Below are 46552 nucleotides of genomic sequence, written 5' to 3'. Positions count from 1 at the left end.
GCTGCCGTAGTTGCTCTCGATCATGGCGACACTGGCGACCTGACCGAGACCTTGCCCGAAAGCGGTCGGTGCCCCCCAGGGGAGGAAGCGGTTGTCGTTGTTGCGCCAGGTGTGGATCAGGCCGCCATTCGCGCTCGGCACCACCAGTTCGAAGTTCCCCATGGAGCCGAAGCGGCTCTGAATCAGCACCGGATTGCCGGCCGCACCGGGAAAAGCCTGCCACACTGGCACAACACAGCGCTGATCGGCCTGGGACCAGTACGCTTCTTCAGCATGACCGTTTACGATCTGCCAGGTCGAGTTGCAGACGTCACCGATCTCGGCGTTGTTGTTGACAATGATGCCGCCGCCGTCAACATTGCTGACGTTGGGGTCAGTGCAGGCCTCGGCCAACTCATGGGAAAAGACCTTAGGAATCGAGTTTCCGCCGGTGAGGGTGCCGTCGTTGGTGACCCAGGCCCAATACACCCGAGTGCCGTCCGACCGGTCGTAGTAGCCGTGGTAGCCGACATCGCCAGGGTGATCCTGAGTACTCACGCCAGTCGGCAGCATAACTGCATACAGCCGGTCGATAGAGGTGTCGGGTGTCGGCACACTGCCAGCTGCGATGCGCTTCTCGATCTCCTGCCTGATGTCGGCGTCGGTGAAGGTGGCGCCCGGCGAGCTATTGACGTCAAGATCGGTGTGTTCGAGGGTGATGGGCCCGATGCCTCGGTACTGGCCGAGTTGGGTGGCCCAGGGGCCACTGAGAGTATCGGTCACGGCGGATACGCAGGCGGTGAAGCTCGGGACAGCGGCGGGGACAGCGTTACTGTCCCAGGTGGCTCCCCAAAAAATGAGGACGACGCGGCAGCCAGTCAACAGTTTGCCGCCGTAGTCTTTGTACGCTGTGACATCCCCGTCAGCTGGCGAGACGAGCTGATCTTCCGACCGCTTGACGACCAAGGACTCGTCGACTCCGGTGACGCGACCGGTTACGTCCCTGACAACTTCGGCTGCCACCGCTCCTGCTCTGACCGCAGGATCGTGTCGATCTGGCATAAACCTCTCCTGATACGTACATCAAAGCACTAGCAGGTGCTGCTTGCACCTATTAGGAGATTGGGTACGTAGCGGTACTGCAACCTGACACGAGCGGAGGGGCGACTCAGCGGACGCTCGGCGGAGCGGGTCGCTGCCTGACATCGCATCTCGTTTCCCCTATCGGTGAGCACGGCGATGACCAGGCCGTGGGGGTGCAGGGCGACATCGCCGACCAGGCCGGATCCTGCAACCTGCTCGCGTAGTGGAACCGGTGAGGACCAGGAGCCGGTGGCAGCGGCAAGGCGCCTGGTGGCCCAGCAGCGTCCGTCGGTTGCCCCTTATCGCGACGGGGCGAAGCCCACCCGGTGTATGCATGACCACCAGAGAGCTCCCGCCTCCGGCGCGTACCAATGGCGACTCGGTGGATCACCGCGGATGATGATGTTCGAGCCCTCTGCTCGACAGCGGATCTCCGGCGGCCGGGCCGCCCACGCACGCCACGTCTTCCCCGCCCAGCGCGTGGAGATGCCCGCACTGCACACATGTAGGTTACGACCCGCGACCTCAGGAGGTGATCGGGTGCGAACTCCCCCCAAGCCGCACAACGGCTTGCGCCCGAAGGCGCTCCGGCCCTCGCTGAACACCCGGCGGGCCCAGCTCGACATGGCAGGGATCCTGCTGGTCCTCCTCGCGACGATGGTGCTGCTGGGCTGGTTCGGCATCGGCAACCTCGTCCATGCTCTGACCTTCCCCGGTCGCCTTACCGGTGCCTTCCTCATCACGGTCGCGTTCACCACGCTCCTGGCTGCCGGCGCAGTCCTGGACTACTGGGTCAGGCACAGCTTCCAGCACTCCGGTCTGGCCGTACTGATCGGCGTGTTTGCAGCGCTCCTGGCCGACACCTTGCTGCTGCTCAGGACGGTGAAGAACGGCGATCTGCTGCTTTTCAAGGTGCTATTCGCCGTACTCACGGCGGGGGCGGCTTGGGCTCTCTACGCCGTGTGGCGGACGTCGGTCACGGTCCCCGCCCCGAAGCGTGTGGCCGCTGCCCTGGTGGTCTCCTCGGCTCTCGCTGTCACCAATTTCGGCTACCAGAACCTCTATCTGCCATACCGGCGTGAGGCCAGGCCTCTCATCACCTTGGTTGTGGGGAAGGCTGTGTTACGCAAGGACCGCAAGGCGTTCACCGTACCGGTTGACATCACCCTCCAGAACCACGCCGACGTGGGGTTCTACGTGCTCGGCACGGAAGTCCACGTAATGGGGGAACAGGTGCGGCTGAGCCGCAAGGACCGACTCCGCCAGCAGTGGCGACGCGATGCCGAGCAGATTGCCCAGTCCTCGGGGGAGACGAACCCGCTCTCCCGCAGGGAGATTCACCAGTCGGGCCAGTTGGTGGAGGCAAAACCCTGGATGCAGCCCGGAGACTGGATCGAGCCGAGCGACACCTTCACCACGCGCCAGGTGGTGGAACTACCCATGGACACGCAATACGACCAGTTGGCCTTCTACGCCACCGCGAGCCTTGCGCGCAAGGACCAGATCGTGCTGGATCCACCAGTCAAGTTCGTGACGACCTCCTGGAGTGGTGACGGTAACGTGCCGAAATGGGTGAAGGACCAGCAGAAGAAGGGCACCGACTCCCTCCTCTACCGCGCCCGGGTGCACGAGAACAACAAGATCGACGAAACCATCAGGCAACCGCACTTCGTCACCGTCGCTTGGTTGTTCGGCACGCATGGTGCAGCTGTGCAGTCGAGCATTACGCACACGGACGACAATGGCAGCAGCCAACCGTCCGGGGAGGAACTACGGGAGCTGGTGACCCGGTACGGTCTCGTCGATCTCTCCGGCGGCCCTCTCGAGCTGACCCTGTGGGATATCAAGGCCCAGCAATGAGCCGCTCCAGCCAGGCCACCAGCGCGACCGAGCTGTTCATCCGGCCCCAGGAGTACGCGTCCCCCATGCCGAGCCGGGCCTCCCGCACGGCCCGGCACAGCGTCTCGACGTCGAACATCTCCCTCACCAACGGATGCTGGGCACAACGGCACAGGGCTATGAGTTCGTCGCCGTGTCTGCGCAGGTCGCCGGCGTAGAGGTCGTCGAAGGGAACCTTGACGGTCCTGCCTCGGATCGGAGTCGGGAGCAGGTCCGCCCCAAGGGGAGGCGAGATGCGGCGGATGCCGCAGACGCCTTCGACCGGCTTGTCGGCGGCATGTTGCGAGTACTGGACCCCGACCACCTGTGTAGTGCGCCAAAGCCTCGCACTACTGGCGGAGCGGGCGGGTGAGGCGTCAGGTACGGATGGATGACACCAACCAGCCTCGAAGCGGTCTGCGAACTGCGGATCCAAGAGGGTCGTAAAAGTCCGCCGCCGGAGCAGCTGCGGGTAGAGGGTACCGCCAGGATCCCACGCATGTACGGGGGTTGCGCGGTTCGCGGGGAGGGTTTGTAAAGTATTCAACTGCCCCGTGGCGTGTGTGTCCGGGTGTCCTTGTAGAGGGGCGTCGTGTGAGCCAGTACCAGCCCGGGCCGTGGGCCGTCCGTCCGCCTGAGCCTGTTCGCATGCCTGATATCCGTCCGCTGCACAAGCGCAAGCGTGTGTGGGTCGGTGGTTTGACGCTGTTTGCGGTCGGTGCCGCGTTCGGTGGTGGTAATTCCAGTGCGGCCAGTCCCGCCCCGCGCCCCACGGTCACCGTCACCGCGACCGCCACCAAGACGGCCATGCCAGCCCCGACGGTCACCGTGACGAAGGCGGCCGCGCCGGCCCCGACGGTGACGGTGACCAAGACGGCCAAGCCCGCGTCGGCGGCCACGCACGCGTCAAGTGCCGGCTCCTCGGGCAGCAGCGGCGGTTCGTCGTCGGGCGGCTCGTCGAGCTCCGGCGGCACGTCTGATGCGGCCGGGGCCACCGCTTTGTGCAATGACGGCACCTACAGCTACGCCGCTCATCACCAGGGAGCCTGCTCCCATCACGGTGGTGTCGCCGTCTTCTACAGGTAGCAGGCGCCGCGGCGCGGCTGCTGAGTCGCAGTGCGGCGGCTGTGGTCGGGCGATATGGGGCAGCCCCAGGGCAGGGGTGTCCGGCTCGCCCGTTCTCACGGGTCGTGCCGACGGCAGCGCGGCCAGGTCGAGTTGGGCTGCCGCGGTGCGATGCAGCAAGCGGGCGGTCGTCGAGAGCAGTCGCCTTGGGTGGAGACGGCAAGAACGGAGAGGAACCATGGCTTTCGGCTTTCGTGTGGGTGTGCCGGGGATGAGTGTGCGGGTCTCGACCCGGGGCGTACGCACCTCCGTGGGACCCCGCGCGGCGCGCATCAGCATGGGCAGCGGCGGCACGCGGATCTCTTCCGGAGTGGGCCCGTTCTACGCCTCCAGTTCCCTGGGCGGAGGACGACGCCGCACCAGCACGAGCCGTACGAGCCGATCTCGGGCCGTCGCCCCCTCAGCAGCGCAGCTCGAGCGTGCTCGCCGACAGGCCGAGCGGGCCCGGCAAGAAGCGGACCGCGACGCCGCGATCGCTGAGTTGAAGGAGCTGCGGCGGCAGACGACGAGTGTCCACCTGCAGTCCTTCACCCCGGCCCGGCCCCCGGTGGTGCCGGGGCCTCCGCAGCTGAACCTGGCCTGGGCCCTGGCAGAGGCCCAAGCCCACCACCTGGCCGGGCTGGGCCTCTTCGCCCGAGCCGAGCGGGCGGCAGCCAAGCACAGGGCCGAGGAAGACGCCCCGGCCTACCTGGCCGCCGAACAGGCCCGCCTGCAGACCGTCCACAGCCAGTTGGCCGCCGAGGCCGATCAGTGGTGGCAGACCCTGATCGCCAACGACGAGGAAACCGTGTGCGAGGTGGTCAATTACGCCTTCTCCGACAACCCCGCCGCAGGCTGCGCAGTGGGAGTCGACGGGGCAGTGCTGTCCGTGGTGATACGGCAGCAAGACATCGACTCGCTGCCCGACCAGACACCCGGAGTCACCCCCAGCGGGCGCCCCACTCTCAAGACCCTCAGCAAGCGCGACCGCACCCTGTGGTGGCTCACCTCCATGGGGTCGAACATCGTTGCCACGCTCAAAGAGGCATTCGCCGTCGCGCCCGGCATCACCGCCATCGACCTGGCCGTGCTCACGCGCCTGCCGGACACCCAGCGTCTGAGGTTCGTTGCCTACGGCCGCTGGACGCGCCAGGCCATCGAAGCCGGCCCCTGGCGGGAGACGACCGACGCGCTGCGATTCCTCGACATCGGCCAGGACGTCGCCTGCTCGGTCACCACCACCGCCTCCGGGAACCTCTCCAGCGCCATCAAGCCCCTGGACACCAGACTGCTGCCCGGCCTGCAAAGCCTCCTCGACCACGCCCAGGACGACGCCGAATCCGGGGATGCGACCCTGGCCGGCCTCGACGGAGAGCTGCGCGCCAACGTACCTGCCGCATCCTCTGTCCCCCTGCCGGATCCCTACCGGATCCTCCCCTTCGCCGAGTGGAAGAGTCAGACCACTCCCCTGACGCCGCCGCCCGCACCCGCGGCGCCGGCCCACACTCCTGCGCTGCCGAGCCACGCCCCTGCAACCGCGCTCACGCCGGGACAGAGCCTGGTGCTGCCCGAGGAGGCCTGGCAAGGGCTGCTCATCGCCTTCAGTTTCGCTGGCGCCGACGCGGACCTCACCCTCTTCCTGACCGACACCGGCGGCCAGGTCTCCTGTGATGAGGACTTCGTCTTCTACAACCAGCCCTCCGCCGCCCACGGTGCGGCTCGCCTGCTGGGCAAGCAGACCGACGGCCCGCACACCGTCGAACGCGCAGCCCTCCACCTCACCGCCCTGCCGACCCACATCCAGCGCGTCACGGTCGCCATCAACATGGACGTCGACACCGGCCTGACCTGCGGCGCCCTCACCCACGCAGCTCTGTACATGGACTGCGTCACCGGAGCCGCCTGGACCTTCCAGCCCCCTGCCGACCCCGACATCCGCGCCATGGTCATCGCCGAGCTGTACCGGCACACCACCAACGGCCAGCCCGTCTGGAAACTCCGCGCCATCGGCCAAGGCTGGGCCGACGGCCTCGACGGACTCGCACGCGCCCACGGCGTCAACGTCACATAGCCAGTCAGTTGCTCCGTACGCGATAACCAAAATCGTTCATCGGCGACTTCGGAAGTCACTCCGCGGCCCCTTCACGTGATCAACGCCGATGAGTTTGGAAGTCGCGGCCGCCTTTCTCGCGGATCGGACCGCGCGGTCAGGCGGTCAGTTCCGTCTGGGCCGATGCCACAGGTGTGGGGATGTGACGGATGTACCACTCGGTGGCGAACAGCCGCTCCCGTGCATCTGGCGGAAGGTCCGCAATGACCCGCGGTAGGGCGCCCCGCTCCACCTCGGAGCGATGCGCGAGGGTGTTGTCACGTTGAGCGGGGGTCCTCTCCGGTGGCATGATCGCCGCCGGATTGCCGGAGGGGCCGCTCGTGGACATGCCGTCGTACCGGGGTTTCCGCTTCCCGCCGGAGGTCATCTCCCAGTGCGTGTGGCTGTACCACCGGTTCAGCCTGAGCCTGCGCGACGTCGAGGAGTTGATGCTCGAGCGCGGCATCGAGTTGACGTACGAGACGATCCACCAGTGGACGCGCAGGTTCGGCCCCGCCTACGCAGCGGCCTTACGCCGGCGCCGCCCGCAGCCGGGCGACAAGTGGCACTTCGACGAGGTCTTCGTGAAGATCAACGGTGTGCAGAAGTACCTGTGGCGGGCCGTGGACGCCGAGGGCAACGTCCTCGACATCCTGCTGCAGAACCGGCGGGACGAGGCCGCGGCCAGGCGCTTCTTCCGCAAAATCATGAAGGAGACCCGGTCCGTGCCCCGGGTGATCGTCACCGACAAGCTCCGCTCCTACGGCGCCGCCCACCGCGAGGTCATGCCGTCCGTCGAGCACCGCTCCCACAAGGGGCTGAACAACCGGGCCGAGAACTCCCACCAGCCGACGAGGCAACGCGAGCGTGCGATGAAGGGCTTCCGATCGGTGCGTGCCGCGCAGCGGTTCCTCGCCTCCTTCAGCGGCATCTCACCCCACTTCCGGCCCCGCCGCCACCTGATGAGCGCACCCGACTACCGTCTCGAGATGACCATCCGCTTCACCATCTGGAACCAGATCACCGGCGCGCCGACCACGGCCTGAACACACCACCCCCACCGGCCTCCCCACGCCCTTTCACGCCCTCAGCACCCAGAACGCAGACAACCTGACAACACCCGCACGAGGGCTACCGGGTGACGGTGACCGTGACCTCGTAGTGTTCCTGGCCCGGCGAGCAACGCATCGCCTCACCGCACGAGGTGCGCCGGGCCGTGATGTGCGCTGTGCCGGGCCGGCGCGCGGTGAACCGTGCCGAGGATGTCCCGCACCCTCGGCCGGGCGGGCAGGTGCTGGCGGGGGTGATGCCGGCCCCGGACGGTTCGAGCACTCGCGGATCCGACCCGGCCGGGACCGACCAGTAGGTGCTGTGCAGGCGCACCACGACGAGCGTGCCGGTGGTCACCCGGACGGTGGTCCCCCGCGTCCGTTCGTCGAGAACAAGGGGTCGGGAGGAGTGGCTGCTCGGTGCCGGGGAGGTGGCGGAGTCCGGCGGTGGTGTGGCGGCAGGGGATCCTGCGGCCTTGCCGGAACATCCGGTGAGGAGGCAGGCCGCGGCCGCCAGGCAAGTGAGGCCGGTGCGCAGCGGGCGCGGCCGGATAGGGCGGCGGGCCGGCAGGTGTGGCATGGGCGCTCCCGTGGACGCCGCCCGACAGGACGGATGGACTGCGGTGGAGGGCGGGGGGCGGGGCGGCGGCCCGCCCCCCGCGGTCTGGGGTGGAGGTCAGGAGACGGTCACGTCGTCGTAGTAGGTGTACGTCGCGTCACCCGCGTAGTTGTCGTCCTTGTTGGTGAGGGTGAGCGTGTAGTTGTGGCCCGGGGTGACGGTGCCGGAAACCTGCTTCCAGCCTGCGCCCTGGGTGCAGGTCTTGCCCAGCAGCGTCGTAGTGGTACCGGACGTGGTGTCCTGGAGCGTGGCTGTCGCCCAGTCGTAGGTCACCGTGTCCGGGCAGGTGACGTTGTACCAGAAGGAGACCTTGCTGGTGCCGGAGGGAGCGGTGAAGCTCTGGGAGAGGGAGGAGGTGTTGGTCGGGCTTGTCGAGCCGGCCATGGCGCCGTAACTGCCGCTGTGCGCCGCGGAGGTGGTCGCGGAGGCACTGCCGCTGGTGGTCCAGCTGGACAGGCTGCCGGTCTCGAAGGTGCCGTTGGTGAGGGTGCCGCCGCCGCCCGTGCCGCCGCCCACGATCGGGTGGGAGATGGCGCAGGAGTTGGTGTCGTTGGACCAGCTCGCCTGCTCGGCGAAGGTGCCGGTGCCCATCCTCACGTTGGCCGCGCCGCCCGTGCTACCGGGCGAGATCCAGGCGCATTCGTCGGAGTTCTCCTGGCCGTCGTAGGAGCTGCCGGTGTGGTTGGTCCAGCCGCCGGCCGGGTTCTGGTCGGACATCATCTCGTGCCACTCGTGGCCGAGTGTCATGGTCCAGCCGTCGAGCGTGCCGGGCGAGTTGACGAAGCCGACGCCGCAGCCCGCGCCGGAGTCCATGTTGTACGGCTGGTTGCTGAACGCGATGTCGCCGTAGGAGGAGGACACCGGGCCGCCGGTCAGGGTGCTGTCGCCGTTGTAGTCGTGCCAGGCGCAGTACTGCCCCTGGTAGTTGTCCGGGTTCGTGCCGTGGGGCGACAGGATGACGTAGTAGGCGTCACGGTTGGCGGCCGCGGTGGTGTTGCCGAAGTGCCCGGCCGCCTTGACGGCCTCGGCGCCCAGCTGGTGCCCCGTCGCGGCACTCGGGGAGGCGGCCGAGTTGTCGTACCACACGCCGGCCAGCACACCGCCGCTCTGGTAGGGGATGAAGCTGGCGTTGGACGGACAACTGGTGGCACCCGTCGACACGTTGGGGCCGTCACACCACTGGGTGAGGTCGGCGGACCACAGCTCGTTGCCGGTGCCGATGCCCTTGAACATCTCCTGAGTGACCGGGGCCGCGCCGTCCGGGTCGCCGGAGAAGGTGGCGTCGCCGCTGCCGTTGGTGCTCTGCGTGCCCCACTGCGAGCCGTAGAAGACCAGGTAGACCTTGGAGTGGCCGCTCTGGACACCGATGCCGTCGACGCCGCCGCCGTAGGAGAGCGTCTCCGGCCCGGTCGCCGCGGTCACCGCGGGATGGGCGGCCGACCAGGACTTCATCTTGGCGTGCTGCTGGATGGTCGGAAGGGCACCGTGCCGGTACGGGTGCTGGTAGGCCGGGTCGTAGGGGTTCGGTCTGGCCGTGTGACCGGCGGTCTGGGGGGCGGCTGTTGCCTGGGGTATGGAGGCGAGTGCCGCAGCGGTGAGAAGGGACAGCGACGCGAGGCCGGTCAGGGTCGCCCGGGCCGCGCCGCGGATGTGGGGTTTACCCATGGGTAATGGGTTCCTTTCTGCGTACAGGCCTCCGCCGTGGGTGCGGTGGAGGCGATCTGTGTGACACGTCGACGGAGCTGTGCCGGGTGACTGTGCGGGCTTGGGAACCGGCCCGACAGCCGAGGACTCACAACGGCATTGCGTGGGGTGCGCAACTCCCCTGCTACAAAGCGTTTTTGCTGGTGGTAGCAGGTGATGCCCCGCCAGACGGCGAGAAGCAAAGCAGACTTGACGCGTTCCGGTCAATGAGAAAGCACAGGGTTTTCATGGGATCTGAGGCCATGCGGCCCCCTTTTCGTCAGTCAACGCGAAGGTGCCGAAAGTTGAAGGAAATACTGAGTCAAGAAGTCGGCGCCTGGAGGATCGCAAGCGGCAAAAAGCAGGCGGACTCTTCGGCGATGAGTCCTGCGGACTCGCGGCTCTCTCTCCCCCCCGGCCGAGCCATGACTCAAAGGGTGTTGCACAAGGCGCTGAGCCGGCTGTCTCTCAGTGCCGCATCAGGCGAGGTCCACCCTGCGCCGGTTGAACTCGCTGCGCCTTGCGGCAAGGCGTGCAGATGCGGCCTCTCAGGAAGCGGCCTGTGGAGGTTGTGCTGCTTCAGCGTGAGATTCCGCTGAGCTTCCCCAGGCTCGGCATCCAGCTCGCCGCCCGGATCCTGGCCGAGATCGGTGACGACCGCCCCCGCTGCGCCGACGCCCGGAGACTGAATGCATACGCGGGCTCCAAGGCGCCATCTACCCCGCCGAACTCGCCACCGCTGCCGGACGCGTTGGCAACATGAGGTGCCTGACGAGCCATCATAATGCGAGGTTTCGAGGTCTGTCGTCACAAACGGACCAACGAGACCCTCGCTTCACGCACCCGGTTACTTCGGACTTACTCGTCTAGGGTCTGTTGCGAAAGTGCTGGTCGCAGCCCCTCGTTGATGGCTGCGACCAGCACGGTCGCTTCATAGCGGACGGCGAGTTGTCGTACCTCGTGGCTGCAGCCCGGTGGCGCTTGAGGCGGTTGATCCCGTACTCGACCGCGTGCCGCTGTTTTGTGGTGGTCCTTGTCGAACTTGGGCGGCTGTCCGCCTCGCGATCCGCGCTTGAGGCGGTTGCGGACGCGGTCCGTCGGGACCGGGATCGGCTTGCTTGGAGTGCACTCCAAGGTCATAGCGTTACGACGGCTGAACCGAACACCCCACGCATCGACGCATCATCCCGCACGACCAACCGAAAAGGGGCAAGTGATGGACAACCACCTCACCCCGCACGCAGAACTCTTCGATCTGGGCGGAAAGCGCGCGCTCGTCACCGGTGGCACCCGAGGCATCGGAATGATGATAGCGCGTGGCCTTCTCCAGGCGGGCGCCCGCGTGGTCATCAGCTCACGCAACGCGGAAGCGTGCGCTCAGGCACAGGAACGGCTGTCCGAATTCGGTGAGGTGCGGGCCATCCCCGCCGACCTGTCCCGCCACGACGAGTGCCGGCGGCTGTCCGACCTGGTCACCGCCGACTCGGAGCGCCTCCACATCCTCGTCAACAACGCGGGCGCCATATGGGACGAGCCGCTGGCGACGTTCCCCGACGCGGCCTGGGACACGGTCGTCGACCTCAATCTGAAGTCGCCGTTCTGGCTGGTCCAGGCTCTGCTGCCCGCACTTCGCAAGGCGGGCACCATCGACGATCCCGCGCGGATCATCAACATCGGCAGCATCGCCGCCATCCACATCCCCCAGCGGCCCAACTACTCGTACTCCAGCAGCAAGGCCGCACTGCACCAACTCACCAGAGTGCTCGCCAAGGAACTGGGACCGCAGCACGTCACCGTGAACGCCGTGGCGCCGGGGCCGTTCCCGTCGGCGATGATGGCGGCGACCCTCGACGAGCTCGGCGAGGCGATCGCGGCGTCGGCCCCACTGCGCCGGATCGGCCGCGACGACGACATGGCGGGTGTCGCCGTGTTCCTCGCCAGCCGGGCAGGCGCATACCTGACAGGCACCGTGATCCCTGTAGACGGCGGCATCGCCACCACCGCGTAGACCGCCTAGGGTCTGTTGTGGAGGTGCTGGTCAGAGCCACTCGTTGATGGCTGCGAACAGCACGGTCGCTTCGTAGCTGACGGCCAGTCCAAGGAGCCGTCCAAGCGGCCAACCGCGGCTGAACTCGCACGTGAATGCGGCGCGTTGCTGGCGACGCAGGCGACCGCCGTGCTCTCCCCTGCCGGCCAGCAGCCGCCCACGCTGATAGCCGATCTCATCGCCCTGCACTGGGACCTGCCGGCCCAAGACGATCCCACCTGGCCTGCCCCGCCACGGCGCCACAGCCGTGCCCGGCTGTATCTGGCCGTGGGCGCAGCCGCTGCCGTCCTCAGCAGCCTCGGCGGTGCCGTGGCCGCCTCCCAGTCAGGCCCCGCCCAGAAACACGCCTCCGCCTCGAGCAGCCGCCCCCCAACCGTCGACAGCGCCGCCACCGCTGCGCCCCGGCACTCCCCCAGCCATACCAGCGCCCCCGCGTCATCTTCCTCCGCGGTACCACTCACGTCGCCGTCGCCGAGCATGCAGCGTGCGGTTGCTCCCACTCCGGCCTACACCCGCAGCGACAGCGTCCAGCCCACCGTCGGCGAATGGGTCGCCGCCCGGGTGCCCGCGACCCCGGCGGAGAAGACCGCCGCCCGGCGGCTGGTCAACGACACAGCCTCCTTCTTCAAAGGACAGCAGTACATGGGCGGCGACGTGGTCGTCACCTTCAACCCTCAAGCGCAGACCATGTTCGTCACCTTCGGGCCCGGCACCTTCCCCGAAGGACAGGATTACCACGACGACCCGAACTCGACCGACGACGTCCGTAGCCTGATGTTCGCCGGCTGCTCCGAAGCGCAATACGACTTCGGCCAGGACACCACCTGGCCCTACGGCCGGGCCGTCGTCGTCTACCGCGAATCCATGGCAACGCCCCTCATCGCCGACTTCCGCGAGGTCACCCACACCGACAGTTGCCGGGTATGACACCGCCTCGCAGCAAATGGTCACGCGGTCAACGCCGGCTCGACGCAACGGTGTTTGAACGGCTCCAGGTCGTCTACCGGAGGGGAAGGGCCGAGACCGTCGCTCCAACCGCGCGGGGCCAGCTGGGGGATCGCGGCCTCAAGGCCGGGAAGTGTCTCCAGGATGTCGAGCAGATTTTCGCCGGGGGTACGTGAGTAAGCCGCAGCGTACGCGAACCCAGCCGATTGATTGCGCCCACCTACGGGAAGGGAGGAACCCAGATACGCATGCCGAGCTGCCGATAAGCTTCTGCGTTATCCCGGATCGTCCACCAGTTCCGGCGGGTGAGTTGCAGAGATGTCGACTGACCGGGGTGGCGCTTGCCCAGGGCCGAACAGATTTCTGTCAGATCGGACGGGAAGGCCAGGACGCCCGTCACGGCGAACGATTCGTAGACGACGAGCGCGTACCAGCGGACGCCGGGGATGCTCCGCACAGTGTGCTCGTTCGGCCAGTCGGAGGACGGGTTAGCGAGGTACTTGACCTGTACGTACTCGCCGTCGGCCGATATCAGGTCGTAGTTCGCCTGCACCCGGGATTCGGCGAGTTGGCCTTGCCACAGGGCCGCGACCAGGTGCTCGGCGAACTCGGCGACGGGGTCCCGGTTCGACTGGCCGAGTCCCAAGACCCCTAGCAGAGTTTGCCGCGCCAACCGGTAGGAGTCCAAGCCGCTCAACAGCTCGGGGAGGCCGGCGCCGTTCGGCCCGGGACGTAGAACGCTATCCGTCACGCAGCCACTATTTCGCGCCAGGCCGCAGAGCCGCCAGGGGAACTGTGACACCGGAAGAGTTTGGCCGCTGCCCGCTGCGGCGGCAGTCGGCCTGGCCACGCGCTCGGTGACGCGGGTTGGGTCTGCCAGCCGCGTCCGGCGCCTCGTGGGGGACTGTTGGCCGACGGGGGCGTGGTCGGCGACGAAGATCCGTTCGTGGATGCCGGGCGGGGTGAGCACCCACCAGCTGGTCTCGTCGCGGCGCCGGGTACGACCGGCAGCGACGTCACTCAGTGCGCGTTCGACCGTTCTTGACCACCCCGAAGTAGTCGCTGTAGGGGAGTTCCAGCTTGAACACCAGGCCGTACCGTTTGCGGATGGCGGCGACCGTGGCGGTCTTCGGGTCACGTACCACGCGGGACACGGGTGGGTCGTCGACGAGGCCAGCGTAGGGCTCCTCGACCAGCTGGCGCGGGGCGCCGTCGCGTGTCGTGTCCCAGGTCAGCGTCTGTCCGGAGGCGGCCAGCCTGGTCGGTTCGGGGGCCTGCGGGCCCTGGGGGTTCGGGCCGTGCCCCCGGTAGTAGGCGACGACTTGCTTTCCGTGGTCGTCGTGCGTGAACGGGATAGGGCTTGCGGATCCCGCCGGCCGGGGACGGGCGTGGTCGCCCGCGGTCAGGATCCCGTCGAGGGTGTCGCTCACGTGCCTGGGGTCGGCGCCGTAGTAGGCGGTGATGTTCATCGAGCAGACGATCTTGTAATCGTCGGTCTTCTGCTGGAAGAACCAGCCCGGTCCCGATCCCGGCACGCACACGTCATGCACCACGACCAGGCCGAGCGACAGGGGCGTACGGTCGGCGTACGCCCGCGCCACGTCCCGGAGTCGTTGCTCCGCCCGCTGCCGGGCCTGCACCGCCTGGCCGCTCTCCCCGAGCTTGCGCAGCTGCTTGTCGCCGACGGCACGGTCCGGGGTAGTGGAACAGGCCGAGACGGCGACCAGGACGATCACCGCCAACGAGCCCCACACGCTCTTCGAGCCGGCGGCACGCCGCGCGGAAGTCCTCATGCTTGTCCGCCCCTCATCAGCAGCTGTCTCGACATCGTCGTAGGCCCGGCCCGACCGTCACTGTGCACCAGGACGGCCGGGCCGGGAATGAGTACTCGTACTCAGACGGCTACAGGCTCATGCCTGCCATCGTGCGCTCGAGAGCGTTCGCGTACAGGCGCGCGCCCCCGATCTTCGGGTGGAACGACTGGGCCGACAGGCCGTACTGATTGATGAGCGGCCAGTCCTTGATCGGCTCGTCGGACTGGGTCAGGGTCTTGACGATGCCGTGGACCTGTTCCGGGTCACCGCACACGCCCTTGCCTGCGAAGTCGCTCTTGGGGTCGGAGAACCACACGTTGATGCCCGAGGCCTTAGCGTCGTCGGCCGCGCCCTGCATCGCCAACGCCAGTGTGTCGGCGGTGTCATCGAGCCATGCCGAGGATGTCTCGGACAGGCCGATAGCCATGCCGCTGAAACCGATGTTCAGGCACGATCCCTTGTCGGAGATCAGGGGCGGGTACCCCATCAGGACGATCTTCGCGTTCTGCGCCCCCTTGTGGATCTCCTTCAGGACCCGTGTGATGTCGGGCCGGACGACCTGGTTCATGAGGCCCGGAATGGCCGTCTCCAGCGGCTGCCCGACGAAGGGCTTGTCCCGGCCGTTGACGCTGTCGTCCGTCTTGTCGAACGTCTCATGCTGGCAGCTGCCGTTACCGACGGACAACAGGCACTTCTGCACGATCTGAGAGAACCGGGAGTCGTTGCCGCCGATGGAGATCGTGACGAGGGTGGTGTTCTGGTCCAGATAGCCCTTGTCGATCTGGGGCTCCTCGCCGTTCTGGCTCTCGCCCTTCGACAGAGCGCTGTCGGCCCCCACATCCTTGGGCAGGACGTTGTAGGTCCGCGCGCCCGAGCAGGCGATCAGGTGGTAGTCCATGGACGGGTCCAGCGAGTCGTCCAGCTGACCGATCGACTGCGACGCGCCGGGCATCGTGGCCTGACGCGACCATGCCTGGGTGGAGCGGTGGCAGGCGTTGCGGGCGTTGTCGTCGAGTTTGCTGCGGTAGTTGGTCTCCGGGTAGTAGTCCCGGTCGCCTTCGGAGGCGCCTTCTCCGGAGGAGTAGGAGTCGCCCATCGCGACGACCACGTTCTTCGGCTTGCCGGGCAGCGGCTGGAAGGCGACCGAGCCCCAGGCGATGTCCTCGTCGGCCGTACCGTCATCGGTGACGTTGGACAGCATGACCGCCGGCCGCCCCGTGAAGTGGAACGCGCCCAGGCTCACCCAGCGTCCTGCACGCTGCTGCACGGACCGAGCGGGGCTCGTGCTGTCGGTGTTGATGACGTGGTACTTGGCCTGCCTCGTCTGCGCGCCGGTGTCAGGCAGATGCACCAGGACACGCGCCCAGCCGAGATCCTGCCCGAGGGTCCAGACCCCGTTGATGGCCATCGGGCCGCCGTCACCGCCGAGATGGTCTGCGTTGCGGGTGTGGGCGTACCAGTAGTGGCCGCCGTATCCGCCGCCGACCTGGTGCAGGTCCTCCTTGCCTTCGTAGTGGCCGTCGGAGTCAGGGAAGAAGCGGAAGCCGAAGGTTCCCGCCGAGCGGGTGTTGCCGCAGTCGGACCATGTCGGTGTGCCGTCCGGTAGCGAGGCTACGACCTTCGCCCCGGACGGGGCTCCGGTGCAGATGGGGGCGCCGTTAGGCGATGGACGGCTATAAAAGCCGTGATCCGGAGCTGGGAATCGTCGTGGACGCCATCAAGATGACCGTCAAGGGCGGGATCGGCAAGCTGCGGGAGAAGGCGCGCGGCGGCGGCTGGAAGCCGGGACAGGCCTGGCCCGCCCTCGCCCGGCCCACCTGGCGGCCTGACATCCGCGCCGCCGTGATCTCCCGGGCGCGGATCAACATGCACCGCAAGATGGTCGCCCTCGCCGCGGCCACCGGCCGCTACCCCGTCGCGGTCCTGTCCGACTGCGCCGTCTACGCCGCCGACGGGCCCAGCCCGCTGGACGTCCTGCCCTACGACGCCGACGGCAAGACCGTGCCCGGCTCCTTCCGGCTCGGCGTCTCGCCCGGGATGGTCAAGCACGAGGGCACCCAGAGCGTGCTGTGGGGCGCCAATGTGCTCGAGCAGCTCGCCGGCGACGGCCACGTCGCCAACCTCGCCCGGTACATCAAGACCGGTGAGGTCACCGCCAAGGACACCGGAGAGTAAGGGAATCGCGGCATGGTCACGGTCGGGGAAGGACTCGACAAGGCGGTGCAGGGGGCGTTCACCCGTCCCCTGCCCAAGTCCGCCGGGGCACAGATGCGTTACCTGGTCCGCCAGCACCAGCGCAGCACCCGGCGCGTGGCCGAGCTGCTCGGCGTCAGCCAGCGCACCGTCGAGCGGTATGTGAAGAACCAGATCAAAACCCCCCGCCCGGACCTCGCCGACCGGCTCGAACGCGAGGTCCGCGCCCGCTGGCAGCCGCAGATCCGGGCCAGGGCGAAGCGGGCTGCGGCCACCACCGGCGGCATCATGATCGACGTCCAGGCCCGCTTCGGCTACACCGCCGCCCCCGGCAGCACCGACGACGCCCGCGTGCGTCACCTCACCCTCGCCCTGCCCCCACGGCACGCTGCCCGCCTCTTCGAAGCCCAGGAGGCCGGCGTCGACGAGGACGACCTCCGCCAGATCGCCGCCGAGGCCCTGGGCGAGGTCTACTTCCGCGACAGCGGCCGCCGCGCCCACGGCCTCGAAGTCGAACTCACCGACCTGCTCGACCTCGAATTCGAGCTGTAACCGGTCAGGGCGCTGGACACACGCGCTCCACGCATACTTCCGGGGTGTCGACCATGGATCTCGAGGCCGTCGGGGCTGCGCCGAATGGTGCTGCGCTCCAGGCGCGGCAGGGAAATGGGGCGCGCGTTTCCGCGCCCCGCTCTGCAGACGTCCGAGAACACCCTCCTCGACGCGATCGGCGGCAAACGGGACCGCCGCCACTGGCCCCTCGCCGAACCCGCGCCCGACCGGATCGGCCGTCCGGCCCCCGAGAGCGCATGGGAGGCACTCCCCAGGGCGGGACGGCGGACGCGGCCTCGCCGACAGTCCCGGGCCGGGGTAGTCCGCGTCGCTCCTGAGACGCGCGTGCGGTACCGCTGGTACCGTGGATACCATGTCGGATGCCAAAACAGCGATGAACCTTCGCTTCCCCGATCCCGCGCAGCGGGCCGCTATCGCGGCGGCGGCCAAGCAGGCGGGGGTCAGCATGCAGGAGTACATCCTCTCTGCCGCCTACGACCGTGCGACCGCTGTGGAGCGGCGGTTCCTGGACGGTTTCCAGGCGTCCATGGCCCGAAGCGGCGCGGCCTTCGCTGCCGAGCCCAGCAGTCTGGACCCCAGTGCCGAGCAGCGGGCGGCCGAGCAGGAAGCGCAGCGGGAACTCGGACAGCATCAGGAGCGAGGTCACGCCGCGTGACCCAGCCGGAACCGCACCCGCTCGACGTCACGTTCCTGCTGCACGCCGCCGAGCTGCTCGACGGTGATCCACAGGTCGACGACCTCGGACCGCTGTACGCCGCTGTCGCCCGGGTCAATGCCCGGGCGATGGAGCGCGACATCTACGGGTCTCTGTATCTCAAGGCCGGCGCGCTGCTGCAGACTCTGGCGAAGCTGCCATGCTTGGAGCATTCCAACGAGCGCTTCGCCTGGCATGCAACCGAGGCTTATCTGATCCTCAACGGGCGCGAACTCGACTATCCGCCCAAGGCGGCCGTCGCGCTCGTACGGGACGCCGCCTCCGGAGCGCTCGGTATCGCCCGGATCGCCCGCCAGCTGCGCGACTGGACCGTCGCCTGATCCCGGCGTGCCCCGGCGCCTGGCGTACCGCCGGGGCACAGAGACAGGTTGGCGGTGACGCTGCACAACGCGGTGCTGCGGCTGGCGGCGAGGCCAGCAGCGGGAAGCGGCATCTCACCGCTGCAGCGAGGACATCGTCCGCTACCGGGCCTCAGCGTCAAGAAGTCCCGTGATCTGCCGACGGTCCACCAAGGCGGTCACCGTCGCCTGTGGGGCCTGCTGACGGATGTCCTCCACCGCCTCGTCCTCGGCGGGAGCTGCCAGTGACCGGGGCCCGCGGCACCATCACCCTGGACGGAGAGACCACGCTTTCACGCGGCCGGTGGTCAGCCACCCTGTAGACATCTGGCTGGTCACCAGCCCCGCCCACGAGCCGGCGGAGGAGCTTTGAAGACACTGCTCCCCACTCGCAGCGGCGGGCCGCCATCTCTGTTCGCGGACCTCTGTGGCCTGGTCGCCATGGCGTGCCGTGCCGAGGGCGGCTGCGGGAGGTGAGAGGGCACCGGCAACTGCCCTTCAGAGCCGGACCACCCGCACGCTGCTCGCCGACCGGTCCGGGCGACAGGCGACGCCGTACTCGCGGGCGCACCGGTTCGCCTCCGCGGCCGAACCGCCCATCGAACGCAGGTAGAAGGCGTAAGCCGCCGAGGTGATCTGCTCCTCGGTCAGGCACAGAACCCACAGGCTGCCGAGCTGGCGAGCGGCGCGCACCCTGTCCGCCAGGCCCGCGGCCGGCGGCACGTGCAGCCGGTCACCGAGGTGCACGTACAGGCGCGGTGCGTCCATCTGAGAGCGGCGCAGCTCCACCAGCCGCTCACCCGGCGCCGGCCCGCCAGGATCGTGGTCGGGGGCGGGGCTGGCCTCGGTGTAGGCCAGGACATCCCGGCCATGGCCGGTCAGCCGGGCCGCCCACCGCACGGGCCCGCCCTCGTGAGCGGACAACTCCGCACGCATCTCCCGGTCGGCCAGCTCCACCAGACCCTGGCCCACCGCGGCCTCCACCTGCTTGTGGTGGTCGGGACGCAGTCAGAGCCAGGCCGGATGCAGCGTCGAACGAGGCGGCCCCATAACGCGACCAGGTTGAAGTCGGCGGGCCCGTGTGGGCGGCTGCTTCACCAGAAGCCGCCCACACTTTGTTCAGATCCGCACGTCAGGGTTCGACCCTGCGCCAGTATGTCGTCCGCCACCAATACAGGGTGGTTCTGTCCGCAGGCCAGTTGCCGGACTCCGTCAGCGGATCAGGACCCCCGTCCCGCGCCATCTCGAAAGGCCGCCAGCCGGGCTCCCGCCTGTCGGATACCCGAGGTGTGGTAGCCCGCTCCCTCGTTCGTGGATCGCTCACACCGATCTCCACGAATGACCGCTGCGCCTCGATAAGCGAAGGCTTGTTCGCACCTCCGGGGAACCAGGGAGAACGAAGTTGCCCAGGATCGTCCTCCCAGCGGCAGATCCTGCAGATCTCATATGATCCCGGCCCGTCCTCGTGGACTAGGTATCCACAGCAAGGGCAGGGGAAACGACAGCTCATGGCGTGCTCCACGGTATAGGGTCGCCCAATGGCACGATGTCCCCCGCGACTTGCGAGGAGTTGAAGTAGGCCGCCCCCCGGTCCGGCTTGAAGTACGTGACGATACCCTTCTTACTCTTGATCGCGAGCTCCCCGGTAGCGGGTTCGAAGTAGGCCGCCGTCTGCGTAGCCGCGTCGAACTTGCGAAGAATGGAGGGGTCTTTCGGGTCGCAGTCACAGGTGAGGAAGGCCGCACCTGCTTCGTACTCCGCCTCCGACCCCGCGCCCACTTCTGCGCCGTGCTTTGCGAAGTGGTCGCTGAGGCTTCCGGGGCTAGTCCAGGTATCTCCGCAGTTATGGACCAGGACCGGAACCCTGCCGGCCTCCACGTAGAAGGAGTGGAGGTCGGCTACGCTCAAATCCCACACGCGCTGCGGCGACCTGACCGCACGGATGCGGGACACGGCCTCCGCGGCACCGGCTGCGGTACGAAGCCGGTCACCGGTGCTTAGGTCGGAGGCCACGACCCAGCCTCGGCCCAGCACATAGAGTCGGTGACCTGGCGTCGTGACGATCCGCCCGCCGTCGGCGAGGGTGATCCGCAGCAGCTGGTCCGCGGAGTGGGAAAACGTCGCGATGACACGTGCTGATCGGGTGACGCCAGCGCTTGGGTCGGTGGCGAGTAGTTCGTCGCCCTCGCTGATCGCGTCGATCGGCCTCAAGGTGCCGTCGGCCAGGAGCACGCGGGTGCCGCTGGGGAAGCTGTTCTTCAAGCAGCCACCCAGATTCAACTTCTTGAGTTCTTCCTCGCTGATCCCTGCTAGGGCGTCGGCATCCAGTCCCGCAGCCCTTAACCCTTTCCACGCGTCGAATATGCCGGAACGGGTCCGTATAGCGGCGTCGAGTGACTTAACGGCGTCGGCAGCCACCTTGAGGATCTTGGTGTCGAACATGGTGGCCAGGTCGATGGCCGCCCAGGCACATCCGCTCCAGCTTCCTGACGCGCCGCCCGGGGTGAGCTTTTGGGCGCACTTAATCCAGCTGCCGAAGAGGATGTCGATGGGGTCGATCTTGCTGTTGAATTCCTCGATCGTGATGGTGTGTGTGACCTCCTGGGACTGCTCCTTGGTCCGCATCTCGCCGAGATACCGTGTCGCGCCAGAGGGGCACATGTACTTCTGCGGGTCGAGATCCTGAGCGGTGCACAGGTACAGGTCGACGAGCGCCGTGTAGTGGATCTTGGCCGTGATCGTGCAGTCGCCCTTGTAGGCGAGCTTGTCGATCCAGTCGTCGCAGCTGGCCGACTTCTTCACGATCTCGGCATGGCCGGTCTTGTCGATCTGCTTGACGACGTAGAACATCTTGCCGATGGAGCCACCACTGCCGTCAGGGACGGTCCCGGTGTCGATCTGCTTGCCTTTCGCCGCCTTCTCAGCCTGGTCGGCGGCGTCCTGGGCGTCCTTGGCGTACTTGTCGGCGTCCTTGGCGGCTTGTTCGGCCTCGGTCGCGGCGGTGTCGGCGCGGTCGGCCGCCGTGCGGGCGTCCTTGGCGTCCTGTTCGGCCTGGGCGGCCGCCGACCGGGCGGCGTCGGCGTCGAGTTCGGCGGCGTCGGCCGAGTCACGGGCGTCCTTGGCGTAGCCCTCGGCGTTTCCGGCGGCGGTGTCGGCGGCCGCGGCGTCGGCGGCGGCCTGCTTGTCGTAGTCGATGGTGCGGGCCAATGACGCGGCGGCGGCCGAGGCGGCCTTGGCCGCGTCGGCCGCGTAGCCGAGGGCCTGCTTGGAGTAGGTGCGGGCGTCCGCCGCGTACTGGGCGGCGTTCGCGGCGTGCTGGTAGGCCTCCTTGGCGTCTCCCTTGCCCTGGTCGGCGATGATCTTGGCGGCTTCGGCCTCGGCCTGGGCGTTCTTGGCGTGGGCGTCGGCGACGGCCTGCTGCTGGTCGGCAATCGTCTTCGAGGCCTGCCCGGTCAGGACGACCAGGCCGGCGGCGGAGTCGGTGTCGGCATAGCGCGACCCGAGCTGGATCGCGTCGTTGGCCGGGTCGGCGACCTGCTTCGCCGCCTTGCCCGCGTCCACCGCGGCCTGGGCGGTGACGTGGGCGTAGCCAGCGGCCTTCGCCGAAGCGGCGAGTGCCTTGCCGGCCTCGGTGTTCGCGGCGTCGGCCTGGGACTTGGCCTCCTTGGCGTGCGCTTCGGCCTCGTCGGCGAGCTTGACCGCCGTCTTGGCCTCGGTGGCGGCGTCCTGGGAGGCCTTGATGGCGTCGGCGGCGGCGCTGGTGGCGGTCTTCACCGCCGCGTCCGCCTTCACCTTGTCCGCCTGCGCGGCGTCCGCGTCCGAGCGGGCCCGTTTGGCCGCCGCCTCCGAGCGGGTCGCCGCCGCGTCGGCGTCGGCCGCCGCCTGGGTGGCGGCATCCGCGTCCGCGCGGGCTTTCTTCGCCGCGGTCTCGGCGTCGTCCGCCGCCTTGTCCGCGTCGTTCGCGGCGGCACGGGCGCCGTCGGCCGCGTCCCCGGAGTCCAGGGAGTCGGCGTAGGCGTGCTTGGCGTCGGCCTTGGCGCGGGCGGCGTCGGCCTTCTGTTCGGCGTCCCAGGCGTCGTCGCGCATGGCCTTGGCGTGGTCGCTCGCCTTGACGGCCGCGTCCCTCTTGTCCTCGGCCGTCTTCTCGGCGGCGTCGGCCCTGTCTTTGGCGTCTTTGGCCTTGCCCGCTTGGTCCTCGGCGTTCTTGCGGTCGTCGGCGGCCTCGGCCTGTTTGGCCGCGGCGGTCTCCTTCTCCGCCTTGGCCGTCTTCTCCTCCGCCTCGGCCGCGAGCCGCTTGGCGTGGGCGTCGGCGGCGGCCGCCTTCGCGTCCCCCTCGGCCTTCAGCGCGTCACCGAGCCTGGCCTCCGCGGTCTCCTTGTCCGCCTTGGCGTTGTCGCGGTGGACCTTCGCCGCGTCCGCCGCGGCCTTGGCCTGCTCCTCGGCGGCCTTCGCGGCCTCCTTGCGGAACTCCGCTTTGGCCTGCGCGGCCTGCGCCAGCGCCCGCTGGGCGATGGTCGCGCTGTCACCAGCGGAGGCGCGGGTGGCGGCCTCGGCGGTCTCACCGGCTTTCTCCATTGCCGCGAGTGCGGCCGCGGCACCACGGGTGACCTGGGCCTTCTGCTGGCCGACCAGCAGACCACGGCCCCGCGGCGCGCCCTGGGCATCCGCGATGCCGTAGGCGGACTGAAGGGCGGTGTCCGAGTCGGTGGAGGCCTTCTGTGCCGTGGTGAGCTGGGATTTCAGGACCGCGAGTTGCCTTTTCGCGCCCGTCTGGGCCGCGGTGACGCCGGCCGTCGCCTTGGTGAACTGGGCTTTGTCGGGGTAGTTGAGCTTGTCGTCGCCGTCGTGTCCCTGGGGGACGATGCGGATCTTCTGCGCGTCGGTGCCGTTGCACGTGTAGAGCTGGGCGTCGTTGCCGTTGGTGAAGGTGCGCAGGTCCAGGCACTTATTGGCGGCGGCATTGCGCAGCTCGCCGGCGGCGCGGACATCGAAGTCCCACTGCTGCGCCGGGCTGCCATTGCACGACCAGAGCTGGATCTTCGTGCCGTTGGCATTGTTGCCGCTCTTCACATCAAGGCACTTGCGTGCGTTGGTGTTGTACAGGGCGTAGCCGCCGTCGTAGGAGCCCCAGAACTTCCACTGCTGGGCGGCGCTGTTGTTGCAGGTGTAGATCTGCACCGGGGTGCCGTCGGCCGTCCCGCCGCCCTGCACATCCAGGCACTTGCCCTGGGCCGCCTCGACCTTCATGGTCAAGGAGGAGTCGCCGATCCAGCCGATGCCGCCCGGGGACCAGTAGTCCTGCCAGCGGGTGAGGTGGTCGGCGACCCAGGAGTGCCCCAGCATGTCGCTGAGCGCTTTCGCGCCCTTGGTGAGCGCGTCGACGGCGGTCTTGTTCGCATCCAGGATCTGGTTGCGCTGCGTGGCCTGGGAGGAGACCTCCTGCTGCCACTCGTTCGCCGCGGTGGAGGTGACATCGCCCAGCACGTCGTCCGGGTCCAGCGGGTCACGCCAACCGCACGCTGCAAAGCGGGACTTCACGTCCTCCACCGCGATGCGGTACTCCGGCGTCCCCGGCTGCGGCGCGGTGCGCGGGAAACCGCCCGAGGACAGGAAGATGCGTGCGTCGTCGGCGCCCGCGTTCGTGGCCGGGCCGCCGTGCATCCACTGGAACGCGTTGTGCTCGGCGAGCGCCCGGTTCCACTCCTGCTGGGTGGTCCCGGCCGGGTCGGGGTCCTTGCCGTAGAGCGGGCCGCCGACGGCGTCGACGGCCTTGAGGGTCTCGTCGTCGGCCTTCGGCGTGGCATCGTTGTAGAAGTCGTCGTCCTTCTGCCAGAACCGGTCGGCGACCCACTTGCTCAGACCTGTCTGGTTGTAGAAGCTCTGCTCGCCGTCGGGCGGCCAGTGGAACCCTGTGTCGGTGAACCCGCCGGGCGTCGCCAGCCCGTCGAGGGGCTTCTTCCAACCGTCCCGCTGAGCAGCGAGATCCTTTTCTTGCTTGTCCGCCGCGTCCCGGTCGTTCTGGTACGCCACCGCCAGCGGCGTCTTCTCCCAGTGGTCCCGGGCGGCCAGGGTGTGGAGCTTGTCCGCGTTCTGGTTGAGGCTGTCCTGCGCGGTCACGGCCATCGACGGGCCGCCCAGCCGCAGCACGTCGGCCATCAGGCACTGGTCCTGCCGCAACTGCTCTGCCGCGGTGTCCTGGTACCAGGGGTAGGAGTCACTCGCCGGCTCGGCCTTCAGCGCGGACGCGCCCGGCTGCACCGCGAGACCTGCTACAACCGCCAGCGCCGTAAGGGCGGTGACGGCGGGGGCGAGCTTTCTTGATCTTCGTGATGCGGGCAGGCGGAACCATGGTCTGGGGTGCACAGACGCATCCCTTTCTTCATTCATGGGGGTGCGCCGGGAGAACGGCCGAAGAACGTGAAGCAGCAGCCGCATCCGCTTCTGACCACAGGTCAGGACGACGGAGACTACGGCATGGTGAAGCAACCTCTCCCCGTGAGCGACAGTGTTCCCCCGGTCGCTGTGTGATGTGCGCTCACCACGGAACTGGTCAGGTTCCGGCAAGGCGCGGCGATACCTTACCCATACACAGACCGCCCCGTACAGACGTTCACTTCACGGGTCGCTAAGGACTGGCCTGAATCCGCCACGCTGATCACACCTCCGCCACCGCCCACCTGACCAGCCAAGGCATCGACCCCGCCAAGAAAATCATCGGACGCAAGCGGCACATCGTCACCGACACGCTCGGCCTCCTGCTGGCCGTCGCCGTCACCGCCGCCAGCGTCCACGACTCCGCCGCCGGCACCCAAATCCTGACCGAAGTCCGCGAGCGCCACCCCACCATCACCAAAGCCTGGGCCGACAACGGCTACAAGACCAAAGCCGTCGAAGACGCCGCCGAGATCGGCATCGACCTGGAAATCGTCCAGCGTGATCCCGCCGTCCGCGGCTTTCGCGTCCAGCCCAGACTCTGGGTCATCGAACGCACCCTCCGCTGGCTCATGCACCACCGCCGCCTGGCCCGCGACTACGAAACCCACCCGCACCGATCAGCAGCCATGATCCAACTCGCCGCCATCAACCTCATGACCCGCCGCCTCACCCACGAAGCCACCCCGAACTGGCGCGACAGCTAAACCAAATGAAACGGACAAGCAAGAATCAAGCGCTCACTCAGCTTGTCTTTTATCCTCTGTCCGTGTCGTACGGCGGTGACGGTTGATTCCAGACGTCATCACACTTGCTGATGATGTGACGGAGTTCGCGGGCAGTTCGAGGCGACATAGCCTGCGTCACGGCGTCGAGGAGAGCACGTGCTTCAAGGGGATTGCCGCAGCAGTACCAGTGCACGTTGCCCCACTCGTAGTCGTGCCACAGCTCGCGCTCGGGACGATGGACGTAGTCCTTCCACAAGCGCACGGCTGCGCTGACGTCGCCTGGCTGCAGATAGTTCCGGGTGCGTTCGAGACGGTAGATCTCTGACAGTGCACGCGAGGACAGGTCGTCGATGACGGGGTTTGCGTCTGGTGTCCGGTGGCGGCGGGAGATGCCGGCCCGGATGTGTCCTGGCCGTCTACGCGGCATGGACCTTTCGGTTCGTCGTCATGCCGAACATGGTGCCATGACTCCGAACGACACCTAGAACGGGTTCGCTCGTCCGGGGATTCGCCGGGCAAGCGGACGGCCCTCGCATGTCCTGCGTTCCGCCACGGAATCAGTTTCATACGAAGGCCGCAGAGGTGAGTGTGCTGGACCGCGATGCCCGGCGGGACGCGTTCGACTTCACGTCACACTTCCGGGAGGACCTGTACGCGTGCCTGACCCGACGCGGTGACACCCTGTTCGAGATCACCGACGCGATGTTGTGCGAGAACGGGCCCGTGACCTCGCCGGTGAACCTGACGCTGCTGGCCGAGCACCGCCGTGTTCACGGTGCGTTGTATGACGCGCTGAACTGCGGCCGCAGCGACGCGGACGCGCTTCGCCACGCTCTGGCGGTGCTGCCGCAGCCCAAGGCGGCCGACGACCGCATCGTCCTCGCGGTCGACGTCACCAACTGGCTTCGCCCGGACGCTCCGTGCAGCCCGGAGCGGCTGTTCTGCCACGTCTACGGACGCAGTGGACGCTCCAGTGACCAGTTCGTTCCCGGCTGGCCGTACTCGTTCGTAGCCGCACTGGAAACCGGCCGCACCTCCTGGTGCCAGTTGCTGGACGCGGTCCGCGGAACTGACCGACGCCGTCCCTCAGGCCCTCGCCCTTGTCTGCGACGTCACCGACGAGGACCAGGTCGCCGCCGCCGTCGACCGCACCATGGAAACCTTCGGACGGCTCGACATGGCCTACAACAACGCCGGCCTGTCGCACTCCGTAGCGAGGCGGCTCCCTTCTGCTCCGCCTCCGACCAGCCGGGCGGGCCGCAGCGGCTTCTGGGGGACTCCTCAAGTGTCACCGGCTCCACCAGGGGGGCCCGAACGACGCAGCGAACTCCGCGCGCAGCTGGGTGATCTCGCTCTGAGCTTGCTTGCCTGCACGGCTGGCGTAGTGGTGTCTGCCGGGGCAGGCTGAAGGTGTGGTCCGCAGGACGGATAGCAGGCTTTCGGGTGCCGGGCCGGGTCTGTCGCTCGGGGAGGGGCTGGGCGTGGGGCTGGCCTGGGTCGGACGCCACACGCACCCCTGAGGGGCCGGGGCTTTGTAGGACGTCGCCCGCCTGAAGAAGGGAGGAGGCCGTGGCTGCACTGGAGCGGAAGTGGCCGTCGATCCGTCGTGCGGGGGCACGGGGGCTTGTGGCAGCCATGGCGATGACCGGCACCCGAACGGTGACGTCCGGCCTCGCTCCTCAGGAGCAGACGCCGCCGGAGGCGGTCATAGAGAAGCACGCGACCGCTCTGTTCGGCCGCCTGGAGGAGCATCATCGTCAAGCCGTCACCGAACTGCTTCACTGGGCCTACGGTGCCGGCGGCGGCATGGTCTTCGGCCTGCTTCCCGAGCGCATCCGCCGTTTCCCGGGCGCGGGCGCGGCTTACGGACTGACCTTCTGGCTCGGCTTCGAATTGGGCATCGGTCCGATGCTTGGCATCAGGCACGTGAAGCACCGGCCGGTGCTGTGGCGTTTGATGATCGCCCTCGACCATGTCCTGTACGGCGTGGTGGTGGCCGGACGGCTGGCCCCCGAACCCTCGACCGACGCCGGCGACCACACCCAGCACGATGACGCGAGCGCTGACGGCTGACCGCGAAAAGGGGAGCCCGGGACCGGGGGTGACATCGGCGGCGCCGTCGACACTGCGCCGCCCCGAGCGGCAGCACGGTCGTGAATTTTCCCGCCTTGGGGCAGCGGGCCGGCGCCGAAACGGCTGACAGCCAGGGGCTGCCGCCGCTAGTCGGTTTGTGGCTGAGTTCAGGCGTCTATGGCCTGGTCGACGGTGGGGTGGCAGGAGATGAGGGCGTCGACGCCTACCAGTTGCAGTACTCGTAGGACGGACGGCCGGGCGCCGGCGATGCGCAGCCACCCTTGGGCCTCGCTCGCCTGCCGGTGGGTGGCGATGAGGACGTTGATCCCGGTGGAGTCCATGAAGGTCACGCCACTGAGGTCGGCCAGGATGCGCGGTGGCATCGCACCGTCCGCGGGCAGCAGGGGGACCGGCCGACCAAGCCGACACCGCGGCCCCGTGCCGCGTGACTCGGCTGATCGAGGCGGTGAACGCGGTAACCGACACCGGCCTTTCGTGGCGAGGGTGACAGTTCGGCATCGCACAGGCGGGGCGTAGGGCCGGCCGGCGGGCGCCGCGGCACCAGGTAGGGATGACCGTCGCATAGAGTGCGGGCGCGCGGGTGTCCACGCCATTCGCCGAAAGATGATCTTGGACACCTTCGTTCTCGTCTCCGCAGGCATCCCTCGGGCCGCACCACCAGGAGGAACCAGTGTCATCCCCGCAAGTGATCACCCCCGAGGAGAAACTCGCCGAGGCGAAGAAGCAGCTGAGCCTCCCGCCTATCGTCGTAATATGCGGCTCCACCCGTTTCATGGCCGAGATGGCCGAGGCCAGCTGCGGGAGACCACCGCTCGGCCCGGAAAGATTGTCGTCAAGCCGGCTTGCGATCTGAAGTCGCCGCACGAACTTTGGTCCGATCCTGTCGAGGTTGAGGCCCTGAAGGTTCAACTCGATGAACTGCACCGGTCGAAGATCCTGCTCGCTGATGAGGTGCTCGTAGTCGGCGACTACATCGGAGACAGCACCCGAGCCGAAATCGCCTACGCTCGGTCGCTGGGCAAGCCCGTGCGGTTCACGCACCCCGAAGTCGACCCCGACGTCTGACGTCTGAGGGCCCACCCCCACCCCTTCCACAGGCTTCCCTTGGAATTGATCATCTAGTGGCAATGCCAGTGACTTAACGGCTGCCGGACGGTTCACTCATCGACGTTTCTGCAGGTCAGGGCTCCGAAGGACGCGTTAAGTCACTGGTATTGCATCTAGGCTGGCGCGGTGACTGATGAGCAGGAGCGGGTGCAGCCGTCGGGAGTGTGGGCCACGGCGGTGGGGGTGGCCAGGGTGGGGGCGCTGGAGACCGAGCGGGAGAACGCGCTGTTCCGCGACCCACTGGCACAGGCCTTCGCCACCGCCGGCGGCCTGGGGCCCTCCTCGCCGCCGCTGCCCGGTGACGAGGCCGCGCGACGCCGCCGGCTGGGCGTGGCGTTCTCCATCGTCATCAGGACGAAGTTCCTCGACGACCTGTTGCAGCAGGCCTCCGCGTCCGGGGTCCGGCAGGTCGTGCTGCTCGGCGCCGGCATGGACAGCCGGGCCTTCCGGATGGACTGGCCCGAGGGCACCCGGCTGTTCGAGGTGGGCGCCAACCTGCACGACAGCCAGGCCCTGGAACCCTTGGTGATGGGCATCCCGCCCATTCGATCCCGCCGGGGACCGCGCCGTCGGCGGCCTGCCAAGCTGCACGGCGACAAGGGCTACGACTACGACCACCTGCGGAAATGGCTGCGGGCACGCGGCATCGTCCCGCGACTCGCGCGCCGCGGGGTCGAGAGCTCAGCCCGCCTCGGCCGTCACCGCTGGGCGGTCGAGCGGACCATGTCGTGGTTGTCCGGGTGCCGTCGGCTGCACCGGCGCTACGAGCGGAAGCCCGAACACTTCATTGGCTTCACTGCAATCGCGGTCATGCTCATCTGCCTGCGGCGTCTGGGTGTCAGCGCCGGCCGGTAGCGTCTGCCAGGTGACCGACGATGCCGTCATCTGGAACCGGCTCGCCGCCTTGCTGCCGGAGGCCGAAGCCCAGGAAGTCAAAGACTGCTGGGACATCGGAGAGCAGGAGGCGGGACTTGGCCTGCTCGTCTCCGGCATGCTCGGCCACCGTGTGCCGATCAGCGAAACGGTTAGGGCCCAGATCTCGGTGCTCGCGGAGACCTGGGGCGAGCGGGAGACGCTCACACCACGGATCCTTCGGTGCCGTGTTGACGGCCCATCGGACCACCTGAAGCTGATCGAAGGCGACGGAAGCATCGTCCCCGAGGCAATAGGTGGGGCCGAACAGGACCTGGCTGGTCTCGTCCTCGTCCCCTGGATCGCCTGCGTGAGATGCGGCCAGGTGCTGATGCGCGCCCATGCCCGAGAAAGCTGGGGAGATCTCTCCTACCTGGCGCGGCACTACATCATCACGACGCCGAACCGAGTCACCGTCCTGCGGCGCTTCCCTGCCGACTCCTCCAGCGTAGCCTTCGCTGCCCTCCAGCGTGCGTGCTCCGACGCACCATAAGAAACAACGTGTAATCGCAGCCATCAAGTGCCGACATCTCAGAAGCCTCTCGCGGCGCCAGCGCACCGCACGGGCCTCTGCCTATTCCCAGGGCTCAACTGCCCGGCACTTTCAAGAGGTCACCGTGCGGCGTGCTCACCCCACGAGGTCAACGAGCGCAACGGTGCGATGGTCACATGAACGCCAACTCGCCATTCTTCGCGGCGTTCGGTCGGCGTCCATGCGACGCCACATCCCGCGCCAGACCGCCCGCCGCTCTACGGCAAGGCATTGGACGCCAGCTGTAGGACAGGCGTGGCGGTCCAGCACTCGAACAGTCCGGCCAGGAGCAACGTCCCGGACCGGAGCCGTAGGAATCGGCCTTTGGAGACCCGGTTTGAAGTGACAGGGACTGGAAACGGAGCAGCAGCCACCGCGCCAATCCCCGACCCTGCTCAGATCGGCTGATCACCAGGACCCGCAGCAAGAACACGTTCGAAGGCGCGGGCTGCCTTCAGCACGGTGGCGTCCGCAAGACGTCTGCCAACGATCTGGAGGCCGACGGGTCGGCCATCGATTGTCGTTCCGATCGGCACGCTTGCTGCAGGCTGGCCTGTGAGGTTGAAGGGGAATGCGAACGGCGACCAGTCACGCCCCGCGGACTCGGCCGGATTACGCATTCCGATCGGAAAGGCAGCCGTTGCCGTGGTGGGCGTGAGGAGCAGATCCCAGTCCGCCATGAAGCTCTGGACCGCGTCGTAGAGCGTTTGCCTGCGCGTTGCCGCCCAGGTGAACATCTCAGCCGTCCAGTCCTTTCCCACGAGCTCTTGTATGTCCTGAGAGACCCGGTATCGTCCGGCCAGTTCACGCAGGCCTGTGAGGTCCGAGTCCCTGGCGACGGTGGCGTAGAAGGCCTTGCGCAGCTCGTGGACATCTCCGATCGGCGGATCCGCGGCTGCGACCTCGCAGCCGAGTCCTGCCCGATCGAGTGCGTTGACGGCACGGGTTGTCAGTTCGATCAGCTCGGGGTCGACATCTGCCTGTCTCAGGCGTGGGCTCCAGGCGATTCTCAGCCTGTTGACACCGTCGTCGAGGCGAGCCGTAAGTCCCCGGATGTCGGTCGGTATGGAGTGCCGGTCCCGCTGGTCGAATCCGGCGATCGTCTCCAGCACCAGGGCAGTGTCTTCCACCGTCCGGGTGATCGGTCCGACGGACTCGAGTGTCTCCCAGCTGCCGAGCCCTGCTCTTGTGGGCAGCCGGCACGACGGGTACAGAGGCACGACTCCGAAGGTGGGTTTGAGGGTGAAGACGCCGCAGAGCGCGGCCGGGACGCGGAGCGAACCACCGCCGTCGTTGCCCAGGCTGATCGATCCCATGCCGCCGGCAACCGCCGCTGCCGATCCGCCGGAGGATCCTCCAGCTGTGCAGGCGAGCTTTCTGGGATTGCGCGTCGGCCCAAACAATTCGTTGTCGGTGACGACCCCGTAGCCGAGCTCGCGGGTGTTGGTTTTCCCCACGAGCAGCGCGCCCGCCGCGCGCATCCGTTCCACCGACACATCGTCGTGACTGGGGATCCAGTCCGCGTAAGCGGTGCTGCCCAGTGTGGTGCGCAGTCCTGCTGTCGGTATCAGGTCCTTGACGGAGAAGGGTACGCCGTGCAGAGGTCCGATCACGTCGGCCCTGGTCAATGCTCTGTCTGCCGCCCGGGCCTCTTCAAGGGCGTGCTCGTTGAGGGTGCAGAAGGCGTTGACCTGCGGGTTGGTCTGAGCGATGCGGTCCAGCACGGACCGCATCAGCTCCTCCGCGGAGAATGTGCCCTCGCGGACCCCTCGCGCCTGCATGCTCGCGGTGAGTTCCCACAGCTCCGTCATCGGACGGACTCGGGCAGGCTTCGGTGTTGGTACTTCCCGAATGCGGGCTGCTGCTTGAGCTCGCCGTTGTCGAGCACGACGCGCCCGCGCACGGTGGACAGCGTGGGCCAACCTGTGACCTCACGACCCTCGTACAAGCTGTATGTGGCCGTGGAGTGCTGCGTTGCCGCGCTGATGACTTCCCTGCGCTCGGGATCCACCAGAACGAGATCGGCATCGGAGCCCGCCGCGATGATGCCTTTCTTCGGGTAGAGCCCGTAGATACGCGCCGGGTTGGTGCTGAGAATCTCTGCCAGGAGAGACACGCTCCCGCGGCGTTTCACCACGAGCTCGTCGTAGATCACCGGCAGCATCGTCTCGGCGCCGGGTGCGCCATAGGGTTCGGCGAACACGTCGTCGACCTGTCCTGTTCGCTCCCGTGCCCGGGGTGCGTGGTCGCTGGCCACCACGGACAACGTGCCCGTCTTCAAGGCGTCCCAGAGGTGCTCGCGGTCGTCGTCGCTCCGCAGCGGTGGCCCGACTTTGGCCTGCGCTCCGACACGCAGCAGATCGTCGTTGGTGAGTGTCAGGTACTTGGGGCAGGTTTCCCCGAACACGCGCTGGCCGGCCGCGGCCGCCTCGCGCAGGAGTTTCACGCCGCCCTTGGTGGTCATGTGCAGGATGTAAAGGGGGCAGTCGGTCGCCTTTGCGTAGGCGAGTGCCTTGTGCACACCGAGGTCCTCGGCGGCGGCGGGATGCGTCCAGGCGAAGTCCTCGAGCCGCGTACGCCCGGTCGCCTTCGCATGGTCGATGAGGTGTGCGAGGATCTCGCCGTCTTCCGCGTGCACCATGGCGAGGCCGCCGTTCTCCGCCACGATACGGAGGTTACGCAGCAGCGTGGCGTCCGGGGTCATGATTCCGTTGTCCTTGTAGGACATGAAGAACTTGACGGACGGGCTGCCCAGAGCCATGACCTTGGGTACCTCGGTTGCCGCATCGTGTTCCGGACGCAGGATGGTGTGCAGACCGAAGTCGATCGGTGAGGTCCGTTCGCCCTCTGAGATGAAGTAGCTGATGGCGTCCGAAGGGGCCATGTCCACGGGTGCCCTGATCTGGGTGATCGCGGTGGTTACGCCTCCGAATGCCGCCGAACGGTGCGAGTCCCCGATCGCGTCGGCATGATCGGTCCAGGTCTGACAGTGGACATGGGCATCGATGACCCCGGGCAGGACCAGCTTCCCCTTCGCATCGATGACGCGTCCCGTGACCTGCGAAGGTACGACGGGGACACCGATGGACGCGATGACGCCGTTCTTCACGGCAATGTCTCCCTGGACGACGCCGTCAGGTGTGACGACGGAACCGCCCGTGACAGCCATGTCGTACATGATTCGTGTCCTGCCTTTCACCGAGAGAGCACCGGGTGCCGCGTATGCCAGACCGTGCTGGCCTCGTAGGCACCGGCCGCGTAGAACAAAAGAGATTCCGCATGCGGCGGTCCTGCCAGTTGCATGCCGATCGGCAAGCCGCCCGTCGTCGCCCCGCACGGAACGGACAGCGTGGGCAGGCCGAGTGAACTGAAAGGGGCGAGATAGCGGGTGTAGACGGTGTGTGTGGGCTCTGGGCCGCGTGAGCTCGTCGTCACCGCCTGCGTCCCGATGGGTGCTGCGGGAACCGGGACCGTCGGCGTGACGACGAGGTCGACATCTCGCCACACCTCGGAGAAGCGCCGGCACAGCATGGCACGAATCCGGAACGCCTTGAGGTACTGCCCGGCGAGCATGGCCCGCCCGGCCTGCTCACGGTCACGGATATTGGCTCCGATTCCTTCTGCCTGATGCAGGAGGAACGGCTCGTGATTGGCCGATGCCTCGGAGAATGCGATGGCCCGGTGCATTTTGAGGATGTCCCCCGCGTACGGGACGTCAACCTCACGCACTTTTGCTCCGAGTGCGGTGAGGTGCTCCAGTGCCTTCTCGAAGGCGGCCCGGACCTCCGGATCGAGCCCCATGTCCAGCCAGGAGACGGGGATGCCGAACGTCAGATCCAGACCGGCTGTCCGTTCTCCGGCCAGTGCAGCGCCTTCGCAACTGCCACGCCTGCCGTGCGGTGTGCGCGGGACCAGCAGGTGATCGGCGACTCCGGCGGCCCCCCGCACGCGGTGCGCCATCACGCCGAGGGCGTCCAGCGTCCAGGTCAAGGGCAGTACGCCGTGCCTGCTGATCGCGCCGTAGGTGGGTTTGAGGGCGACGACCCCGCAATGGGCTGCGGGTACCCTGATCGATCCCCCAGGGTCCGGTCCGAGAGCCGCGGATACCATCCCGGCTGCGACCGCGGCCCCCGCACCGCCGCATGCCCCACCGGTCATCCTGGTCGTGTCCCAGGGATTCAGGGTCCAGCCGAACCGGGCGTTCTCCCCTGTCGTGCCGGCGGCGAACTCCTGCACGTTCAGCTTGCCCGCAAGCACGGCACCGGCCCCGGCCAGGGAACTCCAGCAGTCCGCGTCCGCTGCAGCAATCCGGTCGTGCATCACCGCTGAACCGGCGGTCGTCGGCAGTCCCGCGACGTCGATCAGGTCGGTCAGCCCCACAGAGGCCGCCGCAAGGGCTCCCATCTGTGGCGCAGCAGCATCGTCCAGGGTCACGTCGATGAACGCGTTGACCTCTGGCTGCCAGTCTTCGATCCGCCGTGCATACAGTTCGGTCACCTCTGCGACTGTGAGGTCTCCGGCGCGCACCAGGCGCGCGATATCAGTGGGCGGTACCCAGGGCAGTTCCTGGACGTCCGGCAGGGAGACGGAAGCTGCGGGTTCATGGCTCGGGTGATCCACCGGCCGGGGAAGGTAGGAGGAGGCAGCCGCTGGGTCGAACACGAAGGCCGGGAACGCGCCATCAAGGCCTCGCGCATCGACCGAGTTCAGGTAGGCGGCCACGTCATCGAGCATGCTCCCGGCACGGTTGAGGACGCTCTCCTGCAGGTCCGGCTGTATCAGCCGTAGAACGTCGGACTGGGATTGCACTGTCGCTGTGCCTGCTTTCAGATGGAACGGGTGGGGATCGTGGCTTCGGGCCCGGCTGCCTGGGCGGGAGACCCGAAGACGGACTCGGGCTCGTCGTCCGAGACGTTGCCGACCGGCTCCCACTTGATGACGGCAAGTGCGACCAGACCGATCACCGGGGCGACGAGCAGGATGAGCAGGGCGTGATACAACCCGAACGCGCCCAACAGGACCGGAACGCCGTAGAGCGCTACCAAGCTGCCCGTACGGTTACTCGCCTGGGAGAGTCCAGCGCCGACGCCGCGGACCCGCGTCGGGTACGACATCGCCGACATCGACTGCGCGGTGGAGCCCGGGCCAAAGGTGTGCGCGCCGATGAAGAACGCCAGCAGCACAACTCCGAGTACCGATGGAATGACCCGGCCGAAGAGGCCGAGGAGGACAAGTACGGAAGCAACGCCACTGAACCCGATGATGCTCAGCTTGCGCAGCCCCAGCCTGTTCGCGACGTTCGCTGCCAGCAGCCCGCCGCACAGACCGCAGGCATTCGCGAACACCGAGGCCAGTAGAGAGACGGAAAAGCTGCTGTGGAAGAACGAGAAGACGATGAGGGGCAGGTAGAAGCCGACCGAGGAGAACTGGATGCTCTGCGCCGCGCTAATCACGGAGATCAGGATTGTGCGCTTACGGAATTCACCGGTGAAGAGCTGGACGAAGGGACGGAACGGGCCGGTCTGTTCGTCGGGGTGGGACAAGGCCGCCGCATCCGGCGCGAGCTCGAACGGCCGGCCGTACGTTGCGCTGAGAATCCGTACCGCTTCGGCCAGGTCTCCCTTGGTTGCAGCCCACATCGGGCTTTCCGCCATGTATTTGAAGCGCAGAAGGAGAATCACCAGAGCCGGCACCACGCCAAGGCCGACCTCCCACCGCCACAGACTGGTTCCTGCCCCGAGGGCGTTGAGGACGAGCGCCACGAGGAGCCCGCAGATGGTCGCGGCCGACCACAGCGCCGCGGCCGACTCCACCCATTTAGCCTTCTTCTTCATCGCCATGAACTCGACCAGGAACGCCATGGCCACCGGCACATCGAGACCGACGCCTACACCGATCAAGAGGCGCAGCACAATGAGTGATTCGTAGTTCGGAGCAAACGCCGCGCCCAGCGTGGCTCCCACGAAGAGCAACAGGTTCACGATGAACATGCGAAGCCGACCGAACCGGTCAACGAAGTAACCACCGCAGAGCGCACCGATGATCGCGCCGAACGCCATGACGGCTGTCACGAAACCGAGCTGGCTGGCACTGAGCCCGAATTCCGCCTTCATCTGCACCGAACCTGCGCTCAGGCTGGTGAAGTCATAGGCGTCGAGGAAGAAGCCGCCGAGCGCTATGAAACCGATGATGCGACTGTGCGGAGCGTCCGCACTCTCGTTGATCACCCGGACGACATCGTCCTTGGTTCTGATCAGGACCGGGGAGGAACTCACACGTTTCTCCTGCTCTTTAAGTTGCAATGCCAAGGATGGGCACACTGCGGACGAAAAACGTTGTGAGATATGAAACACTGCACCATCAGATCAATCCAGTCTATTTTTTCGATGTAACCGATAGGCGGGCCCTATGGATGTACGCACGCTGGAGTACTTCGTCACCGCCGTCGATGAAGGCGGCTTCACCAAGGCCGCGGCACATCTGCACGTGACCCAGCCGACACTGTCCGAGGCCATCCGCAGGCTGGAACGGGAATGCGGCGCTCCACTCTTCCACCGGGTCGGTCGGGGAGTCGCACTGTCCGAGGCCGGCACGGTCCTGCTCACCTACGCACGTCGCGTCCTCAAGGACATGGAGGACGCACGACAGTCCATGATCGCCCTCAGAGGCCTCCGCGGCGGCCGCGTCACCGTCAGCACACCTCCAGGCCTGAGCATCGAGCCCCTGGCCCGGATCATCGGGAACTTCCGCCGGTCCTACCCGGAAGTCACCGTGTCGATGCTGCCCACCGAAGACGGCGCCCTCGCTGTGACAGCCGTCGCGGACGCCGCATGCGAAGTGGGACTCACGGACCGCACGGTGTCCGCGGACTTGCGTGCGCACTCCATTGGAAGCAACGAAATCGTCGTCGTCCTCCCGCCGGGAAGTACACCGGGCGAGAAAGGCCCCATCAGCCTGGACCAACTCGCAGGGGTTCCGTTCATCAGCAGCGCGATCGGTACCCGAGCTCGCGGCCTGCTCGACGAAGCCAAAGAGCGCGGCATTCCCCTTCACACAGCCGTGGAGACACCCCACCGGGAAGCAGTCATTCCACTGATCCTGGAGGGCGTCGGCGCGGCCTTCCTTCCCTGGACAGTGTCACAGGAGGCCAGGAGCAGAGGCGCGGTGGTCTTGCCTCTGCTGCCTCGAGTGACCTACGACCTCCTCATCGTCCACAGAGACCAGCCCCTCACCGCCGCCGCCCAGGCCTTCGTAGCCACCGCACTGAAGGTCGGCAGCACGCGCGGTCCGGGCTCACGCGACTCCTCCCGCCCGGGCCAACAGCCCGACGAAACCATCCACGGCTGACCCGTCGGCAGCACTCACAGGCTCATGGATCCGTGAGACGGGATCCATCCGTTGATCTCGCGTGAGTATCGCCGGCTTCAGCCGGGGAGGGAAGCGCATCCTTGCTCCGGAGGCGCGTAGCGCCGGAGATCGCTGTGTTGTCGGTGGCGGCCGGCAGGGTGAATTCACCTGCTTGGGCAGGGGGTGGGCTGGATGATCCCTGCGTAGAAGTTCCTCATGCGGCCCACCGTGGGCCAGCAGGGGCGCACTCGCCGAGATGCTGCGCGATCACTGCTCGCTGTACAACGGGGCGTTGTAGGAGCGCCGGGACGCCTACCGGCATGTGTCGAGGACAACGGTCCGCTACGGGCAGCAGTCCGCGCAGCTCGAGGACCTCCGGGCTTTCGACCCCGAGTGTCAGGGTCGCTGGTCGTTCTCCAGCCAGCAGGCGACTTTGCACCGGCTGGACAGGGCGTTCGCCGCGTTCTTCCGCCGGGTCCAGGCCGGCGAAAGGCCGGGTTATCCGCGCTTTCGCTCGTGCAAGCGGTTCGACACCGTGGACTTCCCCAAGGACGGCAACGGCTGCCGCTGGGATGCCACCCCGCACGATCCCAAGGTGTCGGACACGTCAGGGTCCACCAGCACCGGCCGGTGGTCGGCAGGGTCAAGACGATCTCGGTCAAGCGTGAGGGCGTCGCTGGTACGTCGTCCTGACCGTGAAACAGGACCAGCCCGAGCCGCTTGCGGCGACCGGTTCCGTGGTCGCGTCGACATGGGCATAGCCAACTTCCGTGCCGACTCGGACGGCGGGTTCGTGTCCAACCCGCGTCACGGCTGGAAGGCTGCCGCCAGGCTGGAAGCCGCTCAGCAGTTGCTCAGCCGGTGCAAGCGAGCGTTCCCACGGTGCCGTCCGACGGCGTGCACTCGCCGGTCGGCCGGGTCCCCAGGGACAGGCGGAATCCACAGCAAGATCCCTGCCGCGAAGTGCCGGGTGCCGCGCTGGATGCCCAGGCCGCCCTCGCCTCGGGCGACCTCGCGCGCGACATTGGCCACAGGCACCAGCCCAGCAACCCGTCCGGCACGTCGTCTTCTCGAGGCTGACGTCACTCACTGGTTGTCGTATTCGTCGTGGCGACGCCACCAGTGGCCGGTCTCGTTGCGGCCGAGGGGCGCGCGGTCGAGCCACTGGTACATGCCCCACAGGGCGTCCAGCCCGCGCGCGTAGGACGAGTAGGTGTGGTAGACGGTGCCGTCCTGCAGCGCGATGCCTACCAGGACACCGCGATCCTCACCGCCCGTGCGATCGAAGCCAGGGACAAAACCGCCGATTTCCACAACCGTATCCAAGAGCTCACCTCCACGGGGTCTTTCGCCGACCTGATCGCCCAGTACCACGCAGGGGCCATCGCGCGCTTCGCCGCCGCCCATCCGGGTTTGTGGGACCGCGCTCGGCTGCTGGCCGCCAAGCACCAGGCCGGCTGCCCGGAACGGGCCGAAGGCTGCCCGCGATGCCACCTCGCTCTTGCCGCGGCCCTCGCCATCGACGTCCCTGCCACCGCTTCCTTGGACGAGGACGACGCTCCAGGGGAGATCGTCGAACCGGACGCTGGCTCAGACCGATACGCGATCCTCAACGACCTCCTCCCCCATGCGGTCGTGGCCGTTGCCGACGCCGCGGTCGGCGACGAGTCCGCCCAGTGCGGCTATGGCTGGGTCTGCGAGAACGGCACCACGGGACACGGCGCCTCCATGGCCCACAGCAGCGGTGAGACGGAGGTAATCGGCATCTGCACGGCCGCCCTCGGCGTTCTCCACCGCAGCCTGGACTCCCCCATCGTCATCCTGTGCGACAGCTTGGAAGCCGTCACCACCGTCAACCGGGCCCTGGAAACGTGCGACCCGGCGGTGGCCCACCGCACCGTTGTGTTCCCCGAAGGCAGGCAGCTCCTGGCCAACCTGATGCCCTACCGCGACCGAGTACAGGTACGCTGGCTCAAAGGCCACATCGGCCACGACCTCAACGAGAGCGCCGACGCCCTTGCGGCAGTGGCCCTGCGCCACGCCACCGGCCGCATCCCCGCTGCTGTCGCCCGCAAGGAGCAGGCGCACATCCTGCGCACTCTTCGATTCGCCCAGAGCGAGCCGCCCACGGCCGCCTGATCCTCAAGCCCTGACGGGTCCCAAGCCGTCTCATCCTGCCCCCCCCCGGTCATCAATCGCCGGCCGGAGCCATCCGCCGCCCGAAGGGACCGCCTGATGCTCGTCCAGGACCAGCGCAAGCCCACCACCCGAATGTGGACACTCCACCGGCTCAGGTCCCTGACGGGCGCTAGGTCGAACTCCGCGAACTCCTCCAGAAAGACCGGGGGGTGCACGGCCGTGCAGGAAATAACCGGTCTGAACGTCCCCTAACTACTTGCAACTAACACGTTTCTGATAATTCTTTCGCTGGGGGGCGGGCGTATGCCCGTTGCGGCGCGCCTGCTGGGCGCCGCAAGGGAGGGAAAGCACATGGCCATCACCACGACGCGCGAGCAGGTCATCGCCGACGAGCAGAAGGCAGTGGATCACGCCTACGACTGCTACACCGCACGGCTGGCCGAGATGAGCGGGACGTCGGCGGCTACGGCGTCGGCCAGCGGCAAGGACGGCATCGCCAACCGGGAGGACGCGCAGGAGCGGGCAGCGGCGTACGGCGGCCTCGGCAACGAGTCTCTCGTCTTCGTCCGCATCGACGCGCCGGAGGAGCCCGGCGGTGACGTCAGGAAGTGGTACGTCGGCCGGCGCGCCGTCTCCGATGTCCACACCCGCACGGTGGTCGTCTTGTGGACCAGCCCGCTGGCGAAGAAGTGGTTCCAGGCGCGGCCCGACGCGCCGGGCGAGGTGGTCCTGCGACGGCAACTGCGGTGTGTGCAGCGCATCGTGGAGGGCTACGTCGACGAGATCACCTCGGCGGCCCCCCTTCGTGCTCTGGCCGGCCTCCGTCCGGTGTCCACGGCGGTGCCGAAGCCTCGGTCGGCCCCGGACGACGCCACCACCGACAAGGTCCCCGCCGGGGACGTCGCGCCCGACCAGGCCCCTGCCCGGCAGGAGGCCGACGAGCGGGAGATACGCGAGCCGTTCACCGACCCCAGCCTGCGCGACGAACTCCGGCAGCGGCTCAATCGGATCGAGGGCGTGAGCATCCCGCATGGCAAACTCGCCCTGCGCCCCACCTTCCCCTGACCGCGCTGGCAGGCGAAGAGGGTCGAGCAACGTTGTTCGAAACCCTCGCCTGGTTCCGCGACCACGCACTGCGCACGACCTGCTGACCGGTTGCGTCCTTGGAAGTGGTGTACGGGTTCGACCTGATCCGGGGGTTTGCTCCGGCGTCGGGGTGACGCCCGCATGGACGAACGGCCACCGGCTGATCTTCGAGGTGTCGAAGCCCGAAGGAGATCAGCACGATGACCGCACCCGACAGTCTGCCCCTGCGTGCCCTCGCCGAAGACAACCGTGCCGCGGCGAGTCCTGATCTGCTGCGCGCGATGGTCAAGACGTTCGCCGACGCACTCATGTCCGCCGAGGCCGACGCCCTCTGCAACGCCGAATACGGCCAGGTCAACGAGGAGAGAGTCAACCACCGCAACGGTTACCGCCCACGCGAGTGGGACACAAGGGCCGGCACGATCGAGCTGGCCATCCCCAAGCTCAGGTCCGGCAGCTACTTCCCGCACTGGCTGCTGGAACGCCGGCGCCGGGCCGAACAGGCCCTGATCTCGGTCGTGGCCACCACCTATCTGCTCGGTGTCAGCACCCGCCGGGTCGAGAAACTCGCCGAGTCGCTCGGCGTCACGCAGCTGTCGGAGTCGCAGGTCTCGGCGATGGCCCGGCACCTGGACGAGCAGGTCACCGCATTCCGCAACCGCCCGTTGGACGCCGGGCCGTATGCGTTCGTCTGGGTGGATGCGCTGACTCAGAAGGTCCGCGAGGGCGGCCGCATCATCAACGTCGACGCCCTGATCGCGGTGGGCGTGAACGCCGACGGCCACCGGGAAATCCTCGGCCTGGACGTCGCCACCGCCGAGGACGGTGCCGGCTGGCTGGCGTTCCTGCGCTCGCTCATCGCCCGCGGCCTGTCCGGCGTCCAGCTGGTCGTCTCCGACGCCCACGCCGGCCTCATCGACGCTGTCGGTGCCGTTTTGCCCGGCGCCTCCTGGCAGAGGTGCCGCACCCACTACGCCCGCAACTTGCTGAGCCAGGTGCCCAAGTCGGCCCAGCCGTGGGTGGCCACGCTGCTGCGGACGGTCTTCGAACAGCCCGACACCGACGCGGTGAAGGCCCAGATGCGGCATGTCCTGGACGCACTGGAGGCGAAGTTCCCCAAAGCCGCCGAGCACCTGGATGCTGCTCAGCACGACCTGCTGGCCTTCGCCACGTTCCCGCGTGAGATCTGGCGGCAGATCTGGTCCAACAACCCGCAGGAGAGGCTGAACAAGGAGATCCGCCGCCGCACCGACGTCGTGGGCATCTTCCCCGACCGCACCGCCCTGATCCGCCTGGTCGGCGCGGTGCTGGCCGAACAGAACGACGAGTGGACCGAAGCCCGCCGCTACATGGGACTCGACCTGCTGGCCAAGGCCCGCCTCCACCCGATCGAGTCAGAAACCGACGACACCGTCCTGCCCACCGAACTCACCGCATAGCCTCGAAGACAAGATCACCGAGTGGCCGTCGATACACCACCTCGGCGGACGTGACCACCTGACCGGCAGAACCCCATCGAAGGCCCGGCCACGGGGCGGACAAGCCGCGGCGCAAGGCCGGCTGGTGGTGACACATCGTGCCACCACCAGCCCCTCGCCCGTACCTGGTGGGAGCCGCGAAGCCCCGCTGTTGCCAAGGGCACAACAGGCATCGGCAACCCTCCCCGCACGTCACCCCTGGCGCCCCTGGTTCGGGTACCGGCCCCCGACCAGGCACCGCGTGCCTCCTTACAACCCGGTGAGTTCGCCGCAGCGACGCCTGGCAACCCGGTCAGGCGTCACTCATGCGTCCGCCCGCCTACGAACCGCAGCAACCTGCGCGGGTCCCAGAGCGGGTGGCAGACACCCGACGCTCACTCCAAGATCATTCATGAGGTTGGTGGCTGCCAGAGCAGGGCGGAGATGGTGGCACCGGGCAGGGCTACAGGCTCGACATCTGAAGCGGACTGCACATGGAACACCACGAGGGCAATTCCCGTTCGATGCGCTCCTGACTCAACTCCGTGTAGTCAGGCGGAACGTCGCCGATCCCGTCTACTTCTAGAACGTAGAATTCTGCCTGCTTACCCGCGACGTCGAGTTGGGCGTCAGGGAAGAACTCGAACCTCGCGCGAAATGAATCGGCAGCTCGGTCGGGCAGGCTTGAAACTACGGTAAGGGCAGCGAGAGGAACTTGGACTACCGAGGACTTCCATCCGAAGGAGCTCAGTCCGCGCACGACAAGTAGTGCCGCGTTTCCGGTGTCGAACTGTAGCGAAGTGCGCAGTTCGAACAGGAGCGCAGCCGTCGAGGTCAGCTGGCACACGCGGGAGTCGAGCAACTGGGCTTCTTGCAGGGCGTCGGCCTCCCTCAGGGGGTCCGGGGCTGCTGCCTCAGCGAGAGCAGAGATTTCGCGCCTCGCTGCAACGAGATTGTTCACTGAGATCATGGAATCGGGATGTGATTGTAAGGGTCAGCTTTACTGACCGTCTGACCTGTTAGAGGGTTGACTGATTGTCCGGCCTTGTTCATGTAGACCACGTATCCATTGGGGTACTGATACTTTCCTGTCGTTACCGGATCCATGACTCGGACTTGCGTAACCCGGGGATCGAGCCCCTTGGTGCCGGCTGGAATATCGTAAGCCCAGCCCTTCCCTGTTGCGACTGGTGTGCCGGTTGCACCCTTGGGGAGAGGCAATGTCTCACCGGCGGGGCCCGTCACCGATGCAATGCTGCAGGGATTCAACCCGAGAGGATCTGATATCGACAGAGGCGCTGCCACATACCCGTGGTGGTTGGGCGCCGGTTCAAGGCCAAGAGGGTCGGGGCTGAGGTATCTTGCGGTCTCGGGATCGTAGTAGCGGAAGTGATTGTAATTCAGGCCGGTTTCCGCATCGGCGTACTGCCCAGGGAAGCGGAGCGGGCATTCCACTGCCGTCTGACTGCCTGCCACTGCGGGAAGCTCGGTTCCCCATAGCGCAGTACGGTGCTGCCATGCCACTTCGCCGTCAACGGTGACTAGTTCGGTAGGAGTTCCTACGAGATCGGTGACAGTCGCGTGGAAGCGCGTGCTGCGATCCACGTCTGTATCCTCGGCGAGCTGAGCCAGGAAGGAAGTCCCCGGAGTGCGCGTGCGAGACCAGTGATCGGTCTGAGTGAGTGGGCGGTGAGTTCCTGGGACGTAGGCCCAGGTGGTGGTCCGCCCATCAGTCCCGGTCTGTTCTGCGAGCCGGGTGTCGTCCCAACTGAAGTCAGTTGTCGCAACTGAGCAGCCGCCAGTGGACTCGCGGCGTTTGGAGATGCGGCGGCCGAGTGGATCATAGCTGTAGTGCCAGCACTCTCCGTCCGGAGTGGTTACTGCGGTGAGGCGGTCTTCCGCGTTCCAGGTGTAAGTCCAGGTGTGAGACTGACCGTTGAGTAGTTTGCGAGTCTTGCGGACCAGCCGTCCCTGGGGATCGTGCTCGTATGCGGTGCGGCCCGCAGTGCGCAGGAGTGTGCCTTTGAAAGAGCGCCCGTCGGGCTCAGGGTGGCCGGGAGCGGTGGCATGCGTGAGGTTGCCCGTGGTGTCGTACACGTAGGTCTCGGACCATCCAAGAGCATGGACCGCTGTGGTCCGGCCGGCCGCGTCGAGGTCGAAGCGACGGGTGCCGGAGGTGAGTTCGCGGATCTCGGTGACGTAGCCGTCGGGGCGGTAGGCGTAGCTGCGGTGTTGGAGCAGGGCTTCCGCGGTCTGGGGCGAGGACGGGGCGCTCAGGGTCTGGGTGGTGAGGCGGTCGGTGGCGTCCCATGCCTGGGTGAGGATCACGCCGTCGCCGATGCGGCGCTGGGTCTCGCGCCCTGCGGCATCGTACGTGAAGGCCAGCGAACCGTGCTCCGAGCGGAGTTCGGCGAGGCGACCCGCTGGGTCATACGTCCAGTCGGTAGCCAGGCCGGTGGGGGTGACGCGGTGGGTGCGCTGCCCCAGGGCATCATACGCGTACGCCATGGTGCGGCCGTTGACGGTGTCCGACAGCAAGCGGCCCAACGCGTCGTATTCCAGTAGTACTTCGGCATCCGCATTGGCGGCGCGGCTCAGATTGCCCCTGGAGTCGTACGCGTATGTCGTGATGTCGCCGGTCGCGGTGAGTTGTTCAACGACTCGGCCCAGGGTGTCCCGAGTGTAGAGGAGTGCCTCGTTTGCACCGTTGGTGCGAGCGGTGAGACGGCCTGCCGCATCGTGGGTGTAGGTGATGGTACGGCCGTTGAAATCGGTCTCTGCGGTCAGGTGGCCTGCCGCATCGTAGGTGTAAGTCCAGCTGCACCCTTGCGGGTTGGTGACCGACGTGAGCCGCAGTTCCGTGTCGTAGGCGAACTCATACTGGGAGCCATCAGGATCCGTGCGCGTAGCCGGGACGTCGAACAGGCCAGGAGTGTGTTGGGTGATGTTTCCCGCAGGATCGGTATGGGTGAGGAGATTGCCCTCACCATCCCAGGTCCACACCTCGCGAGTGCCGTCGTGGAGTTCACGCCAGGCGGGCTTGCCTTCGATCGTCCAGCCTGTCCGCGTCGTATGGCCAAGCGGGTCGGTGGCCTCGGTGATGCGCCCGAAGATGTCACGGCGGAGCACGGTGGTGTATCCGAGCTCGTCGGTAACCAATATGGGGAGCCCGGCAGAGTTCCAAGCCGTGGTGCGGGTATGGCCCAACGCGTTCGTGACTGCCGTCGGGCGGCCCGCATCGTCGTACTCGTACCGTGTCTCGGCGCCTAGCGGGTCGACCGTCGCCAGCCGGTTACCCCGCTCGTCGTACGTGTGCCTCCAGACCGCTCCGCCCGGCTCGACCACCTCGGTCGGCAGGCCGAACGCGTTGTACTCCGCCCGGGCGGTCGTGCCGTCCGGGAGGACCACGCCGGTGAGGTTGCCGGCGTCGTCGTACGTGTACCGCGTCGTGTGGCCCAGCGGGTCCGTCACTGCGAGCGGCCGCGCCCCGTACTCGTCCCAATCCGTATGGGTGACATGCCCAAGGGGGTCCGTCTCTTCCACGACCAGGCCCTCGGCGTTGTACCGGTGGACCGAGACCTGACCCTGCGAGTCCGTGTACGTCGTGGTACGGGCGGTGTCGTCGTAGGTCAGGGTGCCGGAGAGAATGCCGTCGACGCCCTCGGTGCGGACAACCCGGCCTCGGTCGTCGTAGACGTAACCGAACCAGGTGCCGTTGCGGTCGGTCCAGCGGCTGACGCGTCCCTCGGTGTCATAGGTGAAGCGCAGCGGCTCGTCACTGGAGTTGGTGACCTCGGTGAGGTTTCCGGAGGCGTCGTAGCCGTAACGCATCACGACCGTGCCCTCATCGGGCGTGGTGCCCGGGCGGTATCGAGAGGGCGACTCGTCCAGCAGACGGAGGGCTGTAATGCGTGGGCCCTTGGTGTCGACGGCGACGTAGTACCCGCCTGAGTGACGGATGCCGAACGGGATGCCTTCGTCGTCGCGTTCGACGTCGATGCGGTTGCCGTTGCGGTCGGTCCAGGAGTCCAGCGCAAGGTGGAACACGCCGAAAGACGGGGAGGGGACGGGTGCGGCGAAGGTGCGGGTCACGCCCGTCGCCGGGTCGGTGACCGTCATCGCACCGTCGGGCTTGCCATCCCATTCCAGCGGCCAGCGGGCACCCTTCACCGGCATCGTCGGCACGCCCGGCTCCGGCACCAGGTACACCAGGCGCATGCCGTCAGCCGCGGCGAAGACGACTCCCTCGCCGTCGATCTGGAGGCACTCGTCCAGGGTGGAGATCCAGGTGGGGCCGAAGCAGACGCCGCCCCGGTAGGAGGAGAGGTGGGTGCGCGTGAACTCGAAGGGCAGCGCGGCCGGCAGGGCCAGGTCCGTCTGGGTCATCAGCATCGCGCCGGTCGCCACGTCGATCGGCTCGCCCACACACGGTATGTCGTCGGCTTTGCGGGCCGCCGGGCCCAGATCGACCAGGTCCGGGCGGAGCGACGGCGGGCGCAGCAGCGTCGGGGTGGTGTCGGCGAGGCCGCCTTCCATACTCGCCGTCAGCAGGCCGCCGCCCGCCCCGAGCGCACCCCCGAAGATCATGCCGTCCTTGGCGGCCTGATTG

General features: G+C 67.5%; 33 protein-coding genes and 9 pseudogenes. 24 read left to right on the top strand and 18 right to left on the bottom strand.

The features are described 5' to 3' along the window. A pseudogene (locus AB0L59_RS35645) lies at positions 1 to 1002 on the bottom strand (hypothetical protein); the annotation flags it as partial. A 600-nt stretch (positions 1003 to 1602) separates the two neighbouring features. On the opposite strand from AB0L59_RS35645, the gene AB0L59_RS35640 reads away from it, so the two are divergent. After that, entirely contained in the window at positions 1603 to 2922 is a 1320-nt protein-coding gene (locus AB0L59_RS35640) for a hypothetical protein (RefSeq protein ID WP_365590810.1), read from the top strand. Here the strand turns inward: AB0L59_RS35640 and AB0L59_RS35635 are convergent. Then, positions 2906 to 3265, bottom strand: a complete 360-nt coding sequence (locus AB0L59_RS35635) for a hypothetical protein (protein ID WP_365590808.1) — start codon at positions 3263 to 3265, stop codon at positions 2906 to 2908. The two genes, AB0L59_RS35640 and AB0L59_RS35635, sit on opposite strands and share 17 nt — an antisense overlap. A gap of 269 nt (positions 3266 to 3534) precedes the next feature. Here AB0L59_RS35635 and AB0L59_RS35630 point away from each other — a divergent pair, with 269 nt between their 5' ends. From AB0L59_RS35630 to AB0L59_RS35620, 3 genes are all read left to right on the top strand, one after another. After that, a complete protein-coding gene (locus AB0L59_RS35630; protein ID WP_365590807.1) occupies positions 3535 to 4026 on the top strand; it encodes a DUF3761 domain-containing protein in 492 nt (163 codons plus the stop codon). 250 nt (positions 4027 to 4276) lie between these two features. Next, positions 4277 to 6115, top strand: coding sequence for a TerD family protein (locus AB0L59_RS35625; RefSeq protein WP_365590805.1), 1839 nt, complete (start codon positions 4277 to 4279; stop codon positions 6113 to 6115). A 365-nt stretch (positions 6116 to 6480) separates the two neighbouring features. Next, positions 6481 to 7179 carry an IS6 family transposase gene (locus AB0L59_RS35620; RefSeq protein WP_365590903.1) on the top strand — a complete coding sequence of 233 codons (699 nt, stop codon included), beginning with the start codon at positions 6481 to 6483 and terminating at the stop codon, positions 7177 to 7179. A gap of 679 nt (positions 7180 to 7858) precedes the next feature. Here the strand turns inward: AB0L59_RS35620 and AB0L59_RS35615 are convergent. Further along, on the bottom strand, positions 7859 to 9466 hold the full coding sequence (locus AB0L59_RS35615; RefSeq protein ID WP_365590804.1) for a hypothetical protein: 1608 nt from the start codon (positions 9464 to 9466) through the stop codon (positions 7859 to 7861). Positions 9467 to 10070: 604 nt separating this feature from the next. Here AB0L59_RS35615 and AB0L59_RS35610 point away from each other — a divergent pair. Beyond that, positions 10071 to 10205, top strand: a pseudogene (locus AB0L59_RS35610) (transposase); the annotation flags it as partial. Positions 10206 to 10697: 492 nt separating this feature from the next. Next, complete coding sequence (locus tag AB0L59_RS35605) at positions 10698 to 11492, top strand: SDR family oxidoreductase (protein ID WP_365590802.1); 795 nt, start codon at positions 10698 to 10700, stop codon at positions 11490 to 11492. 30 nt (positions 11493 to 11522) lie between these two features. Here AB0L59_RS35605 and AB0L59_RS35600 read toward each other — a convergent pair whose 3' ends face one another. Continuing rightward, positions 11523 to 11738 carry a hypothetical protein gene (locus tag AB0L59_RS35600; RefSeq protein ID WP_365590800.1) on the bottom strand — a complete coding sequence of 72 codons (216 nt, stop codon included), beginning with the start codon at positions 11736 to 11738 and terminating at the stop codon, positions 11523 to 11525. A 270-nt stretch (positions 11739 to 12008) separates the two neighbouring features. On the opposite strand from AB0L59_RS35600, the gene AB0L59_RS35595 reads away from it, so the two are divergent. Continuing rightward, positions 12009 to 12458, top strand: a complete 450-nt coding sequence (locus AB0L59_RS35595; protein ID WP_365590797.1) for a hypothetical protein — start codon at positions 12009 to 12011, stop codon at positions 12456 to 12458. 238 nt (positions 12459 to 12696) lie between these two features. On the opposite strand, the gene AB0L59_RS35590 is transcribed toward AB0L59_RS35595, so the two are convergent. The 3 genes from AB0L59_RS35590 to AB0L59_RS35580 all read right to left on the bottom strand — a co-directional run bounded on the left by AB0L59_RS35590 (position 12697) and on the right by AB0L59_RS35580 (position 15698). Beyond that, complete coding sequence (locus AB0L59_RS35590) at positions 12697 to 13122, bottom strand: hypothetical protein (protein ID WP_365590795.1); 426 nt, start codon at positions 13120 to 13122, stop codon at positions 12697 to 12699. Between the two features lie 370 nt (positions 13123 to 13492). Next, the gene (locus AB0L59_RS35585) at positions 13493 to 14269 is read right to left on the bottom strand and encodes a hypothetical protein (RefSeq protein ID WP_365590794.1); all 777 of its coding nucleotides are present in this window, start codon (positions 14267 to 14269) and stop codon (positions 13493 to 13495) included. A 109-nt stretch (positions 14270 to 14378) separates the two neighbouring features. Further along, on the bottom strand, positions 14379 to 15698 hold the full coding sequence (locus tag AB0L59_RS35580) for an SGNH/GDSL hydrolase family protein (RefSeq protein WP_365590793.1): 1320 nt from the start codon (positions 15696 to 15698) through the stop codon (positions 14379 to 14381). 254 nt (positions 15699 to 15952) lie between these two features. Between AB0L59_RS35580 and AB0L59_RS35575 the strand changes: the two are divergent. The 4 genes and pseudogenes from AB0L59_RS35575 to AB0L59_RS35560 form a co-directional block, all read left to right on the top strand. Beyond that, a pseudogene (locus AB0L59_RS35575) lies at positions 15953 to 16465 on the top strand (transcriptional regulator); the annotation flags it as partial. Positions 16466 to 16477: 12 nt separating this feature from the next. After that, the gene (locus AB0L59_RS35570) at positions 16478 to 17035 is read left to right on the top strand and encodes an XRE family transcriptional regulator (RefSeq protein WP_365590792.1); all 558 of its coding nucleotides are present in this window, start codon (positions 16478 to 16480) and stop codon (positions 17033 to 17035) included. A gap of 373 nt (positions 17036 to 17408) precedes the next feature. After that, a complete protein-coding gene (locus AB0L59_RS35565; protein WP_197073877.1) occupies positions 17409 to 17711 on the top strand; it encodes a DUF1778 domain-containing protein in 303 nt (100 codons plus the stop codon). Beyond that, a complete protein-coding gene (locus AB0L59_RS35560; protein ID WP_365590791.1) occupies positions 17708 to 18091 on the top strand; it encodes a fic family toxin-antitoxin system, toxin component in 384 nt (127 codons plus the stop codon). Before AB0L59_RS35565 ends, AB0L59_RS35560 begins: the two co-directional genes overlap by 4 nt. Before the next feature lie 516 nt (positions 18092 to 18607). On the opposite strand, the gene AB0L59_RS35555 is transcribed toward AB0L59_RS35560, so the two are convergent. The 3 genes from AB0L59_RS35555 to AB0L59_RS35545 form a co-directional block, all read right to left on the bottom strand. After that, entirely contained in the window at positions 18608 to 19081 is a 474-nt protein-coding gene (locus AB0L59_RS35555; protein WP_365590790.1) for a DUF6417 family protein, read from the bottom strand. A gap of 160 nt (positions 19082 to 19241) precedes the next feature. Then, positions 19242 to 19619, bottom strand: a complete 378-nt coding sequence (locus AB0L59_RS35550; protein ID WP_365590789.1) for a CPCC family cysteine-rich protein — start codon at positions 19617 to 19619, stop codon at positions 19242 to 19244. Further along, positions 19616 to 24472 carry an RICIN domain-containing protein gene (locus AB0L59_RS35545; protein ID WP_365590788.1) on the bottom strand — a complete coding sequence of 1619 codons (4857 nt, stop codon included), beginning with the start codon at positions 24470 to 24472 and terminating at the stop codon, positions 19616 to 19618. Before AB0L59_RS35545 ends, AB0L59_RS35550 begins: the two co-directional genes overlap by 4 nt. A 317-nt stretch (positions 24473 to 24789) precedes the next feature. Between AB0L59_RS35545 and AB0L59_RS35540 the strand changes: the two are divergent. From AB0L59_RS35540 to AB0L59_RS35525, 4 genes and pseudogenes are all read left to right on the top strand, one after another. Further along, a pseudogene (locus tag AB0L59_RS35540) lies at positions 24790 to 25248 on the top strand (transposase); the annotation flags it as partial. A 609-nt stretch (positions 25249 to 25857) separates the two neighbouring features. Beyond that, positions 25858 to 26334 (top strand): annotated as a pseudogene (locus tag AB0L59_RS35535) (transposase); the annotation flags it as partial. Next, a pseudogene (locus AB0L59_RS35530) lies at positions 26330 to 26470 on the top strand (SDR family oxidoreductase); the annotation flags it as partial. The pseudogenes AB0L59_RS35535 and AB0L59_RS35530, both read left to right, overlap by 5 nt. 368 nt (positions 26471 to 26838) lie before the next feature. Beyond that, the gene (locus tag AB0L59_RS35525; RefSeq protein ID WP_365590787.1) at positions 26839 to 27342 is read left to right on the top strand and encodes a hypothetical protein; all 504 of its coding nucleotides are present in this window, start codon (positions 26839 to 26841) and stop codon (positions 27340 to 27342) included. Between the two features lie 167 nt (positions 27343 to 27509). On the opposite strand, the gene AB0L59_RS35520 is transcribed toward AB0L59_RS35525, so the two are convergent. Next, the gene (locus AB0L59_RS35520; RefSeq protein ID WP_365590786.1) at positions 27510 to 27725 is read right to left on the bottom strand and encodes an STAS domain-containing protein; all 216 of its coding nucleotides are present in this window, start codon (positions 27723 to 27725) and stop codon (positions 27510 to 27512) included. Between the two features lie 308 nt (positions 27726 to 28033). Between AB0L59_RS35520 and AB0L59_RS35515 the strand changes: the two are divergent. From AB0L59_RS35515 to AB0L59_RS35505, 3 genes and pseudogenes are all read left to right on the top strand, one after another. Beyond that, positions 28034 to 28428: pseudogene (locus AB0L59_RS35515) on the top strand (hypothetical protein). A gap of 168 nt (positions 28429 to 28596) precedes the next feature. Beyond that, complete coding sequence (locus AB0L59_RS35510) at positions 28597 to 29325, top strand: SAM-dependent methyltransferase (protein WP_365590785.1); 729 nt, start codon at positions 28597 to 28599, stop codon at positions 29323 to 29325. A gap of 10 nt (positions 29326 to 29335) precedes the next feature. Then, positions 29336 to 29875: a hypothetical protein gene (locus tag AB0L59_RS35505; protein WP_365590784.1), complete on the top strand. Its 540-nt coding sequence runs from the start codon at positions 29336 to 29338 to the stop codon at positions 29873 to 29875. Positions 29876 to 30309: 434 nt separating this feature from the next. Here AB0L59_RS35505 and AB0L59_RS35500 read toward each other — a convergent pair whose 3' ends face one another. From AB0L59_RS35500 to AB0L59_RS35485, 4 genes are all read right to left on the bottom strand, one after another. Next, entirely contained in the window at positions 30310 to 31725 is a 1416-nt protein-coding gene (locus AB0L59_RS35500; protein WP_365590783.1) for an amidase family protein, read from the bottom strand. Further along, positions 31722 to 33092 (bottom strand): amidohydrolase family protein, encoded by a 1371-nt coding sequence (locus AB0L59_RS35495; RefSeq protein ID WP_365590782.1) that lies wholly within the window; start codon positions 33090 to 33092, stop codon positions 31722 to 31724. Before AB0L59_RS35495 ends, AB0L59_RS35500 begins: the two co-directional genes overlap by 4 nt. Positions 33093 to 33109: 17 nt before the next feature. Beyond that, positions 33110 to 34636: an amidase gene (locus tag AB0L59_RS35490; protein WP_365590781.1), complete on the bottom strand. Its 1527-nt coding sequence runs from the start codon at positions 34634 to 34636 to the stop codon at positions 33110 to 33112. 104 nt (positions 34637 to 34740) lie between these two features. Beyond that, a complete protein-coding gene (locus tag AB0L59_RS35485; protein ID WP_365590780.1) occupies positions 34741 to 36189 on the bottom strand; it encodes an MFS transporter in 1449 nt (482 codons plus the stop codon). 133 nt (positions 36190 to 36322) lie between these two features. On the opposite strand from AB0L59_RS35485, the pseudogene AB0L59_RS35480 reads away from it, so the two are divergent. The 3 genes and pseudogenes from AB0L59_RS35480 to AB0L59_RS35470 form a co-directional block, all read left to right on the top strand. Then, positions 36323 to 36493 (top strand): annotated as a pseudogene (locus AB0L59_RS35480) (LysR family transcriptional regulator); the annotation flags it as partial. 51 nt (positions 36494 to 36544) lie between these two features. Beyond that, positions 36545 to 37261: a LysR family transcriptional regulator substrate-binding protein gene (locus AB0L59_RS35475; RefSeq protein ID WP_365590901.1), complete on the top strand. Its 717-nt coding sequence runs from the start codon at positions 36545 to 36547 to the stop codon at positions 37259 to 37261. A gap of 216 nt (positions 37262 to 37477) precedes the next feature. Beyond that, a pseudogene (locus AB0L59_RS35470) lies at positions 37478 to 38123 on the top strand (transposase); the annotation flags it as partial. 224 nt (positions 38124 to 38347) lie between these two features. On the opposite strand, the gene AB0L59_RS35465 reads toward AB0L59_RS35470, so the two are convergent. Continuing rightward, positions 38348 to 38587, bottom strand: coding sequence for a DUF899 family protein (locus tag AB0L59_RS35465; RefSeq protein WP_365590779.1), 240 nt, complete (start codon positions 38585 to 38587; stop codon positions 38348 to 38350). Positions 38588 to 38674: 87 nt separating this feature from the next. Between AB0L59_RS35465 and AB0L59_RS35460 the strand changes: the two genes are divergently transcribed. The 3 genes from AB0L59_RS35460 (at position 38675) to AB0L59_RS35450 (ending at position 41925) form a co-directional block, all read left to right on the top strand. Then, on the top strand, positions 38675 to 39400 hold the full coding sequence (locus tag AB0L59_RS35460) for an RNase H family protein (protein ID WP_365590778.1): 726 nt from the start codon (positions 38675 to 38677) through the stop codon (positions 39398 to 39400). A 351-nt stretch (positions 39401 to 39751) separates the two neighbouring features. Beyond that, the gene (locus AB0L59_RS35455) at positions 39752 to 40465 is read left to right on the top strand and encodes a hypothetical protein (protein ID WP_365590777.1); all 714 of its coding nucleotides are present in this window, start codon (positions 39752 to 39754) and stop codon (positions 40463 to 40465) included. Between the two features lie 221 nt (positions 40466 to 40686). Next, positions 40687 to 41925, top strand: a complete 1239-nt coding sequence (locus AB0L59_RS35450; protein WP_365590776.1) for an IS256 family transposase — start codon at positions 40687 to 40689, stop codon at positions 41923 to 41925. 481 nt (positions 41926 to 42406) lie between these two features. On the opposite strand, the gene AB0L59_RS35445 is transcribed toward AB0L59_RS35450, so the two are convergent. Then, complete coding sequence (locus AB0L59_RS35445) at positions 42407 to 42913, bottom strand: hypothetical protein (RefSeq protein WP_365590775.1); 507 nt, start codon at positions 42911 to 42913, stop codon at positions 42407 to 42409. Next, the coding region (locus AB0L59_RS35440) for a DUF6531 domain-containing protein (protein ID WP_365590774.1) at positions 42910 to 46552 on the bottom strand (3643 nt) is incomplete at its 5' end. The genes AB0L59_RS35440 and AB0L59_RS35445, both read right to left, overlap by 4 nt.

This window comes from Streptomyces sp. NPDC052109 (genome assembly GCF_040680195.1).
Lineage (GTDB): Bacteria > Actinomycetota > Actinomycetes > Streptomycetales > Streptomycetaceae > Streptomyces.
The sequence above is the reverse complement of the archived record's forward strand: the minus strand, read 5'-3'. Positions and strand labels throughout refer to the sequence as shown.

Coding starts and splice junctions, on each gene's coding strand:
- AB0L59_RS35625 (WP_365590805.1), top strand. CDS start 4,277: ATGAGTGTGCGGGTCTCGACCCGGGGCGTACGCACCTCCGTGGGACCC.
- AB0L59_RS35620 (WP_365590903.1), top strand. CDS start 6,481: ATGCCGTCGTACCGGGGTTTCCGCTTCCCGCCGGAGGTCATCTCCCAG.
- AB0L59_RS35615 (WP_365590804.1), bottom strand. CDS start 9,466: ATGGGTAAACCCCACATCCGCGGCGCGGCCCGGGCGACCCTGACCGGC.
- AB0L59_RS35595 (WP_365590797.1), top strand. CDS start 12,009: ATGCAGCGTGCGGTTGCTCCCACTCCGGCCTACACCCGCAGCGACAGC.
- AB0L59_RS35585 (WP_365590794.1), bottom strand. CDS start 14,269: ATGAGGACTTCCGCGCGGCGTGCCGCCGGCTCGAAGAGCGTGTGGGGC.
- AB0L59_RS35580 (WP_365590793.1), bottom strand. CDS start 15,698: ATGGCCATCAACGGGGTCTGGACCCTCGGGCAGGATCTCGGCTGGGCG.
- AB0L59_RS35570 (WP_365590792.1), top strand. CDS start 16,478: ATGGTCACGGTCGGGGAAGGACTCGACAAGGCGGTGCAGGGGGCGTTC.
- AB0L59_RS35565 (WP_197073877.1), top strand. CDS start 17,409: ATGTCGGATGCCAAAACAGCGATGAACCTTCGCTTCCCCGATCCCGCG.
- AB0L59_RS35550 (WP_365590789.1), bottom strand. CDS start 19,619: ATGAGCTGTCGTTTCCCCTGCCCTTGCTGTGGATACCTAGTCCACGAG.
- AB0L59_RS35520 (WP_365590786.1), bottom strand. CDS start 27,725: ATGCCACCGCGCATCCTGGCCGACCTCAGTGGCGTGACCTTCATGGAC.
- AB0L59_RS35500 (WP_365590783.1), bottom strand. CDS start 31,725: ATGACGGAGCTGTGGGAACTCACCGCGAGCATGCAGGCGCGAGGGGTC.
- AB0L59_RS35495 (WP_365590782.1), bottom strand. CDS start 33,092: ATGTACGACATGGCTGTCACGGGCGGTTCCGTCGTCACACCTGACGGC.
- AB0L59_RS35475 (WP_365590901.1), top strand. CDS start 36,545: ATGGAGGACGCACGACAGTCCATGATCGCCCTCAGAGGCCTCCGCGGC.
- AB0L59_RS35455 (WP_365590777.1), top strand. CDS start 39,752: ATGGCCATCACCACGACGCGCGAGCAGGTCATCGCCGACGAGCAGAAG.
- AB0L59_RS35450 (WP_365590776.1), top strand. CDS start 40,687: ATGACCGCACCCGACAGTCTGCCCCTGCGTGCCCTCGCCGAAGACAAC.
- AB0L59_RS35445 (WP_365590775.1), bottom strand. CDS start 42,913: ATGATCTCAGTGAACAATCTCGTTGCAGCGAGGCGCGAAATCTCTGCT.